The sequence below is a fragment of the Rossellomorea sp. QJM3NY_18 genome, from assembly GCF_056173145.1.
Genome location: NZ_CM149659.1, coordinates 3,641,371 through 3,697,451, shown reverse-complemented (window position 1 = coordinate 3,697,451; position 56,081 = coordinate 3,641,371). Strand labels below are relative to the sequence as shown.

Genomic DNA, 56,081 nt, shown 5'->3' with positions numbered 1-56,081 from the left:
TCGGATGCATGGCATTCCGTTCACTGATGTCACACAAGCAGGATGAAGGTTATTATGTAAGTGTGGAAGAAATAGAAAAGACTGAAAATCCGTATAAGAGGGAGGCGTGAGCATGGCACATAGTACGAATATAGATCCAAACACGCCGCTTGAATATCAATCCGATATCGGTAAACTGAACATCTTCGGATTCTGGGTTTTCCTGGGCGCGGAAATTGCATTGTTTGCCACTATTTTTGCAACGTTCTTCGCTCTGAAAGCCGGAACGATGGGTGGCCCGCTTCCGAGTGAAGTGTTTGATATGAAGAATACGATCATCATGACGCTATTCTTATTAATCAGTAGTTTCACATCTGGTCTATCAATCAATGAATTAAGAAAAAGAAACGTCAAATCCATGATGGTTTGGCTGATCATTACATTATTATTTGGACTTGGATTCCTTTACATGGAAATCACCGAGTTCATCCATTTGATCCATGAAGGAGCCGCCATGGGCACGAACGCGTTCTGGTCATCCTTTTACTTACTGACCGGGACGCATGGTCTCCACGTATCAGTGGGTATCCTGTGGATTCTTCTCGTCATGTTCCAAGTGAAGAAACGGGGATTGAATCCTGATACCGCTAAAAAACTATTTGTATCCAGCTTGTATTGGCACTTTCTGGACTTTGTCTGGATCTTCGTGTTCACAAGCGTGTACTTATTAGGGATGGTGGGATAATGTCACAACATACGAATCATAGTGGATTACCTTGGACTCAGATCATTGGATTTATCTTATCGATTGCGTTGACGTTCTTAGCCGTCTGGTTTGGACTGTATACGAATATGGCATATGAACTGATCGTAGCGATCGTGTTCGTCCTTGCCTTCATACAGGCTGCCATCCAGCTCTTCATGTTCATGCACGTAACGGAAGGTGAAGGCAGATGGCAGGTAGGTAAGATGATGTCTGCGGCATTCATCGCGATTGTCATCGTGGCCGGATCTGTCTGGGTATTGAGCAATATGCATTAAAATAGAAAAAGAAGCTGTTGGACATCTCAACAGCTTCTTTTTTTTATATTCTTAAAACCCCATCCTGCCCACCGGGGAAAGGGGTTTTAAGAATATCATTAAGCTTTTAATTCTCTCAGGACTTTCTTCTGGTAATATATGAGATTTTAGTCCTATATAGAACAGGACCACATAGATAAAAGTCCAACAAACAAACAGAATCCGGTTCATAGATGTTATACTGAAAGAAAACGAGTTCATAACACTTAAAAAGTAAAGGGCAAGTTGAACTACGGTACGGTATGCCTTTAAATGAGCCTAACGTCATAGATCAAATGAAGGAGAGATGGAATGGAAACGAAAACTTCATTAACCGGGACGATTTTTTTAAGTAAGCTTATCACTCAATATGCTCGTATCCATCAGAAGACGGTAGGGAAAACAGCAGATGAATACATCCGTCAAATTGGACTGCGTACTGGGGAATGGATTGAAAGTCTGTATGGGAAGAAGGATGAAGAATGGACGATTGAACGGTATGCTGAAGTCATAATTGATTTGAAGAACTCCATCGGGGGTCACTTCTATATTTCAGAAGTGCACCCGGATCATGTGGTGGTGAAGGCTAAAGGCTGTCCGTTCGGTGAAACCGTTAAAGACGCCCCCCATTTATGCAATATGACTTCAAGTGTGTTCGGCGGGATCGCGTCGCGTAAATTCGGCTATTCAAAAGTGGTTTTACGGAAAAGGATTGCTGTAGGGGATTCAGGCTGTGAGGTAGCTATATATTTCCGTGATACGCCAGCTGAAAAAGGGGATGTATATGAAGACCTCAGCTATACCCCGGATCATGGTAACCCGTTTCAATGGGAGGAAGAAACCATCCGATTGCTGAATGAGCAACTGAGACAGAGCGATGAGCTTGTAATGAAACTTGTAGGAGAGCTTGAAGAGTTAAGGGAGCAGGTAAAACAGAGATAATGAGTGGTCCTTATGAATCAAGTTGAACTGGTGCGCTTCGGACAAATGAAATAAATGGGTTTCTCTCAAAATCGTTGCCTACTGACCAGGAAATTGATAGAATCATCAATTGGAGAAGCTGTAAATTAAATAATAGGGAGAAGAAAAATGATCAATGTCACTAGTGGATTTAGAATAGAGAAAGATTTTCTTGGAGAAAAAGAAGTACCCCAAGATGTGTATTATGGAATACAAACGTTACGGGCAGTGGAAAACTTTCCGATTACAGGATATAAAATTCATAAAGAGATGATCGATGCCCTGGCAGTCGTAAAGAAAGCGGCTGCACTTGCAAACATGGAAACGACACGCCTCTATGACGGAATCGGTCAAGCCATCGTGCAGGCCTCCGATGAGATACTTGAAGGAAAGCTTCATGAATTCTTCATCGTGGATCCGATTCAAGGAGGGGCAGGCACATCCATCAATATGAATGCCAATGAGGTCATTGCCAACCGCGCACTTGAGCTCATGTCCCATCGTAAAGGGGAATATGGGAAAGTGAGCCCGAACAGCCACGTAAATATGTCACAGTCGACCAACGATGTATTTCCGACGGTCATCCATATTTCCACCCTGAAATTATTAGAGAAGCTCCTCGACACAATGGAGCATATGCTGAATGCCTTTAGACAGAAAGCCCAGGAGTTCGATCACGTCATTAAAATGGGACGTACCCATCTGCAGGATGCCGTACCGATCCGCCTTGGCCAGGAGTTTGAAGCGTACAGCAGAGTAGTGGAACGCGACATTAAACGTATCGGACGAACTCGCGATCATCTGTATGAAGTTAATATGGGGGCAACAGCAGTAGGGACCGGCTTGAACGCGGATCCTGTATATATAAATAGTGTTGTGAAGCACCTGGCTGATATCAGCGGTTTGCCACTGACAGGGGCTGAACACCTTGTCGATGCTACGCAAAATACGGATGCATACACAGAAGTGTCGGCTGCACTCAAGGTCTGCATGGTCAATATGTCCAAGATCGCCAATGACCTGCGTATGATGGCTTCTGGACCCCGTGCCGGACTTGGTGAAATTTCACTGCCAGCAAGACAGCCCGGCTCTTCCATCATGCCGGGTAAAGTGAATCCGGTCATGCCGGAACTGATCAATCAGGTAGCCTTCCAGGTGATGGGGAATGATCAGACTATTTCACTGGCCTCAGAAGCCGGCCAGCTTGAACTTAACGTAATGGAACCTGTTCTTGTATTCAATCTCCTTCAGTCCATCAGCATCATGAACAATGCGTTCAGAAGCTTTACGGACAACTGCCTCGTCGGGATCGAAGCGAATGAGACACGTATGAAGGAATATGTGGAAAACAGTGTAGGCATCATCACGGCGGTCAATCCTCACCTGGGATATGAAGTCGTTTCACGGATTGCCAGGGAAGCCATTCTAAAAGGGAAGTCTGTGAGAGAACTTTGTCTCGAATATGATGTTCTTACCGAAGAAGAGCTTGATCTGATCTTGAATCCTTATGAAATGACGAATCCAGGAATTGCAGGGCGTGTACTTTTTGATCGGGAATAAGAGATATGAAAACGTTCCGTTAAGATAATGACGGAGCGTTTTTTTATAGCAGCTTGCGCAAGGAGAAGACCTCGCCATTGGCCAAACAAAGAAAAAGCTTGCTCCCTCATGGAAGGGAAGAAGCTTTTTACGTGTTTTCATTGGCTGACGGGTAGAATTTATTTTCTATTTTCTTATACTCCTCAAGGTTTTGAGTGAGCCGTGCCAGCTTATGGACTTCCTGAAGGAGAAAGGTCTTATCCAATTCATAAATGACTTCCCTCTCTATATGGTCAATGGTATTGCAGGCGAACTTCCAAATGGCTTCATGCTTGGCCGTTTGAATGGATTCAGCAATAAGGGCAAGTGCCCGCACAATGTCCGTGATGATCAAATGATTGTCTTTTGCATAGTGACGGATATAGCCAAATCCCCGATATAGGTAATAATCAAACGGTTCAGATTGAAGGACGACCCGGGTTCTTCCTTCCTCATCGATTAAGTAGGGGGTGAAGGATAAGTGATCCTCAATTGTCAGCATGAGGTCGGCCATCTGATCGATGGTATTAGACGCGGTTTTAGGGTCATCATTCCCGAGTGATTTGATTGCCACTTCGGCCAGCTTGTGAATCCCCATTTGCAAGTCTTGAATTTCAGTTTCTTTATGCCCCATTTCAATGAAGTCGAGGTAGAAACTTGTTGAAATATCCTTTGTGTCCGGTCCCCATATGCTCAAGATTTCATTTCCGGCCAAGACGTAGTCCCCGACTTTGTAATGAAGCTGAATGATAAGGTTCTCAGCCTTTGCCATTTGAATTATTCCTTGAAAATCGATTAATTGAATATAGCCTGAACCCCTAGCACTCACATGAAGGGTATTCTGTTTATACTGATCCATCGTATCGCCATGTTCTGTCGTACGATGGGTCTCCAAATCTTTTTTAAGCGTTTGGTTGATCATCACTTCAGAAACCTGCTTCATATTGTACGTAATATTATGGACCTGCATCCAAGTCGAGGCATGGTTGATGAAGAATATGAACGTAAGGGCTGTAAGGAACGCCAGTCCGATCGTCATGACCGGCGCTGCGACGAACATTTCGTCCTTTGAACTTCCAATAAATAGGAAAAGGAAGAGCACGTAAACAAAACTGCCGTTGAAAATGCCGAGGGCGTGCTGTGTCTGTTTGTCCGAAATGAAATCCAACAGCATCCTGGGTGAAAACTGTCCGCTGAACATCGTCAGCACGACGAGCAGGGAATTGAGCGTAAAAGCACTGAGTGTCAGAATGCCACCTATGAGTGTGCTTACCAGTATGCGAGTGACAGATGCATCCATACTTAACATATCAAACGTATACTGTGACACTTCCAGATAGAGATCTAAATAAAGGGTAACAGCGACCATGAGAAAGGACAGGCATATGTATATAAAGGGCATATACCAAATGGTGAGCCTGATTTCATGCATGCGCTGTCGTTTTGACATGAGCAAATATTTTTGAATGGATAAAGGAAGGATCTTTTTTAACATGATCGAAACGTGTCCTTTCTAGTAAATGGATATGGGTTAGTTTTCCCTCTCTAACAGGGTTAAAACTCCCTTCAACCAAAAAATAATAGAAATAGGAGTATTCCAAACTAAACTTATTGGAAATGTCCCATCCGGCTTAAGTGAAAGAATTTTTAAAAAATAACAAAAATTCTATTGACGAAGGGGTGAATCCCCTATATAATCCAATTCATACTCAAATATCAAGTGAAAACATAACGTTATATCTCTTATCAAGAGCGGCGGAGGGATAGGCCCGATGAAGCCCGGCAACCTGCAGGATCAGTCTGTAAAGGTGCCAATTCCTACAGATTCCATGTGGATCTGGAAGATAAGGGGAGGAGCATGGTCAATCAGCCCTCTTCTTACAAGAAGAGGGCTTTTCTGCATACCCTCTTTCTTTCCACCACGCCTTCAGACAGGAATCGTACGTGCAGGTAAAACCGGAAAAAAGGAGGCTGAATGATGTCATCGATAAATGTGGCGCTTCTGGGCTTTGGAACAGTTGGTCAAGGGGTCTGTGTAGCCATTGATACTCATCAGGAAAGATTGAAAGAAGTACTCGGTAAAGAGGTGAAAATAAGGGCAATCCTCATTAAGGACCCCTCTAAGCAACGGGAAATCGATCCGTCTATCAGGGTTACGACCGATTATAAAGACATTCTCGACATACCTGATCTTCATGTGATCTTTGAAGCGATAGTAGGAGAAGAACCGACTTATACGTATATTAATCAAGCCATCGAGAAGGGGATTCACGTCATAACGGCCAATAAAGCCATGTTTGCAAAATTCGGTCCCGATCTTTTGGAAAAGGCATTAAATCATGGGGTGTCCATTGGTTTCGAAGCGACCACGGCCGGAGGGATCCCGGTCATCGGCACCATCCGTCAGCTCCTGAAGGTAAATGAAATCAGAAGCATTCAAGGCATATTGAATGGGACATCCAACTTCATTCTATCCCAAATGAGGAAAAAGGGGCTTTCCTTTGAAACTGCTCTAAAGCAGGCGCAAGAGAAGGGATATGCCGAAGCGGATCCGACGAGCGACATTGAAGGATATGATGCCTTTTATAAGCTTCTGATCTTAAGTCAGACCGCCTTTGGCAAGCAGACTGACTGGAAGGATATCCGGCGGAAAGGGATCACACACTTGACGGCGGAATGGCTGCAGGCAGCCGAGTCCTTCCGTTTGCGATTCAAGCATGTTGGATCACTGGAACGTGACGGATTCAATCGCATCAAGGGAGGAGTGGAACCGACCCTTGTCCACGACACCCATCCTTTTTACGGGGTGGAGGATGTGGAAAACGCAATTTCACTGAAAGGGAGTCTGGTAGGGAGAGTCACACTACTCGGTCCCGGAGCGGGGAAATATCCGACTGGAAGTGCCATGGTGGAGGATTTCCTCTCCCTGATACAGGGGAAATACACCGTTTCTCCCGAAAAGACGGTGACGAGCGAAGATTCCCAAGAAGAAAGCATCAGCCAATGGGTCCTGCGGTTCAAGGAAAAAGAGGAATATCAAAGCTGGATTACACCGTTCACCTTAAAGGACCGCATTCAGCTTGGAGAATATCTTTACGTGTTTGTCGAAGGCAGAAAAGAAGATCTTGAATCTCTTCTTCAATCACATGACCACATTCAGGCTGTATCGATTTTACACGAAATTCCTCTTGAAAATGAAGTGAAGGAAGGAATCGGTGTTTTATGACGGCTGTAGGGAAAGCAGAAAATAGAACTGATAGAAAGTAGGGGGATCACTTGAGTATCATTGTTCAGAAATTTGGTGGAACCTCTGTAGGTTCTACGGATCGAATGAAGCGGGTGGCCGGTCAAATCGTGAAGGAAAAAGAAAAGGGGAATGAAGTAGTGGTTGTCGTATCGGCGATGTCTAATACGACGGACATCCTTGTGAAACTGGCAGGGGAACTTTCTGATTATCCCGGTAAAAGAGAGATGGATATGCTCCTCGCGACAGGGGAACAGGTCACGATTTCCCTTCTGACGATGGCCCTTCAGCACAGAGGGATGAAGGCCATCTCTCTGACAGGTCGGCAGGCGGGGATCCGGACCGATGCAGTGTTCGGCAATGCAAAGATCACTTCCATTGATACGGGAAGGATAAAAGAAGAGTTATCCGATGGACGAATCGTGGTGGTGGCCGGATTTCAAGGCGTCACCGAAGAGGGGGAGCTCACCACTTTAGGCAGGGGTGGATCCGATACGTCAGCTGCTGCATTGGCTTCAGCCCTGAATGCCGAGCGATGCGATATTTATACGGATGTGGACGGGGTGTATACCTCCGATCCGAGAGTGGTCGCCCGGGCTGCCAAAATCGACGGCCTATCTTATAATGACATGCTCCGGTTTGCCGTGATGGGAGCCAATGTCCTCCATCCGAGAGCGATTAAACATGCAAAGGAACACGGAGTACCTATGATCGTCCGTTCCAGTTTAAAAGAGGGGCGGGGAACCGTCATCAGCGGGAAAGTCCAAAGAAATGATGCCATCGTGGGGGTAGCCCTCCAGGAAGAAATCTCGGTCCTTACGATCCATGGATGCGATGGAGGGGAATCCTTGATCCTCTATGATCTAGATTCACACCATATTGAAACAGAAAGAATCAGGCATCCGCAAGGTCTGGCTCTGATCATTAAAGATCAGGATGTTCCCCTGGTGAAAAAAATCGTCAGGCAATATAACCAGGCCTACTCTCATTTTGACATAAGGGAAGATGTATCGAAGGTATGTGTGATTGGAAGCATCCAGTCTTCAGGGGAAGTAAAAGAAAAGGTCACGAATGTCTTCCATGATTACCACATAGGGAAGGTGTCCGTATGGGAATCGTCAGTGGGACTGAGCGCCATTGTCGATCGCACGGACGCTGAAAAGGCCGCAAGAATACTTCATATGCACTTCGGGTTGGACTATATAGAATCCAAAAGGGCGATTTTATAAAGGGAAAGAAGTGTATAGTCCGCCCTATACACTTCTTTCTTTATGGGGTGATGGATACGGGAGTCCCGATTGGTACGATGCCCGAGAGCTCTTCCACGTCTTTGTTATTCATACGTATACATCCTTTGGAGACTGCATTGCCTATGGAGGCGGGATTATTCGTTCCGTGGATCCCATAGCTTTCTTTGGATAAACTCATCCACATCGTTCCAAAGGGCCCCCCGGGATTCGGTGCTTTATTGATGATGATGAATTCCCCGATGGGCGTTTCGAAAAGGATCCTTCCGACTGCAATGGGGTATTCTTTCACTTGAACACCATCTTTGAATAATCGGAGAGTCCGGTTGTTGACAGATACTTGAATTCTGTACGGATTCCCGGTGGTATCGGGGATTCCGGGGATGTTGATCGTCTGTCCAGGGTATAGTTGATCCGGGTCGATACCGGGATTGGCGTTCAGGATGTCAGGCAGGGGAGTCCTGAAATCCCTTGATATCTGATTAAGAGTTTCTCCTGTCTTGACGGTGTGAATCAATGGTACCAAACCTCCTATTTTCACCTTCTTATCATTCTATTCTATGTGTCAGGGGGAAAAGTGGTTCAATAGCTCATATTAAAAAAACCTGCATCCATGAAGGTGCAGGCTTTAAAGTATAGATCATTGGGGCAGGTTTTGCTGTGGGACAGTCGTATAGCTCTGCAGCATGAGGGCCATATCCTGTGCATTCAGTTGAGGAACCTGATAATACCCGTGTTTATTTTGGTAAAGGAATATTTCATAACTCATTTCAATGAAGTTCGGTACGCTGTCTGCCACAACTCGCCGCAGTACGGGATTTGTCATCTCGAGAGCCGTCATGGCAAGGAGTGTGGCCAGTGATTTCGTCTGGCCCAGCATATAAGCGGACAAGCCTTTATCCGAAAGCTCCTGGACGGATTGATTCGGTTTTTTGGGTGCACCGGGTTTGATACCGTAAGTGGTCGTATGGTTTTGGGTCATTTGGTATTGTTGTGTCGGAATGATCGGGTCCTGTCCGGTCGAGAAACTTCCTACAATGGTATTGTACATGGTCGTCACGAAGTCTGTCTGGCGCTTGACGATATCTTTTAATTCCGGATCCTGAATGTGTTGATCATACATTTGATATTGATCCAGCATGCTGATGATCCCTGCGATGACTTCATGGGCATCAAATAGCTCATGCCCCCCATGGTCTTGACTTTGGGTGTTCATCATATTCGGTGGCATTTGAGAGCCGGGTTGTGGCATCCCATTGGGTTGACCTTGGTTATTCATATATATTCCTCCTTTATTGGCTTCGATGATTAGAATAACCCCGCAAAATAAAATTATGTATCACTCATTGTTGCCCTAATACTTCCCAGCCTGTCCGAATACAATAGGGAGAAGTCAATTTGAAGGTGGTACGGATATGAGTATATTTATTAGCTACATCGTTTTAGGGTTATCCCTGTCCGCGCCTATGGGACCGATCAATGCTGCCCAATTGGATAAGGGGATCCGCTTCGGTTTCTTCCACGCCTGGCTTGTTGGGATCGGTGGCATGGTGGCGGACGGGATCTTTATGCTCCTGATTTATTTTGGACTGGCTCAATTCATTGATACACCGATCATAAAATTATGTTTATGGATCTTTGGCTTTTTTATTTTGACCTATACGGGGATTGAAAGCATCCAGAAGTCGGGAACCCTCACATCCTCTTCACCTCAATCGCAGAATGAGTCGAAAGGGAGATCGTTTCGTACGGGTTTCTTTATGGCAATTTCGAATCCGTTAAGCATTTTATTCTGGCTTGGAATCTATGGATCGATCCTCGCCCAGACATCCAGATCATATGAATCCTCGCAGCTTTTCTTATATAGTTTGGGAATATTCCTGGGAATCACCCTTTGGGATGTGACAATGGCTTTTGTTGCGACGGGGGCAAGGAAGCTGGTGAGTCCCCTCATCCTGAGTATCATTTCCATCGTATCGGGTATCGTCCTGATGGGGTTTGGCATTTATTTCGGCGTAGAGGCCTGTCGGATATTGTTCGGTTAGACAGACACCCAATGGGCGCCCTCCTAATAGGATAGATGTGTAATCGTTAGGAGGGCTCGGCTACATGTTATATACAAAAAGTTGGATCGATCAACACTTGGAAGAACTTACTCCTTGGCAGCAATCTGCCTATCTCCACTTCTCGGAACTGATGTGTGATGAAGAGCACCCGTATCCGTGCGTACCGGGTAAGCAAGGCTTTCAAACAGATACATTGCGCTTCGGTTTTGCAGAAGATCCCAGAAAGGAGGAAGCGACGGATAAGCTGGTCTCATTATTAAAGCAATACGGAGGCATTTCAAGGGATACAGGGAAGTATGCATCTCTTGTTGTGTTTTTTCAATCAGAGGAGATCGGGGGTTCCGTTGAATCGTATCAACAGATTTTCTGGGACTTGTTAAATCGGGTACACAGGCTAGATGCTACACCTTGGCCGGATGAGATCGGAAAGGATCCCCATGATCACACGTGGGAGTTTTGCTTTGACGGGGAACCTTATTTTTCCTTCTGCGCGACTCCTGCTCACATCGTCCGAAAAAGTCGTCACTTTCCTTATTTTCTGCTTGCCTTTCAGCCCCGGTGGGTATTTGACGAAATCAATTCTTCTACGGCATTCGGTCAGAAATTAAAGAAGGTCATACGAAAGCGGCTCGTTGAATACGATGAGGTCGATCCTCATCCCAGCCTGAAATGGTATGGACAGGAAGACAACTATGAGTGGAAGCAGTATTATCTCAGCGACGATGATTCTTCCATGAGCAAATGCCCCTTTTCCCATATGCATAAGAAGATCAAGAGTTAAGGCATCAGGCTTTAACTCTTTTTTCTTTTATGAAGGCAGCCATTGCAATCAAGAGGATGAATCCGAGACTGACAAAGAAACCGACACAGCTCACCCTATCAAGAAGAGTCCCGCTGATGGCAAATAGAATGAGAAGCAGGGCAATGATGGAACGGGTCAGATCCCAGGCTGTCCGGCTCATAAGTTTGTGAAAGGAAGCCAAAATGAAAAGCCACGTATACAGAAGCATCAGTCCTGCAGCGGTAGTGATATATTCAAAGAGTTTATCCGGAACCAGCATGGCAACGACAATAGAAAGTGCAACCACCAAAGTGGTCAATCCGAAGGCGGGCAGCGGGACCTCCATTCTTCCTTTTTTAGCAAAAATACGGGGTGCATCGCCTTCTTCGGACAGAGCCACGAGCATCGTGGTGACGGCGTATAAAGAAGCGACCATGGTAGAAAACCCGGCAATGATCAACACGGCATTGAATATGTGGGGGACCCACGGAATGCTGTATTGGTCAAGGGCTGTCAGAAATGGGCTTTCATTTGGGTCGATCCTGCTTGCCGGTACCAGCTTTAATACGAGATAAAAGGATAGCATATAAAGGATCGTCAAAATCAACAGCATGATGTTTCCTGATTTCGGAGCATCCTTTGGATCCTTCAGTTCCTTGGCCATCAGACCCATCACTTCAATTCCACCGAATCCATAAAAGGCAAAAAGAAGGGCGAGCCATAAGCCTTTCCCATCATGAGGGAGAACTTCCTTTATGGGTGATTGAAGAACCCGCCCCGAAGACCCGTCCCCCAGCCAGCCAAACATGGCGGCACCGGCAATGATGATGAACATGACGATGGCAGCGGCTTTCATCACCCCGAACACATTCTCCATTTGTTCCACTTTCCGGACTCCCATGAGGATGATGACCAACCCAAGACAGGCAAATCCGGCTGTGAATATCCAAAGCGGGATCCGGGGAAACCAAAATTGAGCGAAGAGGGCGAGAGCGGTTAACTGGCTCCCCATAATCAACATTTCTGCCGACCAATACACCCATCCATTACTGAACCCTGCCCAGGAACCGTAAGCTTGTTTAGCATATGTCCGGAATGACCCTTTTTCCGGGTGATGTGCCGTCAATTTGGCGAGTGCCTGGAACACCATCCAAGTTCCGATACCAGCGACCAAATAGGCAATGAGAACAGAAGCTCCCGCTTTTTGTATCGGAATGGCTGAGCCAAGGAAATAACCGGTTCCGATGATGCAGCCCACCCCGATGAAAGAGAGCTGCCACCACGTTAGATTTGTCTGATTTGTACATTTGCTCATATAGTTTCACCTGACCTTTATCCTTCATAGTTTGACGTTGAACCTCCTGAAATATGTGAGTGGCACAGGAATGATTTTTCCTGAGAAAGGAGAAAGTAAGGAAGAATGAAATCGAGGAGAGGAGGCTGGCTGATGGATAGGATTCATCCGAATTGCTGGAACGAACATGGAGAATTGAAGACGGTCATGGTATGCTCGCCTTCATCAGTGGATGTACCCGATCAAAGGACGGCGGATTATGTCGGGTGGGAGAAGGCGGTAAACCAGGAGAAAGCGAAGGAAAACCACGAAGAGATGAAGAGAGCCATGGAGGACGCGGGTGTTAGGGTCATTGATTACTCCGATCACCTTACAGATGATGTCAGTGACTTGAATCAACAGCTCATCAACCGTGTTTATGTAAGGGATCTCGCCTGTGTGTACGGGAATACAGTGATCCCGGGGGATGCGGGCACTACCATGAGGGCTCCCGAGTATGTTCACAGTCATGAATTATTTCAAACCTGGTTTGATGAGAAGACCTTTTCCATTCAGGATAATAACCGATTGAAGGCATTGGAGAACGGTGATGTGTTTGTGTTGAACAGGGACACCGTTTTCATTAATACGGGCCTTAGATCCAGCATCGAAAGCATAGAAGCATTGAAGGGGAAGATCTTTCAGGCCGGGTTCTCGGAAATCGGGATCATTGACTTACCCCGGACGGGTGAAACGATGCATCTGGACATGAATTGCAATGTTGCCGGCGGAAATCTCCTCATTGCCAAAAGCTATATGAGGCTGTTCCCTGTCCAAATCGTCTCTGAAAAGGGTGGCCGGTACGTGATGATGGAGGAGTTTATCAAGCGTCAGGGCTTCGACGTATTATGGACGGATGACATAAAGCATACGGTCGCGGATATCAATTTTCTGAATTTGGACCCGGAAACCCTGTTGATCAGCACGAAGGCCAATAAGAGCATATTAAAGGATCATCCGTTATTAAAAGGAAAGAAATTGATTGAAGTGGATGTGAATGAGCTTGAAAAAGGCGGGGGCGGGATCAGGTGTATGACGCTGCCGTTTGAACGGCAAGAATAACTGGAAAATGGTTATCGTTTCCTCTGGGTTATTGACAGGATTCAACACCTTTTCCCAGGAAATGATGTTGAATTCTGTCGGTTATGATCATGGAATGGCTTGAACCATGTTGAAATCGCACACTTTATTCCGACCTGTACGTTTCGCCAGGTAGAGGGCTTTATCTGCTTGCTCAAAAATCTCTTCTCCCGCAAGTGAAACAGTATCCGGGAAAGTGGATACTCCGATGGAAATTGTAATGAGAATGGACTGATCTTCTGTAATCATAAAGGAGTGTCGTTCCACCGCTTCCCGAAGTCTTTCCGCAATCACCATCCCATGGCTGTGAGGACAGTCAATCAAAAGGATACTGAACTCTTCCCCTCCATTTCTGGAAACGATGTCAAAAGATCTTGAGTGGTACGTCAATACCTTTCCGAGTTCTTTTAGCACTTCATCACCTGCCGGGTGACCGAACGTATCATTCACATTTTTGAAGTGATCAATATCGATAAGGAGCAGGGACAGTTTTTCATGTCTTTCATGAGCATGCTTCAAAGCTTGATTATAACTTACGTCAAATTGTCGGACGTTGTTAAGGTTGGTGAGGAAGTCTTTCGTCGCATTCTGTTCCAGTTGGTGATATTGTTCATTTGAACGTTTGATCTGCTCGGCAATAAAATAAGCGATAAAGCCGACCAGGATAGAAGTAATCGTATGATAGGGAATGATTTTCAATGTATTCAAGAACCCTATGTTGTTTTGTAACGAAATGAAAATGATCATCAGGGCGGCCAGGTTCATAATCTGTATCTTCACTAGTCTCCGGTAAGGGAGAAAGCTTAATACGCTGCAGATGATTCCGATAACCAACATACCGATTGCAGCCACAATCGCTTCCTGCGTTACGCCGAACATGATCGTTCTGCCGACTGTGATGATGGAGGCTGAAAGAAGGGCAGGAATCCAGCCGACATAGACGGCAGCGGTCACGACCGCTAAATGTCTCAAGTCCACTATACTATTGTGATCCAAGGGTATGGCAAAATACATGAGAGCCAATCCAAGAACCCCGGAGAAAGATCCAATCAATGCATTCATTGGAATCGGTGATTTCCTTGGATTTCTCAACACAATCCCGGCAAAGTACAAAAAGGATATTAAGATACATATGTTGATGAATAAATGCTCTAACATGATCATCCCTCCTTCATAGTGGATCGACACTGTGACTTATTACCTATATTCATTATATCGGATTGCCGGGAAGGTTGGTGAAGTATTTTCGGAGATTCTTATAAAGACAAAAAAAGCCGTCCCGGTTAGGACGGCTTTTTGTCTATGACTAGATAGTGTCTTAATAAACCCCGACAGCATCCCATGCTGCTTTAACGGAATTGTAAGTGGAACTTCCACTTCCGTACAGGTCGGCTGCTGATTGAAGAAGGGCTGCACGTGCATAACTGAAATTACTTGTTGGTGTTAAGTAAACAGTCAGGGCACGATAGTAGATTTTTTCTGCTTTGGCTTTCCCGATGCTTGAGATCGTGTTGTAAGCCGCTTTATTCGGGATACCGGAGTTTGTATGAACACCACCGTTATCGGAAGAAGTGTTCACATAGTTATTCATATGTTCCGGTTGTCCGTATTTAGAAGGGTTTGAAAGACTGCGCAGAGCATCTCCTGAGATGCCAGGTGTGTAGACATCTTCACCCATTAAGTAATCGCCCGGATCTAAGAAGTATCCAAACACATCAGAGAATGATTCGTTCAGTGCTCCGGATTGGTATTGATATTGTAATCCGGCAGTACGCTCCGTCACGGCATGCGTCAGCTCATGGGCAACCACATCCAGTGCACCAGAAAGAGATGTGAAGGTCGATCCGTCTCCGTCACCATAGACCATTTGGGAACCATTCCAGAACGCATTATTGTAATTGTACCCATAATGGACAGTGGAACGGATGGACGCTCCGTTATTATCGAAACTATTGCGGTTATGTGTGTTTTTATAATAATCATAGACTTTCCCGGCATACGCATGGGCATCGACATCAGCAGCCTGGGAATAAGCAGTCCAGGAGTTATTGCTATCAGTGGAATAGTACCCTGGAAGGCTTGATCCATTTTGAGCCGTATAGGTCTCGATGACACCGTTCATAGGTTTCGTCACATCAAATAGGTAATAAGTTCCGTTTGAAGAATAAGTATTAAGAGTTTTATAGTCATCTAAAACTCCATAACCGCTTCCGGTTGTCGCTGCATCTGTCACAGCATTGAAAGCTTCGACAATCGATCCGTCTTTGGCATCCACATAGATCTGCCAGTTCGCTCCATAAGGTTCGATGAACTGAAGTTGTACCTTATAAGCAAGAGTGAATTTTCCATCCTTCTCATGAATCACAAGATCATTTTTCTCAGTGGTGTTTTTAACTTTACTGTCTTTCTTCGCATCAATGGCGAACTCGTTTTGTGCACCTTTCAAGGTGTCGGCTTTTGATAGACCGATATGCTTCCAAGCGAGATCTGTTGCGGATTTTTGATTGATTTTTGATTTTGTCTTGGTCACTTTTTTAGAAGCTTCTTTGAAAAGCTGACCCGTCGTTGCCGTCACTTCATTGTTTTTATTTGTATGGACAATGAAGATGGCTCCTTCCACAGGAACACCGTCCACTGATTGAGTGAATCGATAGTGGGACATTCCAAGATCGTCTGTTGTTTTCTCAAGCAATGTCAGTTCAGAATGTGGATCGATGGCGAAAAGCTCTTTATTCTCTTTCATGAACTTTTTCACATCTTGATCGTTCTTTACAATACCTTTTGATAGTTTCCCAGATAAGAAGCTCGGCCCTTTTTTATCTATGTTCATGACCTTTTGATGAATGTCCATTTTAGAAGTAATTGAATCTGAAGACTGGGCGAATGCGGAAGCACCCGTAAAGGAGGCGCTGAATACAAGAGAAGTACCTAGTGCTAAACTGACTAATTTCTTTTTCGACATAATTACAATTTCCCCTTTTGATCATAGATTTTTTGGAAATAGCTATTTCTTTTGGCCCCGGCGGCTAATTAGTAGTCTAGTAAAAAAAAGGAAGATTGACAATGAAAAAAATGGTAATTATCAGTAAATTTGAAATATTTAGTGTTTGATAATGTCGATATAAAACAAATTTAAGGGGAATTTCTGCCATTATCTATACCAATCGGTGAAAAATATTTTTCTAGGAATATTCCACTATTTTTTGTGCATTGGTAGAGCAGGCAAAAAGAGGTTGAATTCGTTACAGAATTTGGTATAATTAATGTGAAATAATTCACAAACTTACAAAGGGAAAAGGAGTGGATACTGTGGAAAAGAAAATCGTCATAGCAGGGGGAACAGGCTTCATCGGCCAATATCTTCAGAAGAAATTTCTCGAAAAGGGCTATAAAGTGATCATCATTTCCAGGCAGTCTCCCCACGTCCCATGGAATCGATCCGATGAAGTGATACAGGCATTGGAAGGGGCGGATATGCTCATCAATCTTGCTGGGAAGTCAGTCGACTGTCGGTACAATGAAAAGAATAAGGCGGACATTTTCAAATCCAGGACGGACACAACGAATATATTGGGGAAGGCACTTCTACAATGTCAGAATCCGCCTTCCTTATGGATTAATTCCAGTACCGCCACGATCTATCGTCATGCAGAGGACCGGCCGATGACAGAGGAAGGCGGCGATATCGGCACAGGCTTTTCCGTTGAAGTGGCCAAAGAATGGGAGAAAGCATTCTTCTCATTTTCATTACCGGGGACAAGGCAGGCGGCTTTACGGATCGCCATCGTTCTGGGGACGGATGGAGGTGTGATGACGCCGTACAAAAACCTGGTCACGTTTGGTCTCGGAGGGGTGCAGGGGCCGGGCACCCAGAAATTCAGCTGGATTCATGTAGAAGACCTGTACCGAATCATCCTTTTTTTGAATGAAAAGAAGGAGTTAAGTGGAGTGTTCAACTGTGCCTCGCCGGACCCGGTCACGAATCGTGAATTCATGGCTCACCTAAGGAACGTTATGAATAAGAAGATAGGGCTCCCGACTCCTAAATGGATGCTTGAAGCAGGTGCGATGTTCATTGGAACGGAAACCGAACTGGTCCTGAAAAGCAGATGGGTCATTCCGGAAAGGCTGGGGAACGCAGGATTCGTCTTTCAATATGATACGCTGGAAAAAGCACTGGGGCAGATTTTGACCAAGTGATGACGAAAGGAGAGCCAATGTACCCGGCTCTCCTTTTTCTTATATTAAATTTGGTTATGCCGTAAGTATTCAAGACTTTTCCGAACGCTGTCGATGGGAGGGATCTTTGAGTCGTCCTGTTCGACAATCCACCAATCCACATCGCTGTGCATGCCGAATTCCAGGATCGATTCCAGGTCCACTCCACCTGATCCAAGTTCCGCGAAAAATCGTTCGCCGTCCGTTGTCATATCTTTTAAATGGACAAGGGGAGTCCGCCCCTGGTAACGCTTCAGCCACTCAACAGGATTTTCCCCTGCATAGGTCAGCCAATAGATATCAAATTCAGCTTTGACCATATGGGGATTCGTTTCAGTCATAATCGTCTCGAGAGCCGTTTTCCCGTTCGAAAGAGTCCTTAATTCGAAGTCATGGTGATGATAGCAGAGAGTGATACCCGCTTCAAAGCATTTTGCACCAATGGCGTTCAGGTCATCGATCAATCGGAAATAATCTTCCTCTGTTCGTTCATCAGGGGGCAAATATGGGCAAACGATGTAGGTACTACCCAGCTCAAGCTGATCCTCGATCACCTGATCAACGTTGCTCCTTAGTTCGGATAAAGAAATATGACTGGAGACGGCACGAAGATTCAGCTTGTCCAGTAATTCTTTCAGCTCCTTGACGGATAAGCCTCCGTAACCAGCAAGTTCTACACCTTCATAGCCTAAATCAGCCACTTTTTGAAGAGTACCGATATAATCCTTTTCTGCCTCGTTTCGCAATGTATACATCTGGAGGGCAACAGGAATATCTTTCATACGCTCACTCCTATCCTTTGGTCATGTTCGCGTTGATTTGAGAAAGAACGCTCTTATATACTTCTAATTCTTCTTCTGAAATCCCTTTAAGAATCGTATCTTCATAAAGATTTTCAATGAAAGGGGACAGCTCTTCCTTCGCTTTCATTCCTTTTTCTGTGATGGAAATAAGGAATGATCTTCTATCTTCGGAGTTCTTTTCTTTGTAAATCAGCTTTTTTCTTTCTAAAATATCCAGGATTCTTGTCAGTGTGGGCTGATCTTTTTCTGACCTCATGGCAAGCTCCTTTTGACTGATTCCATCTTGTTCTGCAAGTCTCTTCAGAACGGTCCACTGCTCAGGTGTCACATCGAATTCTTTTAGATGGAGAGTGAGGAATCGAATAATATTTTTGACTGTATGGCTCGTATATAAGCCAATGGATTCATCTCGGGACATTGTCACTGGTTTCACCTTCTACATGAGTTTCTTCTCTTTATCATACATGAAATCCGGAAGAATTTGAATTAATTGTTACAACAACTATATTTACAAATATACATGTTATAGATATAATTAGTATAACAATTAATTGTACGAAGGAGAATGATAGTGGAGCACTCAACGAAACAAAACATCTGGACGCGGCCATTTTTTATGGCGCTACTGAATAATTTTTTTCTCTTTTTAGTTTTTTACTCATTGTTAACCATCCTGCCTCTATATGTACTCGATGAGTTACATGGAACAGAAGGACAGGCAGGACTTGCTACAACGGTCTTCTTATTATCGGCAATCATCGTACGTCCCTTTTCCGGAAAAATCATTGAGCTGTTGGGTAAGAAAAAGACGCTCATCCTCAGTGTGTTGATGTTCGGTATTTCCTCATTCATTTACTTCTGGGTAAATGATTTTTATTTTTTGATGGGGCTCCGTTTTTTCCATGGAATTTGGTTTAGTGTCGGTTCAACGGTCATGGTGGCGATTGCCGCTGATATGATCCCGGCAAACAGGAAGGGGGAGGGACTCGGTTACTTTGCCATGTCGATGAACCTGGCCGTAGTGGTCGGACCGTTTCTTTCTCTGGCCCTTATCCAGTGGATTCCATACTCGACATTGTTTATGGGTCTTGCTTGGATCATTGTCATTGGCTTCCTTTGTTCATTTGGCATTCAGGTGACAGAGGAGGAAGTGGTGGAACAGGTAGTGAGCAGACGCATAACTCTTAAGGATTTAATAGAAGTGAAGGCAATCCCGATTGCATTGGTAGGGTTTTTGACCTCATTTGCTTATTCCGGGATCATGTCGTTTATCTCCATTTATGCGAAGTCTATCGGATTATTCGAATCCGTCAGTTTATTCTTCGTCGTGTTTGCTGCAGCCATGCTGCTTTCGCGGCCATATACGGGACGATTGTTTGACCGGTCGGGGCCCAATGCGGTCATCTATCCGTCCCTGATCATTTTTGCAGGTGGACTGATTCTCTTGAGCTTCACTCATTCCGTCCTTTTCTTATTGATTGCAGGTACGCTGATCGGACTCGGCTACGGTGCTTTGCTCCCAAGTTTCCAGACCATGTCGATACAGGCGGCACCGAAGAGGAGAACCGGGCATGCGACTGCTACGTTTTTCATCTTTTATGACCTTGGGATTGCGGTCGGGTCGTTTGTGCTGGGGCTTGTTTCCTCGCAGTTCGGTTTTTCAGCGTTGTATCTCATTTGCAGTGGAGTGATATTGGTTACAGTGGCGGCATATAAAATCGTGACGAAACGAAGAGTAATGGCTGTAAATTATGAGGAAGCATTTGAGCTATAAAATGAATGGGGGCTTACCTTTCGAAGGTAAGTCCCTTTTTTGATCAAGGGTTAAAGTAAAGGTATGAACCTGAAACGAAACGTACACTCTAATTGTACAGGGGAGGTGTAAAACCATGGCACAAGACGTACTATGTGAAGTAAGCAACTGCAGGTACAACAGTGAAGGAAAGAAATGTTCTGCAGACCAGATTTTTGTTGTCAGTCATAAAGGGAATAAAGCACACAACAGTGAAGAAACGGACTGCAAAACATTCGAACCGGGTATGTAAGAGGATAGAAGGCAACCATAGGCGTGGTTGTCTTCTTTTTTTATTAGTATTGATAATAATTCTCAATGTTATGCAAGTTAGCCCACAATGTGTAATGGGCAACTTGCTTGTCCGGATAAGGTAGTCGTTTTGTGCTGCCTGTATTTCGATCCAAAAAAATCTAAACAAAAAACCCGCCAATAACAGACGGGTTCTCAATCCTATTCAATCCACTCCTGGGACCACTTCTCTATATTCTTCATTAAAGGCTCTAAAGAATATCCTTTCTTTGTTAACGAATATTCAATCCGCACCGGTGTTTCGGGATAGACGGTCCGTGTAACGATTCCTTCTTGTTCAAGATCCTTTAATCGCTCGGAAAGAAGTCTGCCGCTGATGCCTATTGCGTCCTTGATGGTGCAGTTCCGTTGAGGACCGGAAAGCAGTTGATAAATGATGAGTCCCGTCCATCGCTGACTTAAGATACCAATCGCTTTTTCAAATCTTGGACATATTTCAGATTGGTTCATCCTCAATGCCTCCTTTGATCGTGGGAATTCTAATTAGTAGTATATCATATAACGGGTAATTAGGTAATTTAATTACTTGACGGAAATTAGTTATTAAATTAAAATAAGTTACATAAAGTAACTCAATGACAAACATCTAAAATAAATCGGAGGAATTATAATGACCTTTCATAAAGCACCCCATACATTTGTTGGAGAAGTGAACCTGATCGTACAAGATTTGAAGCGATCTCTATCTTTTTACAAGGAAGTGATCGGGTTTAAAGTGCTGGAGCAATCAGATAAACAGGCCACTTTAACGGTAGACGGTGTTCATAGTCTGTTATCCCTGGAAGAGCTTGAAGAAGCTTTACCTAAGGGGCCGCGGACGACCGGGTTGTATCATTTTGCTCTGTTGCTGCCAAGTAGAGAGGAGCTTGGTAAGATACTGGCCCATATGATCAAGCTGAATATACAGCTTGGTTCTTCTGATCATCTTGTCAGTGAAGCATTATATTTATCCGACCCTGATGGTAACGGAATCGAGATCTACAGGGATCGTCCAGCATCCGATTGGACATGGAATGGTGATCAAGTCGAGATGACCGTTGATCCCATCGATGCACGGGGGATATTAGCCGAGGCAGAAGGGGATGCGTGGAATGGACTCCCTGCCGCTACAGTGATGGGGCACATCCATCTCCACGTATCTGATTTGTTGTTGGCTGAAGAATTCTACGGGAATGGTCTTGGCTTTAACGTGGTGAGCCGATTCGGGAATCAGGCACTCTTCATTTCAACAGGAGGGTACCATCACCACATAGGATTGAATACGTGGAATGGTGTAGGCGCACCGGCTCCTGCCGAAAACAGTGTGGGCCTCAACTGGTTCACCCTTCGCTTCCCAAATGAAGAAAAGCGCAGCGGCATCATTCATAGTCTCAAATCCATTGGGGCCACAATCAAGGAACATGACGGTAAAATCCTCACAGTGGACCCATCCGGCAACCACATCTATTTAAGCTTGTAAAGGGGAGGGACGGACCTCGGAAAACGAGGTCCGTCCCTCTAAGCAGTTTTTTATGAACCCGAAGTTTTTAGTGGGATAATGGTATGTACATACTAAAGGAAATTCGGTTAGCAGGGGGAGTGAGATGGATGAAGTTGAGTGTGTTGGATCAGTCTGTGATTGTGAGGGGTGGGGACGCAGGTACTGCGTTTCGGAATACAGTCAGGCTTGCACAGTTTACAGAGGAGTTAGGGTACACACGATTTTGGGTGGCGGAGCATCATAATACGAATGGTCTTGCGGGCTCTGCTCCCCAGGTACTGATTTCACATATTGCGTCCATGACGCGTGCGATCCGGGTCGGATCTGGGGGTGTCCTCCTTCCACAATACAGCCCGTATAAAATTGCGGAGGACTTCAAAGTGTTGGAAACCCTATTTCCCAATCGCATTGATCTTGGAATCGGGCGTTCCCCCGGGGGATCATATGAAACACGGATGGCTCTTACGGATGGGTTGAATAAGAGTATGAATGAGTTCCCTGGACAGGTCGAGGCTCTTCAGAATTACTTGCATCTCTCACCTGAACAATCAGTGAAGGCTTATCCTGACGCAGTGTCTCCTCCACTTCCATGGATATTGGGCATCACCCACCGTGGGGCCCGGGTGGCAGCTGAAAAAGGCACGGCTTTTACCTTTGGTCACTTCATCAATCCGGTCAATGGGAAACGGGCGTTGGATTATTATCAAACCCGATTTCAGCCTTCACCCTCATTAGCCCGACCTTTGAGCAATGTGTGTATCTTTGTCGTTTGCGCTCCAACCGAGGAGGAAGCAGAAGAAATGGCTATCACACAAGACTTGTGGTTATTAGCTGTAGAGAAGGGGATTGATACTGAAATTCCTTCCGTTGAAGAAGCAAAGGCAAGAGTACTGACACCGGAAGAAAAAGAAAAAATAAAGGAAAACAGAAAAAGAGCGATAGTAGGAACTCCTCAAAAGGTGAAAGAAGAACTTCAGATGCTAAGTGAAGTATATCAAACCGATGAATTTATGATCATCACCAACGTGTCGCAATTCGAAGAAAAAGTAAGGTCGTATGAGTTGATCGCTGAGGCGGTTCTCTAATTCAAGCTGACACCATGAAACCCTCTGAAAATAAGAAAGGGAACCTATTGCGCTTTCACGACAAGGTTCCCGTTCAATTTATATGAAATTAATAATAAGGATATGGTGAATAACCATAATAAGGCGGCGGATAGCCATACCCGTAACCATACCCATAACCTGGACTCAATAATGCTGCTCCTAATAATCCACCGGCAAGTCCTCCCACAAACGGACTGAAGCCGAATCCAAATCCTGGTCTTCCAAATCCGCCATAGCCGAACCCTGGTCTCCCGAACCCTCCAAATCCCGGCCTTCCGAAGCCTACCCGTCCGATTGGTCGGCGGTAATCATTATAGTCTACAAACGTTTCGTTGCCTGCTTGAAAATCATTCATAGCATAAAACCTCCTCTCTATCTAGGTTATGAGTATTCGTTTTGAGTTGGATTGGTATAGGCATTTACCCAGATAGAGAGATTTTATGAAAAAGTACCCAGGGGGAAGTCAGGAGAAGATTTGAATATCTAATAGGATATGGATTGGGTTCGATTGTTTGTTCATTCCCACCATTTCGAAGATGGGAATGAATCTCCCTCTACAAGAAACGTTTCCCCGATTTTAGGCGTTACAATGGGGACATTCCGTTCTTTTCCGCATTTCGTGACGCGTTCAATCGGATCGGTCCATTCATGGAAAGATAATGTGAAAGCACCCCAATGTATGGGCAGGAGCCATTTCCCTTTTACATCAAGATGGGCTTGGACCGTCTCTTCCGGAAGCATGTGGATCGGTGCCCATCTGGGGTCATACTGTCCGCATTCCATCATGGTCAAATCGAAAGGACCGTACTTTTCACCAATCTCTTTGAAATGCGGACCATACCCACTATCCCCACTAAAAAAGATGTTGGACGCTATCCCCCTGATACACCACGAACCCCATAAGGAAGCGTTCCGGTCATTCAGGCTTCTACCGGAGAAGTGTCGGGCAGGAGTACAGGCTATTGTTAGACCGGCCCATTCCACTTCATCCCACCAATCAAGCTCCACTATGTGATCGGGATGGATTCCCCACCGCTCCAAATGACTACCTACCCCAAGGGGAACGAAGAATTGCGTCACTTTGTTGCGGAGCTTTCGAATCGTTCCGTAATCAAGATGATCATAGTGATCATGGGAAAAAACCACAGCATCGATGGAAGGCAGTTCATCGAGTTGAAAGGGGAGCTCCCTGCTGTACCTTTTCCCCCCTACCCATGGAAACGGGGAGGGAGCACTGCCAAACATGGGGTCAAGCAGCAGTCTCTTCCCGTCCATTTCAAGTATGGCTGCAGAATGTCCGAACCACGTAACATTTGTCACAGGATGGGGGTGGGAAAAAGATGGGAAAGCGACTCTTGGAAGATCGACATCAGGTTTGCGATTAGCGTTTCGTTTTACGAGATCGCGAATCATTGAAACGGATGAAGAAAAGCTCGTGTCCATAGAAGTCGGCGTCGAGTTTTGAAAGGATCCTTGTGAGTACTGAGGAGAGGTATGAACCCGTTCACCTGCAGGTTTTTTACCAAATGCGGGGGAGTATTTTACAATCAGAAAGGCGGTCAATAGGAAAGCGAATAGTATTATGAGAATAGTGGTCATGAATATTCTCCTTTTAGCTATTACTATCGCAGATTCATACGTTCCTGTCCAAAGACAGGGTTCTCATCGTTAAAAGGAGAAAACCGATTCATCTTCGCAAGACGAAAAGACAAACGGTACAATGAAGGTAAGAGAAAAATGGCGGGGAGGAGAAACGATGAAAAAGATATTGATTGGAATCGGTCTTATATTCATAGTGGCTCTTGGGGCATTTTTCGGACCGAAACTGTATGCAAGCATTACCCAGAAATCGTTGGGGAGTGAAGCGGTGAAATCGGAGACGATCGATGAAGACCATGCACTTGCGACCTTTGCGGGTGGTTGCTTCTGGTGTATGGAACCGCCCTTTGAAAAACTGGACGGCGTATACTCTGTCATTTCGGGATATACAGGCGGTGAAGAAAAAAATCCGACCTATGATGAAGTGTCCTCCGAACAGACGGGACATGTTGAAGCGGTTCAAATTGAATACGATCCTGACGTGATCACCTATGAGCAATTATTGAAAGTCTTCTGGAGGCAAATCGATCCGACGGATGCCGGTGGTCAATTCGTCGACCGTGGACCCCAGTACGTGAGCGGGATTTTCTATCATAGTGAAGAACAGATGAAGACCGCTCAGAAATCAAAAAAGGAATTGGAAGCTTCAGGGCGTTTTGATGGAGAAGTGGTAACGGAGATCCAGCCGGCCAAAACGTTTTACAAAGCCGAAGAGTACCATCAGGATTACTATAAGAAAAATAAACTCAGCTATAAATTTTATAGAAGCAATTCAGGCAGGGATGATTTTCTGGAGAAAGCGTGGGGCGATGAACGCCATATAGAACTCCAGACCAATTCTCTTTATCCCTCTTTTACAGATGATGAATTAAAAGAAAAATTGACGGATATCCAATACAAAGTCACCCGGGAAGATGCCACGGAGGAAGCATTCAAGAATGAATATTGGGACAACGAGGAAGAAGGCATCTATGTGGATGTCGTCTCCGGTGAACCTCTATTCAGTTCGAAGGATAAATACAAAAGTGGAACAGGGTGGCCGAGTTTCACAAAGCCCCTCGTGGAAGATAATATTGTGGAAATGGAGGACCGCGCATGGTTCACCGTGCGGACGGAAGTCAGGAGTAAACACGCGGATTCCCACCTGGGTCATGTATTCGATGATGGCCCGAAACCAACAGGATTAAGATATTGCATGAATTCAGCAGCTCTTCGATTTGTGCCGAAGAATGAATTGGAGGAGCAGGGGTACGGTGAATTCTTGTCTCAATTCTAGATAGAAGTGAGGGACGGACCTTTATTGAAGGTCCGTCCCTATCATTCATCTGTCCAATTTGACGATCTCTGCATCCGGGTTGGGACGGTCGAGGATGAGGTCCCGCAGGATGTTGGCTCCTAGCATGCTGTATACGGTACCGTTTCCGCCATAACCGAGCAGATAATAAATCCTGTCTTTGTCGGGATGTTTTCCGATATAGGGAAGGTTGTCCAGGGACTCCCCGAAGCTCGCCCCCCATGCATAGTCCATCTTGATCTTCAGGTCGGGAAACAGTTTCTGAACTTCTTTTTCGATCCGCTTTCCGCGTTTTTCAATTTTCTTCTCACTTTGAGGCGCCTCTGCAGGGTCTTCGTCTAATCCGCCGGCAATAATCCGGTTATCTACCGTAGTGCGCATGTATAAATAAGGCCGCTTTGTCTCCCAGATTAGCGCTCTGTCATCCCATTGAGATAAGTCTTCAATCGGTTCTGTCGCAATGGCGTAGGATCTGTTGATATCTGAGCCGATGTTTTTATTTAAAGGTGGTGTTTCATAGCCCGTTGCATGAATCAAATGCGTTGCTTGAATAATCCCATCAGGAGTATGGATATTTACACCTGTAGAATGTTCTTCTATACTTGTTGCTTCGAGATTTTCAAAAATCGTTGTTTGCTTTCCTTCTTTTAAATAGTCAAATATCCCATTCACGAATTTGTATGGATTCACTTCTGCATCCCCATGTGTGATCAACGCGCCGGGCTTTGAAAAAGGCAAGCGGTCTTTCATCTCTTTACGAGACCAATATTCCACAGGGAAGCCGTGCTCATTCAAGGTTTTATATTCTTTCTTTAACTTTGAAACATGTCGGGATGTGCTTGCATAGTAAATGCTTTTCCTGCGGATGAAATCAGGAGAAACCGGTAAATTCATCGCTACCTGCTCCAGATTCTCCACTGCTTCCAAACATAAGGAATAAAAGCGAACTGCTTTGTCCTCTCCGATCTGATCCATCAAATCATGGAGCATCACGTCATTGGAAAATTGAAGCAGCCCTGTATTCGCGGATGAACTCCCTGCAGCCAGCGTCCGCTTTTCAATGATGGCGACATTCAAGCCTTCCTGTACGAGTGAATAGGCGCATAATGCCCCGGACATACCACCTCCAACGATGACTGCATCATACTTTTTATCAAAATCTTCTTTTCTATTTTTTAATGTCGTTGGCCAATACAATTGACCGTTGTGTAATTTCATCCTGGTGCCCCCATTGAGTAATGAATTTATTTATATTCCATTCCCTTGAAGAGTGAAGATTAAAACATGAATTTTTTGGGGATGTTCTCGTTTAAAAAAAGGATGGGCATGCGCCCATCCTGATCCGTTAAAATAATTCAGTATTCAATTCTACATCGATGTTTCCATCTGTCGCTTTTGAATACGGGCAAACACCATGTGCTTTTTCCACTAGTTGTTTGGCTTCATCCAGTTCTACACCATTTACGGCAACTGAGAGGACAACGCCTAATTTAAATCCTCCGTCTGTATCCTTCCCGATTGAAACTTCAGCCGTTACATTGGATTGGATTTTTTTCTTTTCCTGACGGGCCACTAAGTTAAGAGCGCTGTCGAAACAAGCCGCATATCCAGCTGCAAATAGTTGTTCAGGATTTGTTTCCCCGTCTGCCCCGGAACCACCAAGAGCTTTTGGCATGCCCAACGCAACATCCAATACTCCGTCACTGCTTGTTACTTTTCCGTCACGGCCACCTTTAGCCGTTGCTTTTGCTGTGTATAATGCATTCATTTCTTTCACTCCTCTTTTTTTAGTTGTGTACAATTTAACTTTGCAAGAATAACTATAAAGGATTTCATTTTAATTGTCAACGATTTAGTTGTGTACAATTTAATTTGATAATTGATCCTCTTTTTTGTATGATAATCACAATTAGTTTGTTCAAGAAAGGAATCGACATGTATGAAGGATCCACTTTTATTGGAAAATCAAATCTGTTTTAAAATATATACAGCTGAGAGAGAAATCACAAAACTTTACCGAAGTTTATTGGAGGAAATCGGCGTCACCTATCCTCAATACTTGGCTTTGCTCGTGTTATGGGAAGAAGAAACGATTTCGGTAAAGGAACTCGGGAGGAAGTTATTCCTGGATTCGGGAACGTTGACCCCTATGTTGAAGAGGATGGAAGCAAACGGACTTGTCGAACGGAAACGATCGAAAGAGGATGAGCGGAGTGTCGTCATCAGTCTTACCGATAGAGGGAGAGACCTGAAGAAGAAAGCAGAATGCGTCCCGACCCGTTTATTGGAGAGGCTTGAGATGGATGGTGACGAGCTTTCGAAGTTGGACCAGACGCTGACGACGATTTTGGGGAAACTGCAGGGGTAAAATAATAATTGTCATTTCTGGACAGGAATTGTTATAATTTGGATATCGGCTGGAATTTTAGCCGTTTTGGCTGGATTTTGTCTCATAACGGCCGGATTCTCCTTGTTTCAGGCTGATTTTCTCCCATAACGGCTGGATTTCCATCACAAGCGGCTGGATTTTTCCCGTCTGGACCGAACTCTCAACAAAAAATGATGAAAATCATCCCCTGAGACCATCCCAACACCCTACTTATCTTAAAGGAGTGATCTTATTGATTGTAAAAAAGCATGAACCCCCTGGTATCATCGTAAACCTTGAGGTGTTATTACGGCGCTTACCCAAATCCTTCAGCGGAAGAAATGAGATTGAGCATCAGTTGGGAAATTTCAAGGCAGGATACCACGGGGAGTTATCTTTGGACTATTATTTGAATCGACTCCCCGAAAAAGAATATTTGATTCTCCACGATCTTCGCCTCTTTATTCAATCCGCCTTTTTCCAAATCGATACTTTAATCCTTCATAGGAATTTCATTCTCATTTTAGAAATGAAGAACATTGCAGGAGAAATTTATATTGATACAACCTATAACCAAATGATCCGGAACCTGAATGGTAAAATAGAGGTATTTCAGGATCCCATCCTCCAGTCTCACAGACAAAAAAAGGACCTTGAAAGGTGGCTGGTGGAAAGAAATTACCCGTCCATACCTGTCGAGAACATTGTAGTCTTTACCAACCCACATTCCCATATAAAAAATTCTTCGCAAGATCATTCCGTTTATCAAAGGGTGATAAGAAGTGCAAAACTCCTTTTCCAAATTGAAAGCTATTTCCAATCCCATCAAAATCCATCATTATCTCCTCAACAAGTAACCAAATTGACGAAAGCATTTTTGAAGCATCACATACCACAATCCTATGACCTCTTGAAACAGTTCAATATCTCACAATCGTTTATTCTTCAAGGAGTTTACTGTGTTCAATGTCAGTCCAGATCTATGGAGAGAATAAGTGGTACATGGAGATGCGAGCGCTGTTTATTCGTTCAAAAGGATGCCCATACTCATGCATTGAGAGATTATGCGTTTCTGATAAATACCTTTATTACGAACAAGCAAGCGAGGGAATTCTTAAAATTGGAGTCCACTTCAACTGCGCGCAAACTCCTGCAAAAATTGGGTATTCCGTCGACGGGATCCACAAGGGACCGGGCATACAACTTGTCACCACTCATCGAGACTCCTCCTTCTCCCCCCGAAACGCCAGCACCGAAGTCTTCAAAGAAGCGTAATTCCCAATCGCCCCATAACCGTAAAACAAACCCATGAATATGCCAGTGACGAGATACCCCCGGTGGCTGATGAAAATCGAAATGAAAAGCCCGAGTAGTACGGCAATATTCGGCACTAGAAAAGCACGTGGTTTAAAGAAGACTTTTATTAGCTGGGTTAACAGGATAATGACGGGAATGGCGATGACAGCATCCCAGAAGTTTGTGTGAATGGTAGGGAAATCCATATTAAAGCCTCCAATAAAGGTTTTGTTCATACTATTTCCTTATTGTGTGTGGTTTAACAAAAAAAGATGACCCCTTAAGAGGGATCATCCATTTTAAATCGTGCGTTCCAGCGCTCTGCCTTCTCCAGGGCGGCAGGATCGTTCACGATCTCACCAGGCTTGACGCCGGCACCGATCAGATAATCTGTGAATTCCATATGGACAAATTCAAAAATGTAATTGAATTGCTGAACAAGGGGAAGTCCTTTTATGTTGGCGGAGCTTCCTCCCGTAATCACGACGTACGCCTTTTTCTTCGTAAGCTCTTCTTTCAGGTTGAAGCGCTCGTCGCGCAAATACTGACTCCAGCGGTCGAAGAAGTTCTTCATCGGGCCGCTCATGCCATACCAGTAAAGGGGGGTGGCGAATAATAATACGTCATGATCTTCCATCAACCGGACCAACTGTTCATAATCATCCTCGACAGGGAGGAATCCACCTTCAGCGTGACGCAAGTCTACAATCGGTTCAATATGCAGATCGGCAAGGGAAATAATGGTATGGTCGGTGCCTTCGACGATTTTTTTCGCAAGATATTCGGAGTTCCCGTTTTTTCGTGTGCTTCCTAATAGGGCCAGTACTTTCATTAATGAACACTCCTTTATACATTTCAATATATTTAGCTTTAACAGTCTTTAATGCCAACTTCATGGAATGAGGTTTTTAATGGTTATGAGTATACCATTGATGGGGAGATTAAAGTAGCAACCTGAACCAGGTGACGGATTATAATAAAGTGATTGGCGTTGCGATTTCTGGGAATAAAAGTAAAATGGCTGGATTTTTTTCGGAATCGGCTGGATTCTGGGGCATTCCGGCCGGATTTTCATCAAGAACGGCCGGATTAATCCGCGTTTCGGCTGGATTTTCTCGAAAATCGGCTGGATTCTTTCCCACTCGGGCCTCACCCGGACCGGATGCCCCTGCACCATGAACGAATCCCCCCCACACCTACGCTGCCCTAAGACAAAAAAAGGACGAATCGACACACCGATTCGTCCTTTTTTCATTCTTCTTGCCACCCAGGATATTACCGTCTCCGGAATCCTTCTTCACGTAGATACAGGGCTGCTTCATCATACCCGCCAAAGCTGTCTTCCAGGTTATCACCCGCATATATATTCCAGCGGTCATCTTCTTCAATCAGCATAAGGGAATGGCCCTCCGCATCTTTCCATAACTGTTCCACGGGAGGTGCCACTTCTTCTTCCGTTGCCAAGTGATCAATCGACGCACGAATGATTCCGCGCAGTTCATCCGCCGAAAAATCACGGATATTCACAAGACCTTTTGGATTCGCTTCATATCCGGAGAGATTGCCTGTATAAACAAATCCGTTCCCGTTCGGGTGCAGGTGATAGACGACAGTCGTTTTTTCATAGAGACTGTCTTCAAAGTGGAAGTTCACCCGGTTCAGTGAAACGTCCTTTCGTGTAAGCTCGGGAAACTCTTCTATGAGAGCTAATTTATTTTCAAATGTCAGCAATGTGATTCCTCATTTCATTTTACGATTTTCCCATTATAACACAGCGCCCTATTTTCTATAGAGGATTACGGGTATAATGAGTATCAAAGAGGTGACCCCATTGAATGATTTTACTTCCTTAGGAATTCAACCTAAGTACGTTAATGCTTTAAAAGAACAATCCATAACAGAACCGACGCCGATTCAAACTGAAACCATCCCTGTACTCTTAAATGGAGAAGACGTGATTGGACAGGCGCAGACAGGTACAGGAAAAACGATGGCATTTCTATTGCCTATGCTTGCGAAAATCGATCCGGAAAAAGATGAGATCCAGTCTCTTATCGTGACTCCGACGAGGGAGCTTGCGATTCAGGTAACCGCTGAATTGAATCAAATCCTTTCTTCTGTGGAAGATAACATACATGTATTAGCCGTGTACGGTGGCCAGGATGTGGAGAAACAGATTAAGCGACTGAAGAATAAGGCGATTCATATCGTGATCGGTACACCGGGACGACTCCTTGATCATGTGCGCCGGGAGACGGTCGATTTTTCGAATGTTTCGTTCCTTGTATTGGATGAAGCGGATCAGATGTTGCATATCGGCTTCTTTGATGAAGTTGAATCAATCATCCGCGAGACGCCGTTCACCCGTCAGACCGCCCTGTTTTCAGCGACGATGTCCAAGGAGATCCGTAAGATTGGGAAGCGCTATATGAATCAACCTCATAATGTGCAGATACGTGAAAAAGAAAAAATTTTGCAGGAAATCCAGCAGGAAATCGTGGAAACGACGGACCGGCAGAAGCTGGATGCCCTCAGTCAGACGATCCACGACGTCCAGCCGTTCCTCGGTATCATTTTCTGCCGGACGAAGAGGAGGGTCAGCAAGCTGCTTGGAGATCTTAAAGCGAGAGGCTTTTTAGTCGATGAACTCCATGGTGACTTGTCTCAGGCGAAACGGGAAAATGTGATGAAGAAGTTCCGGGACGCGAAGCTCCAACTTCTTATCGCAACGGATGTGGCCGCCAGGGGTCTTGATGTCGAAGGAGTGACCCATGTATTCAACTATGATATCCCTCAAGATGTGGAAAGCTACATTCATAGAATCGGGCGCACAGGCCGTGCCGGGAAAGACGGGCTTGCCATCACCTTTGTTGCCCTGAAGGATAAGCAGGACCTGGAAATGATCGAGAAAGGCATCGGACGTTCATTGCCCCGTCGAGTGGTAGAGGTCGTTGCTACTAAAGAAACTCCCCATAGCTCTAAAGGGACAAATGAAAGTGCAAAGGATCGCCGCGAAAAGAATATACAAGCGAGTAAGGAGAGAAAATCAAGGTCTCCACGGGGTGGCAGATCCAGGACCGGTGACACGAATGGTCCGTCCCGCAGCCGAAGATCCAAGAGTGAAGACACAAATCCCCGCCGCGGTGGTGGTGAATCATCAGGTAACACCCGCGGTAAGCGAAGCGGGTCAACAGGAAGAAACAACAGTGGTAATCAACGAAATAGTGGCAGCAGATCCACTTCGAATCGAAGAGGACGCTAATTTCTTAGGCATGGTGACGAGAAAGTCATCATGCTTTTTTAGATGGTATTGATATCTGAATATTCCCATAAATAGTCCGAATCTGTTAATATAGTCCATATATGATCTATAAATAGAGGGGATGATGTACATATGCACGTGTCATTGGTGTTAACGGATTTTCTGGATCGGGCAGTGGAGTTATACGGGGATAAGGTAGCGATCATCGATGATGAAAAGCGTTTGACGTATAAGCAGCTCGGTGACCGGGTGAATCAGCTGGGAAGGGGACTGAAGGAATTCGGGATAGAAAAAGGGGATAAGGTGGCGTATCTTGCTCCAAATACAACCGAGATGCTGGAAGGATTTTATGGCGTCTACTCTGTCGGAGGAGTCATGACGCCTTTGAATACCAGATTAAAGCCTGCCGATTATCAATTTATCCTCACCCACAGTGAGAGTAAGGCCTTGTTTGTCGATGAGGAGCTCTATCCGTTAGTCAAGCCGATTCTATCAGAGGTCCCTCACTTGAAGCATGTGATCATTCACGGTAAAACGATGGACGGCCATCGGGGCTATGAAGAGTGGCGTGGCTCCTTCAGTCGCGAGACTTTCACCCGTGTAGAACTGGAAGAGTCGGATATTGCGTCCCTTCTTTATACGAGTGGGACGACGGGGGATCCGAAGGGAGTGCTCCTCACACACAGGTCCAATTATTTGCATGCCCTATCGTCCATGCACCATTTGCGGGTGACGGATCAGGATACGCTTCTTCACGTCCTGCCGATGTTCCATGTGAACGGTTGGGGGTCACCATTTTATTATACGGCCAATGGCGCGACCCAGGTGATGCTTAGAAAAGTGGATCCTGAAGTGATACTCGATAAAGTGGAGAAGCATGATGTGACCGTTATGCATATGGCACCGACCGTCCTTAACATGCTCCTCGAGTCCTATCCGGACAGGGAGCGTTCCATCGGACAAAATGTAAGGGTTGTCATTGCCGGGTCTGCCCCTCCTCCGGCATTCGTCCGGAAAGTGGAGGAAAATCTAAAGTGGGAATTCATTCAGGTCTACGGGATGACGGAAATTTCACCCCTTATCACGACTTCTATATTAAGATCTTCGGAACAGGCCCGGCCTAAGGAAGAAACATACCGCCTGAAGGCGAAAGCGGGATACAGCATGATCGGGAGTAAGGTGAAGGTGGTCAATGAACTGGGGGAAGAGGTGCCTCATGATGGAAAAACGATTGGCGAAATCGTGACGAGGACCAATACGGTGATGGAAGGATATTATAAAAATCCGGAAGCCACCAATCAAACGATCAGGGAAGGCTGGCTGCATACGGGAGATATGGCGACGGTCGATGAAGATGGCTACATCGAAATCGTCGACCGGATGAAAGACGTCATCATAAGCGGCGGAGAAAACATCTCTTCCATTGAGGTAGAGGAAGCCCTTTACGAGCATGAAGGTGTCCTCGAAGCAGCGGTCGTGGCCATTCCACATGAACGATGGGGGGGAAGTTCCCCATGCAGTGGTGGTTCTAAGAGACGGTCACACATTGACAGAGCAGGACCTGATCGACTTCACGAGAGAAAAGCTTGCCCATTTCAAGGCACCAAAGAGCATTACTTTTGCGAAAGAATTACCTAAAACCGCATCAGGAAAGATCCAAAAAGTGGTGATCCGAAAAGAGTTTTGGAAGGACCATGATCGGATGGTTCATTAATGGGAAAAGGCGTGCAGCTGCACGCCTTTTCTATTTTATGTGGACAAATGCCCTTATTTCATCCATCGGTGCTGCTTGTCGTCTCTGTTAAGGCTTAGGCAGCATAAGTTATAAAAAGGACGTTTTATCTTCATAATAACAGGGAAAAGCAGTTTCTAAGAGTAGATAATTGGAGGGCGTAAAGATGAGTTTAAATTCCCCGTTGGTTCCAAAATCAAAAACGCATTGTACCAATGAGTATGGAAAGTTAAAGAAAGTAGTAGTGGTTTCACCTGAAAATATGCAAATCAATGAAATCATAAATGAGACTCAAAAGCATTTTTTGAAAGAAAATATTGATATAGATAAAGCTGTTTCCCAACATAATACATTTGTTGAAGCGTTGGAGGAAAATGGATCTGAGGTGATCCATCTTCAACCATCGCCTGAATTCAATGAACAAGTCTTCACGAGAGACATCGGTTTCACGATTCATGATCAGTTTTTCGTCGCATCGATGAATACGGATGTCAGGAGGGGGGAAGTGAAAACCCTCAAGCACTGGCTGGAAGAAAATGAGGTGCCTTATAACGAACTTCTCCATTCCATTGAAGGTGGGGATGTACTCGTTGATGAGGAAAATATCTGGATCGGCGTGAGCGGTCGAACGAATCAGCTGGCGATCCAATCCCTGAGGAATCAGCTCACACCCTATACCGTTCATGAACTTCCATTAAGGGAAGACATCCTCCATTTGGATTGTGTATTCACCATCATTTCCAGTGAATGGGCACTTGTGTATCCGCCGGCATTCACCAAAGAGGATCTCGAGACCATCAAGAAGCACTACAACATCATCACAGTGACTGATGAAGAACAATTTCAAATGGGACCGAATGTATTGGCAATCGGAAATCAGAAAATCATCAGTCTCACCCAAAACCAAGCCTTAAATGAGCGGATCAGAGCGGAAGGATTTGACGTGATCGAACTGGATTTGTCTGAAATCATCAAGTCAGGCGGGTCATTCCGTTGCTGTACTCTTCCCCTTATAAGAGAATGATATTGAAAAAAACAGGTGACTTTTTGCCTGTTTTTTTTTCAATTTACATAAGCTTTACTCTCCTGTATTCGTTTCGTAAATGGTTCTTCATATTTACCCTTTATTCTTCTACATGTACCACGAATTATAGGAGGTAGGGAAAATGAAGAAATCAATGAAGAAGATCCTTCCGTTGGCGGTCGTATCCACATTAGCTCTTGGAAGCGTCATAGGAATGAATCAGGACGACACAGAAGCAAGCGTGAAGGAATCTAAAAACGGCAAAGCCAAGAACGTCATCTTTATGATCGGTGATGGAATGGGTGTACCTTACACTACCGGCCTTCGTTATATGAATGACAATCCTGATACGATGGAAATGGAGAAGACGGCATTTGATCCTTACCTTGTCGGACTACAAACGACGTATCCTGAAGATGAAAAAGAGAACGTAACCGACTCTGCGGCTGCCGCAACAGCGATGAGCGGTGGAGTGAAAACATATAATAACGCGATAGCAGTAGATAATGATAAATCAGATGTAAAAACGGTTCTGGAGCAGGCGAAGGAAAATAACATGTCTACAGGAATCGTCTCTACGTCAGAAATCACCCATGCAACCCCTGCCTCTTACGGAGCACATGAAGAGTCACGCAAGAGTGAAGATGCGATTGCCAACGATTATTATGATGAAATGATCAATGGTAAGCATAAGATTGATGTCATGCTTGGTGGCGGTACCGATTTCTTCGAACGTGATGACCGCAATGTGGCAGAACAGTTCAAAAAAGACGGTTACAGCTATGTGAAATCAGCTGATGAGCTTAAAAAAGATAAGAATGATCAAATTCTTGGTCTGTTCGCTGAATCCGGAATGGACAAGATGATCGACCGTGATGAGAAGCAGCCAAGCTTAGCTGACATGACAACATCTGCCCTGGACCGTTTGAAAGGCGATAAAGATGGTTTCTTCCTGATGGTGGAAGGCAGTCAGATCGACTGGGCCGGTCATGATAATGATGTAGTCGGTGCCATGAGCGAAATGAGAGATTTTGAACAAGCATTTGAAAAAGTAAGGGATTTTGCGAAAGAAAATGGTGAAACATTGGTCATCGTGACGGCTGACCATTCAACGGGTGGTATCTCGATTGGTTCTGACGGTGAATACAACTGGGATCCAGCTCCAATCCAGGCTGCAAAGCATACCCCTGACTATATGGCAGAACAGATAGTAAATGGTGCATCGGTTGAAGAAACGTTAGCGAACAATATCGACCTTGAATTGACTCAGGAAGAAATCGATTCAGTGAAATCAGCTGCTGAAAAAGGCGATCAAACGGAAATCGATAATGCGATCGAGAAAATTTTTGATAAACGTTCAGGTACGGGTTGGACAACGGACGGACATACTGGTGACGACGTACCTGTATATGCATTCGGTCCTCAGAAGGAGAAATTTGCAGGCTTGATTGACAACACAGATCAAGCAAATATGATTTTTGAATTGTTGAAGAATAAAGGCAAAATCAAAGATAAGAAATAATTCGACTGAAAAAGACCATGTTGGGGGTCCCCGACGTGGTCTTTTCTTTTATTATACTTCTTCTAAATCTGAAATGCTGACTTCTGAACGTTCTTCCAGTGGTCCGCGAAGGTGCACAACGGCTGTTTTTCCATCTTCTTTGACAGAGTCGATCCAGACGGAAGCATCCTTGTATTTGACCTGGATGTCAGCTGAAGAAGATAAAATTTGTTTGACTCGATTCTGATCCATATTCAATCCACCTCTCGTCTCATTTCAAGACAAATTACCTGCAGTTTATTTCTTTGTTTTATTTTTCTGATCTTTATTATGCTTATTCCCCTTGCTGTTGTCACCACTTGTGATTTCATTTGCGAACTCTGTCGTGCCGCGTTTAGGCGAGTTTTGGTTTGCACTGCCCTTGTTGTTTTTCTTTGTCAAAGGAATCCCTCCAAATTAGTCTGATGATTATTAGTTTTCGATAATGGCATGGGGACTATTCAATCATTTTTTTGAACATATGTCTTTCTTCCTGTATTTAACAATCATGATGAAAATTCATCCCTACTAAACGATAATGAAGAAAACGTCTATTTAAAGGGAGGCAAGGCAGATGCATGAGAAGGTTGAAGGAATCCAGAGGGAAACAGTAATACCCGGCAGATGGTTTATGGATGAAGAGGCAGTGAATACAAGTGGATATCCCATCTTATTTGTTCATGGGATCAATGCTTCTTCAGATACGTGGATCCAGGATAATGATATGCTTTCGATCACCCGTGGGGCCGGTTACCAATCGGTCTTCATCGATTTACATCCGGATGAAGATATGTGGAGGAACGGTGAAATATTAGCTGTGAAACTCCTGGAGATGTATGAGTTTTTTAATGAAAAGATGGTGGTCGTCACTCATAGCAAAGGAGGGATCGATGTCCAATCCGCACTGGTCCATTATGGTGCTTCTCCGTATGTTGAAAGGGTCATCACACTTTCGACTCCCCATCATGGGTCAGAGCTTGCAGACCTTGCCTTCAGTAAATGGGCAGGATGGCTGACCGATGCGTTGAAAAGTAAGACAAATGCCGTCTTTTCATTGCAAACCGCGTATATGAAAGGATTTCGGGCTGAGACGGACGGATCTGATCTGACGCAGAAAATCCCCATCTATACATTTGGGGGCACCGGTTGGGGCGGTGCCTATTCTGAATTATTTTGGGGAGGTTTGTATTTAAGCAGGTTCGGTCAAAGTGACGGGGCTGTGCTGGTGAAAAGCTCCAGGCTCTCATATGCGAAGGAAGTGGCGGTGGGGGACTGGACTCATACAACGATTAAACAAGGCAGTGAGATTTTCCCGAATTTAAAGGATCTTTATAAGGAAGACGTGACGGATGTAGTATATGGGGAGCTGAACGAAATGGCATTGGAAGGGGAGACGTCGGTCCTTCACAGAGGAGGGGAATTTGAAGGGATCGGATTGGAAAGCTTTTCTGTTGAAGAAGGGGTGGAGAGAATCACGGTAGACTGGATCAGTGATCAAAAAAGTACAGTTTATAAGCTTATCGGCCCCGATGGCAAGGAATATAAGAACTGGAATGTCGCTTTAGATGCCACAGGCTATTTCCCCGGGGCGCATCATCATTCCATCCTTCTGACAAAACCCGTTCCAGGGAGTTGGGAAGTGAAGGCTGTATCCCGTCAAAAAGAACATTATATGCTGAGCATTCTATTTCATAAAAAGAGTGGGGGGGCTTCTCTCGTGAACGCACTGAATGGGGGTGCCCCTTCAGTTAAGAAGACCTATACCATCCACCATTTACCGATGAAAAGTGGAAAGAAACCTTCGACACTCATCACTTCAGAAGATCTGTCATCTTTGCCCCTGGCGGACTTTGAAGAAGGTATCCACAACATCACCACAGACCTGGAAGGGAAAACGGAGCAGGGAAGCGACTTCCAACGAACGATGGTTCAGACAGTGTATGTAGATGGAAAGGGAAATATCTATTAAACGATAACAAAGGTCCGTCCCTATGCAAAAGAGGGACGGACCTTTAACATTATAAGGTGTTCAGGAATTCTGTCACTTGTTCTGGTGATTTGGCGTTGGCGCTGTGCAGGTGGCCGATTTTTTCGCCATTTTTGTAGACGAGCAGGCTTGGGATTCCCATGACGTCGTATTTCTCGGCGATTTCCGGGAATTCGTCCTTATTGATGTCATACCATTTATATTGATTGAATTCTTCCATGATTTCATCAATGAACATATCCATACGACGGCAGTCAGGGCACCAGTCTGCATGGAATTTTACGATGACAGGTTCTGTTGATGTAATAAGATCGTCAAAGGTTTCTTTATTTTTGATTGATTGCATGATGATAACCTCCCTTTCCCACTTATTTTATACAAAACAGAGACTGATTGTAAAACGAATCATTTTTCGACTGATCTTGTACATGATAATATGAGAATACATTTTGAAAGAAAAAGGTGACATTATGCAACCCATTAAAGTCGGTTTAGCAGGATACGGTTTTTCAGGACAAAGCTTTCATCGTCCTTTACTCTCTCATTTAGAGGAATTTCATATAGAAGCGGTCATGTCTTCCAATGAAGAAAAAGTAGTAAACGATCTTGAGGGGACGATCGTCGTGCCTTCCCTTGAGGACCTGCTTCAGGAAGACATCGAATTAGTGGTCATCACCACTCCCAATCACCTTCATTACAATATGATCAAGCAATCATTATTAGCCGGTAAGCATGTGATCGTAGAGAAGCCATTTGTAACGAATAGCCGGGACGGGAAGGAGTTATTGGCCCTGGCGAAAGAAAAAGGGCTGCACCTCTCTGTTTTCCATAACCGGCGCTGGGATGCCGACTTCTTAACGATTCAGCAATTGCTGAAAGAAGAAACACTTGGACAGATTTTTACATACGAAGCGCACTTTGACCGGTTCCGTCCGACCATCAAGGACAGGTGGAAAGAGAATAAGATCGAAGGGGGAGGCGTCCTTTATGATCTTGGGTCTCATCTGTTGGATCAGGCTCTCACCCTGTTCGGTGCACCGGAATGGGTGCAGGCTGATGTGTTCCCGCAACGAGATACGGATAAGGCAGAGGACTACTTCCTCATCACCCTGGGATATGACGTAATGAGAGTGCAACTCTATTCACGTTCGATCGTACTTGATCCGGGCCCCCGCTATCAGGTTCATGGACTGAAAGGCAGCTTTGTGAAGCATGGTATGGACCGTCAGGAGGATGATCTCAAGGCAGGAAAGAATCCTGTTTCTGAACAGTGGGGAGTCGAAGACGAAGAAAACTGGGGTGTCCTTACGACCATCTCCGGTGAAAAGGTGACATCTGAAGTCATTCCATCTGAGAAAGGGGACTACACTCAATTTTACCTGGGTGTGTACGGGGCGGTAAGAGAGAATTCGTCTCTACCCGTCGACCCTGAAGATGCTTTACAAGTCATCACCATAATCGAAGCATGTAAAGAAAGTGCAGCAACTGGACGCGTCATCAATATGAACTGAAAAACAGGGCTCCCTGACGTACAGGGAGCCTTTTCCATATCCTATTCCACCGTCCCTGCTTCCAAAATCTGAACGTTGGGTTCAATATTGAATTTCACACGCGGATATATACTGTCTTTCCATTCCTTGAAATCAAATCCCCGTACGCCGTGCTTTTGGATTTGACCGATGCCGACAGGATCAATTCCCAGGTCCTGAAATTCTTTCAGCATTCTCATTCCATTTTCTTCAATATCCTTTTTCATTTGTTTCTCCACTTCAATGACTTTATCAGGAGTCAATCTTTTACCGGTATACTCACGGATGATCCCTCGAATTTTGATGCGAATCGTCACTTCTACAGGATCGGCATCATGCTTGACGATAATTTTGTTCTTGGAGATGAGGCTGGTTACAGAGGCTTCGATGGACTTTTCCGCGTGACCGCTGCTCTTTTCTTCTCCCAACTTAATGACATGACTTCCTTCAGCATACTTATCCACCAGCAGTTTGAAGAAAAACATATCTTTAGCAGGGATTTTCGAAACCATCTTATCTTTATTAAATAAAGCTATGCCTGTAATAGCCACACTTTCATTGGAAAGCTGCTTCAAAATCGGCAGATAAGGTGTCTGGCCTTCCTGGAAATAATCATATATGAACATATGAAGGTTGGTTGCAGGCAATTCCCTCCGTGAGATATTATGTTGAATCAAATTGGATAGGTATGTCCCATTTCCTCTCAATCCATAGTTCCCTTTAATGAGCTCTCCGGCCTCTCCTTCAGTCACAGTCAGAAAGAGCCTAGCCCCGACACTCGCATCCCTTTGAAGGGAGTCACCGATATCGATGATTCCCTTTTTGGCAAGATCCTCCCCTATTAAAACAACGTCCAGGCTTCCGCGGACCAGGGGCTGCTGTGATCTTCTTTCCAATTTTTCGAGCACTTCCCTCGTAGAGGAGGCTTCTGCTGACAGCGTCCCGTTTTGAATCGATTTATCGGATAAGTAAATCGGGAAGAGGGCGGTGCCCCTGATTCTATCCTCCCCTACATAGTCGTAGGCTTTCCCTGTTTCGATATATAAATCGTCCAGGATTTCCTTTTCCACACACCCTGTCAGAAATAAGAAACAAATGAGAATAGCTGTGAGAAAATATGTACGTTTCATTGTTTACTCCTCACTTTCTTCATGATGATCACAAGCAACAGAAGAGCAGGAATGTAAAAATAGTTGATATAAAATCCAATCTGCCCTGATACTGTATTCAGGAAGTTCACTTGCTTCCGGTCAGCGAAAAAGGTGAGGGCGGATAAGCATAGCAGGCAGACGATCAATAATGTATGCCTGTGTTTCAGTGGAGTCATCCGTTTTAAGATTCTGCTGGCACACCAAATCGCAATACATACGTTTGGAAGGATGATCAAGCACCAATTGGCAATGCCGATATACTCAAATCGTTCCACAAACGGCATTTCGACGATCTTCCACATGGACAGAGTGGCCCATACGGTCTTTTCCAACTGTTTCTGACTGAAAAACGCAAAAGAAATAATGGCTAATATCGTATAAAGGGTAGTGGTCGTAAAGAGCGCCCAGTGGGCATACTTTTGAGATTTCTTAGCCTCTTTTACAAAAGGATAAAGAAGTAAAATGGATTCATAGCCTAAATACGTCAGGGACATGTTCTTAGTGGAAATTAATAGATCTTTCACCGTATGATCGAAGACTGGCAGGATATTTCCAAAGTCTGCATATTTAAAGGTGAAGGCAAACGTTAATATGAGATAACTGGGAAGAAAGATTCCAAAAAAGGCCGTTCCGGTCACGGTACGTACCCCGCCGTTGACAATATAATAAACAAGCACGAGAAAGAGCAACGAAAAGAAGAACGTACTCAATCTCGGATACATCCACACCTGTAATACCTCAATATACGTACGCATAATGGTGATCACCAGCAAGCTGAAATAGATGACGAAGAAGAGACTGAATACTTTCCCGAGCCATTTTCCAAATGCCAGAGTGTGGGCAGTTACGAGATCTCCTTCCACTCTATTTAAAATTTGATACATCATAAACATGATAACGTGAGTGAAAACACCTGCAAGAATGACAGAAATCCATCCATCGTAGCCCGCATTTTTTGAAATGATACGTTGGAATCCAAGGACTCCGGCCCCTACTTGAATGGCATGAATGAGAAAGAAGACCATGAACGGCGATATTTTTCTTCTATCTGGAATCGGCTGCATTTGATCACCTCCAACCATTATTCATCAATATCAAGCTTTTTCTTCCCTTCGGACGGAGGGAACCTGAACGGTTTCTTCGTGCGTAAATATTCCGGACGGCCGCCTTGCCTGCTGAAGGGAAGGCGAATGAGTGCATCTTTCAAGTCTTTTACCCGAGGTGGGAAAATAGGTTCTAAAAACGGTCTGCCCAGAGACGTCAATTGCAGGAGATGTCCCATTAGAAGGCAGAAACAATAAACGATCCCCAACAATCCCCAAAGTTGCGCGAATAAGAGGAAGGGAAAACGAAGTAGACGGATTGTATTACTCATCCGGTAAACGGGAGTGGTAAAAGAAGCAAGGGCAGCAAGTGCCACCAATATGAGCAGAACGTTACTCGTGATCCCCGCTTCAACGGACGCCGTCCCGATAACGATACCTCCAACGATACCGATTGTCTGACCGACCTTGGTCGGAAGGCGTGCCCCTGCTTCCCGCAGCAGTTCGATCGTCAATTCAAGAAACAATGCTTCGAGAATAGGGGGCAGCGGGATTTCTTGTCTTGAAGTGATGAGTGTAGCCATTAAATCTTTCGGTATGAGCTCATAATGATAGGTTAGGGCCGCAACATAAATGGGTGTGATCAAAATGGAGAATGCCACTGCAAATACACGAACCAGGCGCAAGAAAGAAGAAATGAAGAAATTTAAGAAATAATCTTCATATGCGTTAAAAAATTCTACGAGCGTGGTCGGGCCGATCAGAGCATGCGGAGATCCATCCACCATGATGGCAATCTTGCCTTCCGCAAGTACGGACGCTACCCGGTCTGGGCGTTCCGAGTCCAATAGTTGCGGGAAGGGTGACTTACCATTATCGGCAATCAGCTGTTCAACGAATGAACTGTCCATGATTTGATCAAAATCAATATCTCGTAATCGCTGCCGGACCGTATTGACGTTTGCTTCATCTGCCAATCCATCAATATAGAGCAACACAACCCGGGTATGGGTGAGTGTTCCCAGATTGAATTCTTCCACTAACATTTCCTTGATGGGAAGTCGCTTTCTAAGCAGGTTCAGATTATCACTGAGAGACTCTACAAATGCTTCCTTTGGTCCGACGACACTGAACTCTACTTCCGGCTGAGAGACTTTCCTTCCCATTTCGTTCTTCGTCGCGATGAAGGCGAATTTTCTGTTGGAGGCATCCATTGTCAGGAGGGTATATCCGTTATACAATTTCTGTTCGATTTGGGTTTCATCTGTGGAAATTTGAATATCCAATACAGGGACCAGTGTTTTTAGATCATCGAAAGAGTGAAAATCCTTTGAAAGTAATGAAGGAAGGACATCCTCCTGCAGGATCTTTCCATCAATCAACGTCGTGACGAAGTGAAGACTGAACTTCAGCCCTGTATGTGGATTCTGGTAAAAGGCCTGTTTATAATCGGCAGATTTCTCCGCTTCCTTTTTCAGACTCTCATATGATTGTTTCTTACTGTCCTTATCACTGCTTTTCTGGTTCTTAAAGAATGAAAACATACTAATCCCTCATGTCCGATGTGTGGTCTATCCTGTAGTGTTACCGAAAAAAGGAGAATTATGAAAATGAAAGGGGGAGTGAAAAAAAACGTAAAGCATTCCCTGAAAATCAGCATACAAAAAAAGCCGGAAAGGGATATGCCCTTTTCGGCTTTTTACAAGAGTCGTTTATTCCTGTTCTAAAAAGTACTTTTCGATATCATCGAGCATGGCATTTGCTGCCAGCACACCGCCTGCTGTGTTCCAAATCGCATCACTTACTTCATAAACCTTGTCTTGTTTTGCTACTTCAAGATTTTTGAACAACGGATCGTTCAGCCACTCTTCAGCAAGTTTGTTCGCTTCGCCATCGCCTGTTTCATATGTGAAGTAGAATAGGACATCTCCGTCCATTGCCGGGATGCGTTCTTTTGTTACACCTTTTTCAGCAAAGTCATCTACATCCTGACCTTCAGGACGTGCGAATCCTAACTGATCCAGGATCACGCCTGAGAATGAATCTTTATGGTAGATTCTTACGTCCCCTGCTAAGAAGCGGACCATGGAAACTTTCTGATTCAATTTGTCTCCGAGCTTACCTTTAAGATCTTCAATTCGCTGATCATACTCCGCTAAGACTTCCTGGCCTTTATCTTCTTTATTGAGGGCTTTAGCATATAACTCGAAATTCTCTTTCCAATTACCGCGTAACGTCTCAGCCATGACGGTTGGAGCGATGTCTTTCAACTGATTGTATTGTTCCTCTTGTCGCATTTTGTTCCCGATAATCAGGTCGGGTTGAAGCTTTGCGATGGCTTCCATGTTTAATTCGCTTTCTGTTCCGACGACTTCAACATTTTTCATCTTGTCAGCGATGTGGTCATACCAAGGGTCACCCGTCCATGATTGAACGGCACCGACAGGAGTGACACCCATGGAAAGGAGGGCTTCTGTTCCTTCATTTGTAAGGATGACGACTTTCTTAGGCGTTCCTTTGATTTCCGTCGTACCCATTGCATGTTTCAGTGTATATGTTTCTTCATTTGTATCGTTACCTGCAGACTCATCTTTTTCTTCTTTATTTCCGCAGGCAGCAAGAAAGAGAAGTGTAGAAATCAGCAGTAATGTTAGTAAGCTCTTTAATTTCATATGTAAATCCTCCTGATATTTTTATCGGTGATAATGATTATCATTTACACTCATAATAGTAGTTGAGAAGGTTTTCATTGTCAATACCTAAATGATAATGATTTTCAAAGTCATTGACGCTCCTTTCATTCTTCTTTAAAATAGAAAGGGAAGAGCAGTACGTGATTGTTTAATTGATTTCCTTTCCTTTAAGGAATAGAAAGGTTAACACATAATGAGAATTCAAAAAAAGATTCTTTTATTTATAGGAACACTTCTTTTTCTTATCCTGTGTATCGGGATCAGTATTGTATACGGATACACGGATACAAGTTGGCAAACAGCTATTGAGGCTTTTTCCAACCCTACTGGATCGACTGAGCATATCGTGCTTCAGACCATCCGGTTACCAAGGGCGCTGATTGCTGCGACTGTCGGTGCATCCCTTGCGATTTCAGGGGTTTTGATGCAGACATTGACCAATAACCCCCTCGCTTCTCCAGGAATTTTCGGAATCAACGCAGGTGGAGCTTTTATGGTGGTCGTAGCGGTTACGCTCTTTGGCATAACCAATCTTCAATCCTTTACATGGATCGCGTTTCTTGGTGCAGCCATTGCAGCGGCCGGCGTATTCGTCATCAGTTCTGCAGGGAATAAAGGCTTGACCCCGATGAAGCTGACCCTTGCTGGAGCGGCGATCACCGCTATGTTTTCCTCCTTTACACAAGGATTGCTTGTCTTGAATGAAGCGGCACTTGAGCAGGTTTTATTCTGGCTCGCGGGATCAGTCCAGGGAAGAAGTTTGGATATATTAAGCGGGGTCTTTCCATATATAGTGGCCGGATGGATTCTTGCTCTCTTCATTGCCGGCAAGATGAACATCCTCGCTATGGGGGAAGATGTGGCGAAAGGGCTCGGCCTGAAAACGAACTTGATTAAATTTCTTGCTTTGGCGGTTGTCGTCCTCTTGGCGGGTGGTTCCGTCGCCGTTGCCGGTCCCATCGGTTTTATCGGGATTGTCATCCCGCATTTAGCAAGGAAGATCATCGGGGTGGACCACAGGTGGCTCATTCCTTTCGCAGGACTTCTCGGAGCGATCTTATTACTGGCCGCTGACGTTTGTGCCCGTTATATCATCATGCCCCAGGAAGTGCCCGTCGGCGTCATGACCGCCATAATAGGAGCACCATTCTTCGTGTATGTGGCAAGGAAGGGGTTTTAACCGATGGATCGATTTATAGGGAAACGATGGCTCGAGGACCGTGTTTCCATGCTCGTTGATTTATCAGCGCTAAAAAAAATAACCATCCTGGGTTTAATTACCTTTCTGGTTCTTATTATGAGTACAGGAATAGGGGACTTGAAGATTGCCCCGTGGAAGGTGATCAGTGTTTTCTTTGGTGGGGGGACAAGTTTGGAGCAACTCGTGGTGACGTCCTTCCGCCTGCCGCGGATCCTCATTGCACTGCTTGCCGGGATGGCGTTAGCCGTAGCAGGGGGAATCCTTCAGGGGATGATACGCAACCCTCTTGCTTCACCGGATATCATCGGTATCACAGGAGGAGCGGGAGCGGCTGTCGTCGCCTTTCTGACCCTTTTCAGCAATGATGATAATACGTTGATGGTCAGCATTAAATGGCTGCCTGTTGCTGCATTCATCGGCGCGACAGTCATTGCCTTTCTGGTTTACTTTTTAGCCTGGCGAAAAGGGGTTTCACCTGTCAGGCTCGTTCTGATTGGTATTGGTATTTCGGCTTTGACTCAAGCAATGACCACATTACTTATGATACTCGGCCCGATTTACAGGGCCAGTCAGGCAAATATCTGGATCACGGGTACGGTGAACGGTTCTGACTGGCAGGATGTGTGGATCCTGCTTCCTTGGAGCCTGGTCTTTATCCTGTTAAGCTTCTTTATTACCCGTCAGCTGAATATACAGGAACTAGGCGAAGAAATCGCCACAAGTGTAGGAGGGAATGTTCAGCGTCAGCGGTTCTTTCTCCTCCTTATGTCAACGGCGTTAGTGGGGGGAGCAGTCGCATTTGCCGGTGGAATCGGCTTTGTAGGCTTGATGGCTCCCCATATGGCAAGGCGGATGGTCGGTTCTTCTTTCGGGGCCCTGCTTCCGACTGCAGCCCTGATCGGCGGGATTCTCGTCATGGTGGCAGATTTGATCGGCAGGACCCTGTTCCTGCCCCTCGAAGTCCCTGCCGGTGTCTTTACGGCAGCGATTGGCGCACCGTATTTTATCTATTTATTATTTAAAACAAGAAATTCTTAAAGGAGTTGGCCATAGATGAGTGACGCATTACAAACGAAGGATTTGACTCTATCTTACGGGGAACGGACGATCATCGATGAATTGAATATTGACATTCCACAAGGGGAGATTTCGGTCTTCATCGGCGGGAACGGCTGCGGGAAATCCACGCTTCTCCGTTCCATCGCCCGTCTGCTTAAGCCGAAGCAGGGATCGGTCTTGTTGGATGGGGAGGCAATCTCACGTTTATCAACGAAAGAAGTCGCTCGTAAAATGGCCATCCTTCCTCAATCCCCAACGGCTCCAGAGGGACTGACCGTCCTCCAGCTCGTCAAGCAGGGGCGCTACCCTCATCAAACCTGGCTCAAGCAATGGTCACAAAAAGATGAAGAAATCGTCCAGGACGCGTTGAAAGCAACAAAGATGGAGGAGCTGAAGAACCGGAAAGTGGATGAACTATCTGGAGGGCAGAGGCAGCGTGCGTGGATCGCTCTGACACTTGCCCAGGATACAGACATCATCCTGTTGGATGAGCCAACCACATATCTTGATATGACCCACCAGATTGAGATCCTGGACTTATTATTCGAACTGAATGAAAAAGAGCAGCGCACCATCGTCATGGTTCTTCATGACCTGAACCTTGCCTGCAGATACGCCCATAATATCGTGGCGATCCGGGATAAACAGATTTATGCTCAAGGAAAACCTGAAGAAGTGATCAGTTGTGAACTCGTGAAAAACGTGTTCGATATGGACTGTCAGGTATCTCGGGACCCATTATTCGGTACGCCCTTATGCATCCCATTCGGTAAAGGACGCTGCATTTTGAAAGACGCAGTGGAGACAGGATGAACACACTGACCGGGCAGCAGTGGGAAATCTTGACGAAATACCGCTTCCATGCGTCCACCCCGGCTTTACAAGGGGAAGGGGCAACCTCATTCCTGGATGGTGGAAAGATGAAGGCCTATTTATCTTATCAATGCTCCCAGATCGGGACGGACGACCTTAAAGTGGCAGCATCCTTATTCATGAAGCGCTATGCGTTTGTAGCGGCCATTGGGTTAATGACCATGACATACTGGAATAAGAAATTGAATCTCAATCCTGAAAATCTGATCATGGTGGATGGGGACAGAAATGGATTATGGATGCCTCAATTTCACTTGAAGGATGCATCGGTGACGGAGTTTACATCCCTTGAGGAAAAGAACGCCTTCATTCAATCCATTTTCCGGGATCATCTTGATCAAGTGATTCAGTCGCTAAAGAATGCCACAAAGCTTTCGAATCTGATCCTTTGGGAAAACATCGCAGTATACGTATTCTGGGTATTTGAGAATGAGGACTTCCTTTTGAACGAAGGAATGAGGAGCGATCGTGATGACCAATTCCGGATGCTTCTTTCAGATGAAAATAGTCAATGGTTCGGCAGCTATCACAGCAATCCACTGGCCAGATATTATAGCAGAAAAGTAAATATAGAGGGTATGGCGGAAAAAATGCGTGTAAGAAAAACATGCTGCTTCTCCTACAGACTGGAGAACGGGGAGCAATATCGCTGTAAAACTTGTCCGCAAACCTGTCTGATGAAAAAGACCTAATTCATCATTCGCAAGGAGGCTAACGCAATGAAGGAATTCCCTGAACAATTTAATGCTTTGCTTGAAAAGTACACGGAACTGTTGGTGGGTGAAACCGACGCCGCCAAGAAAGAAATGGTGACACAATATGCTCTTTACTCATTTATCGCTAAAAACATGCCAGCACTGGTGAAACATTGGAATTCTCTCTATCCTGAAGGCAAGGATGAAATGAAACGGATCGTCGGGGAGATCAAAGAGATGAATGAAGCACACCGCGCGGAAATGAGCAGGAAGCAAAATGATGAATAACGATACGGATTGAAAAAGTACCCTTTTGATGTGAAGAGGGTGCTTTTTTATTGGATTCTACTTCAACAAAAAAAAAGGCAGACCCGAGTCTGCCTTTCAATTATTGAACCTGACCGCCGTATCCATATGGAAATTGAGAAGAATACTGCTGATGTTGCTGATAGGACTGCTGGATTTTTTGACTGTCCGCAGCCTCCAGCTTGTACCAGCCTTTGCGGAACATTTCATTGTATAATTCGCGTTGGGCGTTTTGCGTTTCATTGAAAATCGTCAGGAGGTCCTGATATAAAGCTTGATGGCTTGCTTCATTCAAAGCCGTACAGTAGGAAGCCGTCATATACTTCTCATGGGACAGGACATCCGTAATGAAGTCGCGATCATTCATTTGTGGCGTTTCCGGCACTTGTGTTTGAGGGTTTTGGATTTTTTGCTGATTCTGTTGATTCATGGTTTGTGGACTCCTTTCTACATCATATTTTGGTTGGTTGTGTTCAGATGGGTAAGCAGCTGCTGGTAATGGCGCTGATGCATCTGGCCGCATTTATCGAGCTCCGCTTTAATCTCAGTATCCTGACAGTGAGCTGCCGCAAAGTGACATTTCTTCATGGCATTCAGATTCCAGGCAAGCATATCGTTCAAATAAAGAGAATCCTTCGTAGTGAGCATTTGCGGTGGCTGAGTGTACGCCTGCTGTTGGCTCCCTTGTTGAGGTTGTTGTTGCATGTCCCATTCCTCCGTTTCCTTTTTTAGTCTTCGATACCCCTTCTTAGTTTTTTTGGATAGGTAATAATACCCTGTATACGACGAGATAAGAAAGCGGTATCATTTGAAGGCAAAGGTTATTTTTCCTACTATCCGACAGACTTATTCACGTATTTACACATTTCGATAATATTCTACTAAGAAAGTATTGAAAGTATATTCAAAACGTTTAAAAGGTGATAAAATGTTGGTAAATATACTAATAGTGTGAACCTTCTCTTTTTTAGCAATAAAGAAAACGGTTTCATAGTAGGGTATATATGTTTTTTCAGGGGGCAAGCAACATGGAGCAAGCAATGCGTAATTTCTTTTTATTCCTTTCAAAAAATAAGCCGATGACGAAACTTGCTAAGAAGTATGGCCTGCGCTTTGGTGCCGGTCGATTCGTTGCAGGGTCTTCCATCCTGCAGGCAGTTGAGGTTATTCGCGAGCTGAATAGTCAGAATCTTGTTGTAACGATCGACTATTTGGGAGAGTTTGTGGACAATGAGCGTGAAGCAAACGAAATGGCCCTTGAATGTGTAGAGGCTATTCGTGCGATCGGGAGAGAGAACCTTAAATCTCAGCTATCCCTTAAAATGACTTCAATGGGACTGGATATTTCTGAAGATGTGGTCATGAAGAATATGAAATTGATTCTTGATGAAGCAACCAAGCAGAACGTATTCGTGACCATTGACATGGAAGACTACTCCCGTTGTGGAAAGACCATTGATATTTTCAAACGTCTGAAGTCGGAATATGATAACATCGGCACAGTCATCCAAGCCTATTTATATAGAACAGAAAAGGATATCGATGATTTGAATGCGTATTCCCCCAATCTGCGTCTTGTAAAAGGGGCTTATAAAGAATCATCTGAAGTTGCGTTCCCTGAAAAGAAGGACGTAGACGAGAATTTCAAAAAAATCATAAAATCTCATCTGCTGAATGGGAATTATACGGCAATCGCCACCCATGATGATGAGATGATCGAATATACGAAAAGACTCGTGGAGGAATATAAAATCCCGCGTGATCAATTCGAGTTTCAAATGCTTTTCGGAATCCGTGTGGAACGTCAGCACGAACTGGTCAAAGAAGGCTACAAAATGCGCGTCTATGTCCCATATGGCACTGACTGGTATGGATACTTCATGAGAAGACTGGCTGAAAGACCAGCCAACGTCGCCTTTGTTCTAAAAGGGGTCATGAAGAAATAGTAGTAAGTAAGATGAAGACTCTATGGATACTCATAGGGTCTTATTTATTGACGGGAGGCAGGGAGAATGAAGATCGTTCCTTTTCGGGTGGAAGGAAAGTATTTCAAGAAAATGATTACGTTATATTGCCGCCTATTTCAAGTGGATCCAAGAGGTATGGAGGACCAATTCAAACGGCATTCTACGTATCCCCTATTTGAAGGATACCTCGCCATTATCGATGAACAAGTGGCAGGATATATTTATGGTTATTCTTCAAGAAAGGGTCAATACTATCATGAATTGCTGGCACGTCATTTACATTCCGAGCGTGAATGGATGAAAGATTGCATGGAACTGGTGGAACTGGGTGTCGACCCGGCATACAGAGGCAGGGGAATCGGGAAGCTACTCGTTGAGCAATTACTGCAAAAGCGAAAAGAAAAACGGGCCCTCCTCACGACTCGAAAAGATAATCACACGGCCATCGCCTTTTATCATGCCGGGGGATTTAGGATCATCCGGGAAGGATTTTATCCGAACGTCCCACATGAATATATCATTATGGGTAAACATTTATAAGAGCTGGTGAGTAAGGCATAATGATTGTTACGTAATTCACAATGTTATATAATAAAAGGGATAATCTTCATGAGATTTGAGGCGATACTATGGAAATGACCATTGATAATTTGACCCTGCTCCTTGGCCTCCTGCTACTGGTCGGTGTGATCACCGCTAAATTCTCCACACGATTAGGCGTTCCCTCATTGATTCTGTTCATCATCGTGGGAATGGTCTTAAATACATACTTTTTCTTCGATAATGCCCCTATGACTCAATTTATCGGTACGCTTGCACTCATCATCATATTGTTCGAGGGTGGACTTCAAACGAAATGGGAGAATGTGCGAAAGGTGTATAAGCCCGCCCTAACACTTGCAACCATCGGGGTTGTGGCAACCACCGTATCCATCGGGGTGGCAGCCAAGTATATACTTGGCGTGAGCTGGCTTGAAGGGATGTTATTTGGGGCGATCGTTGGTTCAACCGACGCTGCAGCGGTGTTCTCCGTACTAGGTAACAAAAACATCAAACCGAAGATATCTTCCACACTGGAAGCAGAGTCCGGCAGTAATGACCCCATGGCTATTTTCTTGACTGTAGCATTCTTACAATTGATTCAATTTCCGGGATTGAATCCTGCTTCCCTGATCCTGAGCTTCTTTTGGCAGATGGGAATGGGCTTGGTACTTGGATTGGTTCTGGGTCTGGCATCCGTGTGGATCATCAATCGAATCAATCTGGATTCGTCCGGATTGTATCCGGTCCTGTCCATCTCCCTTGCCATCTTCACTTATGCCTTTACAAGCATCCTGGAGGCAAGTGGTCTCCTGGCCGTGTATATCATGGCAATCGTCGTCGGAAATAAGGAACTCACCTACCGCCATTCCATTGTCCGCTTCAATGAAGGATTTGCGTGGATGATGCAGATCGTCATGTTCATCCTCCTGGGATTGCTGGTCTTCCCTCAGCACCTGCCGGGGATTGCATGGCAGGGCATCATACTAGCGATTCTGTTGATTGTTGTAGCGAGACCACTCGGAGTCTATTTAAGCTTAGCGCTGGCAAAGAACTTCACCATTAAAGAAAAATTCTTCATTTCCTGGGCAGGCTTAAAGGGAGCGGTCCCGATCGTATTGGCAACGTATCCGATGGTAGCGGGCATTGAAAACAGCGAAGTCATTTTCAACGTCGTGTTTTTCGTCGTGCTGCTCTCTGCTCTCATCCAGGGAACGACAATCTCCCCTCTGGCCAACTATTTTAAGCTTGCAGGAGAAGAAAAACCGCCGATCGCCCATAGCATCGAGCTCGTTTCCATCGGAAAAACTAATAATGAAATGCTTGAAATACTCATTAATGACGATGCCTCTATTACGAACAGGGCGATCAAAGACATCGAACTCCCTGAAAAAACGTTGATTTCTGCGGTCATTCGACACAATGAATTGATCACTCCCACAGGCGACACCATGATTAAAGCTGGCGATACACTTTATGTAATGGCCGATAAAAGTCAAAGAAAGCATGTCAATAAACTGTTGAATGAAAAAGGCAGAGTAAGTCTCTTATGAGAAAATGATCCACCATGAAAGAAAAAAAGCAATCTTCCCTTTTGGAAAGATTGCTTTTTTTGGTTAAGGTCAGTCAGCAGAAACGGCTGCTTTTCCCATTGTTTTCTTCTCGAAGAGCTGTTCGAATATCGGGAAGCTGTATTGAACGACGAACCCTAATGTGAGGGTGACAATGATTGTCCCGATTCCGATGTCCCCTTTAAAGAGGAATGCCAGTGAAAGGGCAAATCCTTCACTGATGATCCGGGAGTTTCGAAGGTTTAACCCGAAACGTGTATGGATGGCAACCATAAGAGTATCCATGGGACTGGCTGGAAACTTCGCCTGAAGGTAAATCGCAATTCCAAGCCCCATCGTCAAAATCCCGGAAGCTAGGGCAACCAGCTGATTCAAAAGCATCTCAGGGGCATAATTGTTAAAGACAACGAGCAGCCAAAAATCAATTAACAGGCCAATGACAAGAATCGATCCTGCCGCGAGGACATCAGGTTTCTTTTTCATAATGATGGCATTGAGACCGATCAACACAATCCCATTGATAAATACGGCCGTCCCTACGGTGAATCCGAACATATTCGACTCCCCAACCGCGAGGGCATCCCAGGCAGAGGCTCCGAGGCCCGACTTAATGATCAGGGCAACCCCCATCGTTAAAATGAAAAGTCCAATCGTAAAAAACAAAAATCTGCGCTTCATTCACATAGTCTCCTTATCTGTAAACGTTATCATTCATGTGCTTAAAAAAACAGACGTGCTACTTTGATCAAGATGTTATTAAAGTAGGAGGTCTGACGTCTTTGAATTGATAGTAATAGTTTACTTTAAAAGGGACGGGAAGGCAAAGTTAATTTTTGTATGGGACGTGGGGGTGGGAAATGGGTGCGACGGCGGCGGAGGTGAGGTAAAAAAAAGCACCCGATCTAATCAGGTGCCATCTCTGCTTCCTATGGTTGCTTCTTAAATTGATTGTTTTGACTGTTTCTCTTGCCGCCGCCGTCCCTCTCAACCGTCGGACCGGCATCACCCTTCACACTCGCTGCACTAACCCCAGCCTTAGAAGGATCCTTCTTCTGCTTCGCCATTTCGAACACCTCCACTCCTAACATTCCCGGATCCCGAAAAAAATATGAGGGACGGACCTCATATTTTCAGTGGAAACGAAGAGGAGCGCGGCTGAAAACCCCTATATAACAAGCTTGTAATGAAAAATGGGAGCAGAAATGGTCGTCTACCCAAGGTCCGTCCCTCCAAAATTTCATATATATAATAGGAGAGAATATGTTGGCGCTTATGTATAGGCACGTGGACTTGGGTTGTTGAATAGGTTGGTTTAGACGTTTGCCTATGTATGGGTGAGAGACAATAGAGAATTTTTTGTAAATTTAACTCTTTAAATATTGCGATATTTTAGAAAATCCGATATATTAGATGTAACAGGAACTCATTCGAGTCTTTTTTTTGAGATAAAAATGAATGAGTATTCATTCAAAGTGTTGATAAGGGGGAAATACCATTGGTTCGTAGAATTCAGAAAGCCGCAGTGTTAGGATCAGGAGTCATGGGTTCAGGAATAGCCGCGCATCTTGCAAATATAGGCATCCAGACAATGTTATTAGATATCGTACCAAGAGAATTGACCGACGAACATAAGGCGAAGGGTCTTACAGAAGAGAGCAAGGCGTTTCGTAATCAATTTAGTGAAAACGCTTTAAAAAAGCTATTTAAACAAAAACCGGCACCACTGACGTCAAAACAAAATGCTTCACTAATTACAGCAGGCAACTTTGAGGATGATCTTGCAAATATCGGTGATTGTGACTGGGTCATCGAAGTAGTCGTTGAGAACTTAGATATTAAGAAGAAGGTATTCGAGCAAGTGGAACGCTACCGCAAACCGGGAAGCATCATCAGTTCCAATACGTCAGGGATTTCAATCGAGGCGATGTCAGAAGGACGGTCAGAAGACTTCCAGAAGAATTTCCTCGGCACGCATTTCTTCAATCCACCACGTTATTTGAAACTTCTTGAAGTGATCCCTACGAAGAAGACGGATCCGGAAGTAGTGAGTTTCATGAAAACATTTGGTGAAGACGTCCTCGGTAAGGGTGTCGTCATGGCAAAGGATACGCCAAACTTCATTGCGAACCGTATCGGAACGTATGGCTTATTGATCACCGTTCAGGAAATGCTGAAAGGCGGCTACTCTGTAGGGGAAGTCGATTCGATCACAGGACCTGTGATTGGAAGACCGAAAAGCGCCACTTTCCGTACACTCGATGTAGTAGGACTTGATACATTCGCACATGTTGCAAAGAATGTGTATGACCAGGT

At 44.8% G+C, this 56,081-nt stretch carries 60 protein-coding genes, 1 pseudogene and 1 riboswitch (2 of these 62 only partly in view); of the genes and pseudogenes, 33 read left to right on the top strand and 28 right to left on the bottom strand.

Annotation, left to right across the window (positions count from 1 at the left end):
- The 5 genes from qoxB to aspA all read left to right on the top strand — a co-directional run.
- Positions 1 to 110: the end of a cytochrome aa3 quinol oxidase subunit I gene (gene qoxB / locus AC0VXY_RS19195; protein ID WP_475526194.1), read on the top strand. It extends 1,852 nt beyond the left edge of the window; the window shows 110 of its 1,962 coding nt (coding positions 1,853-1,962); its start codon lies off the left edge, out of view; the stop codon is at positions 108 to 110.
- A 2-nt stretch (positions 111 to 112) separates the two neighbouring features.
- Complete coding sequence (gene qoxC, locus AC0VXY_RS19190) at positions 113 to 724, top strand: cytochrome aa3 quinol oxidase subunit III (RefSeq protein WP_435989311.1); 612 nt, start codon at positions 113 to 115, stop codon at positions 722 to 724.
- The gene (gene qoxD / locus AC0VXY_RS19185; protein WP_435989312.1) at positions 724 to 1,020 is read left to right on the top strand and encodes a cytochrome aa3 quinol oxidase subunit IV; all 297 of its coding nucleotides are present in this window, start codon (positions 724 to 726) and stop codon (positions 1,018 to 1,020) included. The genes qoxC and qoxD overlap by 1 nt, the downstream gene beginning before the upstream one ends.
- Positions 1,021 to 1,350: 330 nt before the next feature.
- A complete protein-coding gene (locus AC0VXY_RS19180; protein WP_475526193.1) occupies positions 1,351 to 1,980 on the top strand; it encodes a methanogen output domain 1-containing protein in 630 nt (209 codons plus the stop codon).
- 147 nt (positions 1,981 to 2,127) lie between these two features.
- Positions 2,128 to 3,558: an aspartate ammonia-lyase gene (gene aspA / locus AC0VXY_RS19175; protein ID WP_475526192.1), complete on the top strand. Its 1,431-nt coding sequence runs from the start codon at positions 2,128 to 2,130 to the stop codon at positions 3,556 to 3,558.
- Between the two features lie 127 nt (positions 3,559 to 3,685).
- Here aspA and AC0VXY_RS19170 read toward each other — a convergent pair whose 3' ends face one another.
- Entirely contained in the window at positions 3,686 to 5,071 is a 1,386-nt protein-coding gene (locus tag AC0VXY_RS19170; RefSeq protein ID WP_475526191.1) for a DUF2254 domain-containing protein, read from the bottom strand.
- Positions 5,072 to 5,316: 245 nt separating this feature from the next.
- A riboswitch (SAM riboswitch) is annotated at positions 5,317 to 5,427 on the top strand.
- A 124-nt stretch (positions 5,428 to 5,551) separates the two neighbouring features.
- On the opposite strand from AC0VXY_RS19170, the gene AC0VXY_RS19165 reads away from it, so the two are divergent.
- Positions 5,552 to 6,802 carry a homoserine dehydrogenase gene (locus AC0VXY_RS19165; protein ID WP_475526190.1) on the top strand — a complete coding sequence of 417 codons (1,251 nt, stop codon included), beginning with the start codon at positions 5,552 to 5,554 and terminating at the stop codon, positions 6,800 to 6,802.
- Positions 6,803 to 6,852: 50 nt separating this feature from the next.
- Positions 6,853 to 8,049, top strand: coding sequence for an aspartate kinase (locus AC0VXY_RS19160; protein ID WP_475526189.1), 1,197 nt, complete (start codon positions 6,853 to 6,855; stop codon positions 8,047 to 8,049).
- 40 nt (positions 8,050 to 8,089) lie between these two features.
- Here AC0VXY_RS19160 and AC0VXY_RS19155 read toward each other — a convergent pair whose 3' ends face one another.
- Together AC0VXY_RS19155 and AC0VXY_RS19150 are read right to left on the bottom strand one after the other, a co-directional pair.
- Positions 8,090 to 8,584: a L,D-transpeptidase family protein gene (locus AC0VXY_RS19155; RefSeq protein WP_435989318.1), complete on the bottom strand. Its 495-nt coding sequence runs from the start codon at positions 8,582 to 8,584 to the stop codon at positions 8,090 to 8,092.
- Between the two features lie 123 nt (positions 8,585 to 8,707).
- Positions 8,708 to 9,346, bottom strand: a complete 639-nt coding sequence (locus AC0VXY_RS19150; RefSeq protein WP_475526188.1) for a spore coat protein — start codon at positions 9,344 to 9,346, stop codon at positions 8,708 to 8,710.
- A gap of 136 nt (positions 9,347 to 9,482) precedes the next feature.
- Here AC0VXY_RS19150 and AC0VXY_RS19145 point away from each other — a divergent pair, with 136 nt between their 5' ends.
- Positions 9,483 to 10,112: a LysE family transporter gene (locus AC0VXY_RS19145; protein ID WP_475526187.1), complete on the top strand. Its 630-nt coding sequence runs from the start codon at positions 9,483 to 9,485 to the stop codon at positions 10,110 to 10,112.
- Between the two features lie 64 nt (positions 10,113 to 10,176).
- Positions 10,177 to 10,914: a YqcI/YcgG family protein gene (locus AC0VXY_RS19140; protein ID WP_475526186.1), complete on the top strand. Its 738-nt coding sequence runs from the start codon at positions 10,177 to 10,179 to the stop codon at positions 10,912 to 10,914.
- 4 nt (positions 10,915 to 10,918) lie between these two features.
- Here AC0VXY_RS19140 and AC0VXY_RS19135 read toward each other — a convergent pair whose 3' ends face one another.
- Positions 10,919 to 12,229: an amino acid permease gene (locus AC0VXY_RS19135; protein ID WP_475526185.1), complete on the bottom strand. Its 1,311-nt coding sequence runs from the start codon at positions 12,227 to 12,229 to the stop codon at positions 10,919 to 10,921.
- A 132-nt stretch (positions 12,230 to 12,361) separates the two neighbouring features.
- Here AC0VXY_RS19135 and AC0VXY_RS19130 point away from each other — a divergent pair, with 132 nt between their 5' ends.
- Entirely contained in the window at positions 12,362 to 13,309 is a 948-nt protein-coding gene (locus AC0VXY_RS19130) for an arginine deiminase family protein (RefSeq protein WP_475526184.1), read from the top strand.
- A gap of 87 nt (positions 13,310 to 13,396) precedes the next feature.
- Here AC0VXY_RS19130 and AC0VXY_RS19125 read toward each other — a convergent pair whose 3' ends face one another.
- The gene (locus AC0VXY_RS19125) at positions 13,397 to 14,485 is read right to left on the bottom strand and encodes a GGDEF domain-containing protein (protein WP_435989324.1); all 1,089 of its coding nucleotides are present in this window, start codon (positions 14,483 to 14,485) and stop codon (positions 13,397 to 13,399) included.
- A 160-nt stretch (positions 14,486 to 14,645) separates the two neighbouring features.
- Positions 14,646 to 16,289 carry a M4 family metallopeptidase gene (locus AC0VXY_RS19120; protein ID WP_435989325.1) on the bottom strand — a complete coding sequence of 548 codons (1,644 nt, stop codon included), beginning with the start codon at positions 16,287 to 16,289 and terminating at the stop codon, positions 14,646 to 14,648.
- 347 nt (positions 16,290 to 16,636) lie between these two features.
- Between AC0VXY_RS19120 and AC0VXY_RS19115 the strand changes: the two genes are divergently transcribed.
- Entirely contained in the window at positions 16,637 to 17,527 is an 891-nt protein-coding gene (locus AC0VXY_RS19115) for a TIGR01777 family oxidoreductase (protein ID WP_475526183.1), read from the top strand.
- 44 nt (positions 17,528 to 17,571) lie between these two features.
- Here AC0VXY_RS19115 and AC0VXY_RS19110 read toward each other — a convergent pair whose 3' ends face one another.
- A complete protein-coding gene (locus AC0VXY_RS19110; protein WP_475526182.1) occupies positions 17,572 to 18,327 on the bottom strand; it encodes a sugar phosphate isomerase/epimerase family protein in 756 nt (251 codons plus the stop codon).
- A gap of 10 nt (positions 18,328 to 18,337) precedes the next feature.
- On the bottom strand, positions 18,338 to 18,766 hold the full coding sequence (locus AC0VXY_RS19105) for a MarR family winged helix-turn-helix transcriptional regulator (protein WP_435994372.1): 429 nt from the start codon (positions 18,764 to 18,766) through the stop codon (positions 18,338 to 18,340).
- Positions 18,767 to 18,913: 147 nt separating this feature from the next.
- Here AC0VXY_RS19105 and AC0VXY_RS19100 point away from each other — a divergent pair, with 147 nt between their 5' ends.
- Both AC0VXY_RS19100 and AC0VXY_RS19095 read left to right on the top strand, forming a co-directional pair.
- The gene (locus tag AC0VXY_RS19100) at positions 18,914 to 20,122 is read left to right on the top strand and encodes an MFS transporter (RefSeq protein WP_475526181.1); all 1,209 of its coding nucleotides are present in this window, start codon (positions 18,914 to 18,916) and stop codon (positions 20,120 to 20,122) included.
- Between the two features lie 115 nt (positions 20,123 to 20,237).
- Complete coding sequence (locus tag AC0VXY_RS19095; protein WP_079532121.1) at positions 20,238 to 20,393, top strand: DUF1540 domain-containing protein; 156 nt, start codon at positions 20,238 to 20,240, stop codon at positions 20,391 to 20,393.
- 200 nt (positions 20,394 to 20,593) lie between these two features.
- Here the strand turns inward: AC0VXY_RS19095 and AC0VXY_RS19090 are convergent, their stop codons facing one another.
- A complete protein-coding gene (locus AC0VXY_RS19090; protein WP_435989334.1) occupies positions 20,594 to 20,902 on the bottom strand; it encodes a winged helix-turn-helix transcriptional regulator in 309 nt (102 codons plus the stop codon).
- A gap of 160 nt (positions 20,903 to 21,062) precedes the next feature.
- Between AC0VXY_RS19090 and AC0VXY_RS19085 the strand changes: the two genes are divergently transcribed.
- Together AC0VXY_RS19085 and AC0VXY_RS19080 are read left to right on the top strand one after the other, a co-directional pair.
- Positions 21,063 to 21,911 carry a VOC family protein gene (locus AC0VXY_RS19085; protein ID WP_475526180.1) on the top strand — a complete coding sequence of 283 codons (849 nt, stop codon included), beginning with the start codon at positions 21,063 to 21,065 and terminating at the stop codon, positions 21,909 to 21,911.
- A 128-nt stretch (positions 21,912 to 22,039) separates the two neighbouring features.
- Positions 22,040 to 23,017: an LLM class flavin-dependent oxidoreductase gene (locus AC0VXY_RS19080; protein ID WP_475526179.1), complete on the top strand. Its 978-nt coding sequence runs from the start codon at positions 22,040 to 22,042 to the stop codon at positions 23,015 to 23,017.
- Between the two features lie 88 nt (positions 23,018 to 23,105).
- Here AC0VXY_RS19080 and AC0VXY_RS19075 read toward each other — a convergent pair whose 3' ends face one another.
- Together AC0VXY_RS19075 and AC0VXY_RS19070 are read right to left on the bottom strand one after the other, a co-directional pair.
- On the bottom strand, positions 23,106 to 23,393 hold the full coding sequence (locus AC0VXY_RS19075) for a spore coat protein (protein ID WP_435989337.1): 288 nt from the start codon (positions 23,391 to 23,393) through the stop codon (positions 23,106 to 23,108).
- Between the two features lie 161 nt (positions 23,394 to 23,554).
- Positions 23,555 to 24,637, bottom strand: coding sequence for an MBL fold metallo-hydrolase (locus AC0VXY_RS19070; protein ID WP_475526178.1), 1,083 nt, complete (start codon positions 24,635 to 24,637; stop codon positions 23,555 to 23,557).
- A 157-nt stretch (positions 24,638 to 24,794) separates the two neighbouring features.
- Between AC0VXY_RS19070 and msrA the strand changes: the two genes are divergently transcribed.
- Positions 24,795 to 25,913 carry a peptide-methionine (S)-S-oxide reductase MsrA gene (msrA, locus tag AC0VXY_RS19065; RefSeq protein WP_475526177.1) on the top strand — a complete coding sequence of 373 codons (1,119 nt, stop codon included), beginning with the start codon at positions 24,795 to 24,797 and terminating at the stop codon, positions 25,911 to 25,913.
- Positions 25,914 to 25,958: 45 nt separating this feature from the next.
- On the opposite strand, the gene AC0VXY_RS19060 is transcribed toward msrA, so the two are convergent.
- Positions 25,959 to 27,149 carry an NAD(P)/FAD-dependent oxidoreductase gene (locus tag AC0VXY_RS19060; protein WP_475526176.1) on the bottom strand — a complete coding sequence of 397 codons (1,191 nt, stop codon included), beginning with the start codon at positions 27,147 to 27,149 and terminating at the stop codon, positions 25,959 to 25,961.
- A 127-nt stretch (positions 27,150 to 27,276) separates the two neighbouring features.
- The gene (locus AC0VXY_RS19055; protein WP_435989341.1) at positions 27,277 to 27,699 is read right to left on the bottom strand and encodes an organic hydroperoxide resistance protein; all 423 of its coding nucleotides are present in this window, start codon (positions 27,697 to 27,699) and stop codon (positions 27,277 to 27,279) included.
- Positions 27,700 to 27,870: 171 nt separating this feature from the next.
- On the opposite strand from AC0VXY_RS19055, the gene AC0VXY_RS19050 reads away from it, so the two are divergent.
- Both AC0VXY_RS19050 and AC0VXY_RS19045 read left to right on the top strand, forming a co-directional pair.
- Positions 27,871 to 28,299, top strand: a complete 429-nt coding sequence (locus AC0VXY_RS19050; protein ID WP_475526175.1) for a MarR family winged helix-turn-helix transcriptional regulator — start codon at positions 27,871 to 27,873, stop codon at positions 28,297 to 28,299.
- A 253-nt stretch (positions 28,300 to 28,552) separates the two neighbouring features.
- Complete coding sequence (locus AC0VXY_RS19045) at positions 28,553 to 29,611, top strand: nuclease-related domain-containing protein (RefSeq protein ID WP_475526174.1); 1,059 nt, start codon at positions 28,553 to 28,555, stop codon at positions 29,609 to 29,611.
- Here AC0VXY_RS19045 and AC0VXY_RS19040 read toward each other — a convergent pair.
- The 4 genes from AC0VXY_RS19040 to AC0VXY_RS19025 form a co-directional block, all read right to left on the bottom strand.
- Complete coding sequence (locus AC0VXY_RS19040; protein WP_475526173.1) at positions 29,514 to 29,801, bottom strand: hypothetical protein; 288 nt, start codon at positions 29,799 to 29,801, stop codon at positions 29,514 to 29,516. The genes AC0VXY_RS19045 and AC0VXY_RS19040 overlap by 98 nt on opposite strands.
- A gap of 74 nt (positions 29,802 to 29,875) precedes the next feature.
- Positions 29,876 to 30,427: a flavodoxin family protein gene (locus AC0VXY_RS19035; RefSeq protein WP_475526172.1), complete on the bottom strand. Its 552-nt coding sequence runs from the start codon at positions 30,425 to 30,427 to the stop codon at positions 29,876 to 29,878.
- 60 nt (positions 30,428 to 30,487) lie between these two features.
- Positions 30,488 to 30,850, bottom strand: coding sequence for a hypothetical protein (locus AC0VXY_RS19030; RefSeq protein WP_475526171.1), 363 nt, complete (start codon positions 30,848 to 30,850; stop codon positions 30,488 to 30,490).
- A 20-nt stretch (positions 30,851 to 30,870) separates the two neighbouring features.
- Complete coding sequence (locus AC0VXY_RS19025; RefSeq protein WP_475526170.1) at positions 30,871 to 31,326, bottom strand: hypothetical protein; 456 nt, start codon at positions 31,324 to 31,326, stop codon at positions 30,871 to 30,873.
- Between the two features lie 91 nt (positions 31,327 to 31,417).
- Here AC0VXY_RS19025 and AC0VXY_RS19020 point away from each other — a divergent pair, with 91 nt between their 5' ends.
- The 4 genes and pseudogenes from AC0VXY_RS19020 to AC0VXY_RS19005 all read left to right on the top strand — a co-directional run bounded on the left by AC0VXY_RS19020 (position 31,418) and on the right by AC0VXY_RS19005 (position 37,135).
- Positions 31,418 to 32,857: a DEAD/DEAH box helicase gene (locus AC0VXY_RS19020; protein ID WP_475527905.1), complete on the top strand. Its 1,440-nt coding sequence runs from the start codon at positions 31,418 to 31,420 to the stop codon at positions 32,855 to 32,857.
- 132 nt (positions 32,858 to 32,989) lie between these two features.
- Positions 32,990 to 34,571: pseudogene (locus AC0VXY_RS19015) on the top strand (long-chain-fatty-acid--CoA ligase).
- 184 nt (positions 34,572 to 34,755) lie between these two features.
- The gene (locus tag AC0VXY_RS19010; protein WP_475526169.1) at positions 34,756 to 35,613 is read left to right on the top strand and encodes a dimethylarginine dimethylaminohydrolase family protein; all 858 of its coding nucleotides are present in this window, start codon (positions 34,756 to 34,758) and stop codon (positions 35,611 to 35,613) included.
- A 142-nt stretch (positions 35,614 to 35,755) separates the two neighbouring features.
- Positions 35,756 to 37,135, top strand: coding sequence for an alkaline phosphatase (locus AC0VXY_RS19005; protein ID WP_475526168.1), 1,380 nt, complete (start codon positions 35,756 to 35,758; stop codon positions 37,133 to 37,135).
- Between the two features lie 51 nt (positions 37,136 to 37,186).
- On the opposite strand, the gene AC0VXY_RS19000 is transcribed toward AC0VXY_RS19005, so the two are convergent.
- Together AC0VXY_RS19000 and AC0VXY_RS18995 are read right to left on the bottom strand one after the other, a co-directional pair.
- Positions 37,187 to 37,366 (bottom strand): H-type small acid-soluble spore protein, encoded by a 180-nt coding sequence (locus AC0VXY_RS19000; protein ID WP_435989351.1) that lies wholly within the window; start codon positions 37,364 to 37,366, stop codon positions 37,187 to 37,189.
- Positions 37,367 to 37,411: 45 nt separating this feature from the next.
- Positions 37,412 to 37,555, bottom strand: coding sequence for a hypothetical protein (locus AC0VXY_RS18995; protein WP_435989352.1), 144 nt, complete (start codon positions 37,553 to 37,555; stop codon positions 37,412 to 37,414).
- A gap of 172 nt (positions 37,556 to 37,727) precedes the next feature.
- Here AC0VXY_RS18995 and AC0VXY_RS18990 point away from each other — a divergent pair, with 172 nt between their 5' ends.
- The gene (locus AC0VXY_RS18990; protein WP_475526167.1) at positions 37,728 to 39,122 is read left to right on the top strand and encodes an esterase/lipase family protein; all 1,395 of its coding nucleotides are present in this window, start codon (positions 37,728 to 37,730) and stop codon (positions 39,120 to 39,122) included.
- A gap of 49 nt (positions 39,123 to 39,171) precedes the next feature.
- Here the strand turns inward: AC0VXY_RS18990 and AC0VXY_RS18985 are convergent, their stop codons facing one another.
- Positions 39,172 to 39,486 (bottom strand): thioredoxin family protein, encoded by a 315-nt coding sequence (locus AC0VXY_RS18985; RefSeq protein WP_435989354.1) that lies wholly within the window; start codon positions 39,484 to 39,486, stop codon positions 39,172 to 39,174.
- A 124-nt stretch (positions 39,487 to 39,610) separates the two neighbouring features.
- Between AC0VXY_RS18985 and AC0VXY_RS18980 the strand changes: the two genes are divergently transcribed.
- A complete protein-coding gene (locus AC0VXY_RS18980; protein WP_475526166.1) occupies positions 39,611 to 40,651 on the top strand; it encodes an oxidoreductase in 1,041 nt (346 codons plus the stop codon).
- 41 nt (positions 40,652 to 40,692) lie between these two features.
- Here the strand turns inward: AC0VXY_RS18980 and AC0VXY_RS18975 are convergent, their stop codons facing one another.
- The 4 genes from AC0VXY_RS18975 to AC0VXY_RS18960 form a co-directional block, all read right to left on the bottom strand.
- Entirely contained in the window at positions 40,693 to 41,799 is a 1,107-nt protein-coding gene (locus AC0VXY_RS18975; protein ID WP_435989356.1) for a Ger(x)C family spore germination protein, read from the bottom strand.
- Positions 41,796 to 42,902 (bottom strand): GerAB/ArcD/ProY family transporter, encoded by a 1,107-nt coding sequence (locus tag AC0VXY_RS18970; protein ID WP_475526165.1) that lies wholly within the window; start codon positions 42,900 to 42,902, stop codon positions 41,796 to 41,798. The genes AC0VXY_RS18975 and AC0VXY_RS18970 overlap by 4 nt, the downstream gene beginning before the upstream one ends.
- Positions 42,902 to 44,407: a spore germination protein gene (locus tag AC0VXY_RS18965; protein ID WP_435989358.1), complete on the bottom strand. Its 1,506-nt coding sequence runs from the start codon at positions 44,405 to 44,407 to the stop codon at positions 42,902 to 42,904. The genes AC0VXY_RS18970 and AC0VXY_RS18965 overlap by 1 nt, the downstream gene beginning before the upstream one ends.
- 168 nt (positions 44,408 to 44,575) lie before the next feature.
- A complete protein-coding gene (locus tag AC0VXY_RS18960; RefSeq protein ID WP_475526164.1) occupies positions 44,576 to 45,535 on the bottom strand; it encodes an ABC transporter substrate-binding protein in 960 nt (319 codons plus the stop codon).
- 214 nt (positions 45,536 to 45,749) lie between these two features.
- On the opposite strand from AC0VXY_RS18960, the gene AC0VXY_RS18955 reads away from it, so the two are divergent.
- The 5 genes from AC0VXY_RS18955 to AC0VXY_RS18935 are packed head-to-tail and all read left to right on the top strand — an operon-like array spanning position 45,750 to position 49,672.
- Entirely contained in the window at positions 45,750 to 46,736 is a 987-nt protein-coding gene (locus AC0VXY_RS18955) for a FecCD family ABC transporter permease (RefSeq protein WP_475526163.1), read from the top strand.
- A 3-nt stretch (positions 46,737 to 46,739) separates the two neighbouring features.
- Positions 46,740 to 47,795, top strand: a complete 1,056-nt coding sequence (locus tag AC0VXY_RS18950) for a FecCD family ABC transporter permease (protein WP_435989361.1) — start codon at positions 46,740 to 46,742, stop codon at positions 47,793 to 47,795.
- 15 nt (positions 47,796 to 47,810) lie between these two features.
- The gene (locus AC0VXY_RS18945; protein WP_435989362.1) at positions 47,811 to 48,629 is read left to right on the top strand and encodes an ABC transporter ATP-binding protein; all 819 of its coding nucleotides are present in this window, start codon (positions 47,811 to 47,813) and stop codon (positions 48,627 to 48,629) included.
- Positions 48,626 to 49,381 (top strand): siderophore-iron reductase FhuF, encoded by a 756-nt coding sequence (gene fhuF / locus AC0VXY_RS18940; RefSeq protein ID WP_435989363.1) that lies wholly within the window; start codon positions 48,626 to 48,628, stop codon positions 49,379 to 49,381. Before AC0VXY_RS18945 ends, fhuF begins: the two co-directional genes overlap by 4 nt.
- 27 nt (positions 49,382 to 49,408) lie before the next feature.
- On the top strand, positions 49,409 to 49,672 hold the full coding sequence (locus AC0VXY_RS18935) for a DUF2573 family protein (protein WP_435989364.1): 264 nt from the start codon (positions 49,409 to 49,411) through the stop codon (positions 49,670 to 49,672).
- 100 nt (positions 49,673 to 49,772) lie between these two features.
- Here the strand turns inward: AC0VXY_RS18935 and AC0VXY_RS18930 are convergent, their stop codons facing one another.
- Both AC0VXY_RS18930 and AC0VXY_RS18925 read right to left on the bottom strand, forming a co-directional pair.
- Positions 49,773 to 50,120, bottom strand: a complete 348-nt coding sequence (locus tag AC0VXY_RS18930; RefSeq protein ID WP_148970081.1) for a spore coat protein — start codon at positions 50,118 to 50,120, stop codon at positions 49,773 to 49,775.
- 17 nt (positions 50,121 to 50,137) lie between these two features.
- A complete protein-coding gene (locus tag AC0VXY_RS18925) occupies positions 50,138 to 50,395 on the bottom strand; it encodes a hypothetical protein (RefSeq protein WP_435989365.1) in 258 nt (85 codons plus the stop codon).
- Between the two features lie 323 nt (positions 50,396 to 50,718).
- Between AC0VXY_RS18925 and AC0VXY_RS18920 the strand changes: the two genes are divergently transcribed.
- From AC0VXY_RS18920 to AC0VXY_RS18910, 3 genes are all read left to right on the top strand, one after another.
- Complete coding sequence (locus AC0VXY_RS18920) at positions 50,719 to 51,636, top strand: proline dehydrogenase family protein (protein ID WP_435989366.1); 918 nt, start codon at positions 50,719 to 50,721, stop codon at positions 51,634 to 51,636.
- 66 nt (positions 51,637 to 51,702) lie between these two features.
- A complete protein-coding gene (locus AC0VXY_RS18915; RefSeq protein WP_475526162.1) occupies positions 51,703 to 52,197 on the top strand; it encodes an N-acetyltransferase family protein in 495 nt (164 codons plus the stop codon).
- 89 nt (positions 52,198 to 52,286) lie between these two features.
- A complete protein-coding gene (locus AC0VXY_RS18910; RefSeq protein ID WP_475526161.1) occupies positions 52,287 to 53,750 on the top strand; it encodes a potassium/proton antiporter in 1,464 nt (487 codons plus the stop codon).
- Between the two features lie 69 nt (positions 53,751 to 53,819).
- Here AC0VXY_RS18910 and AC0VXY_RS18905 read toward each other — a convergent pair whose 3' ends face one another.
- Complete coding sequence (locus tag AC0VXY_RS18905) at positions 53,820 to 54,446, bottom strand: YczE/YyaS/YitT family protein (RefSeq protein WP_435989369.1); 627 nt, start codon at positions 54,444 to 54,446, stop codon at positions 53,820 to 53,822.
- A gap of 248 nt (positions 54,447 to 54,694) precedes the next feature.
- Positions 54,695 to 54,832 (bottom strand): YuzL family protein, encoded by a 138-nt coding sequence (locus AC0VXY_RS18900; RefSeq protein ID WP_138780338.1) that lies wholly within the window; start codon positions 54,830 to 54,832, stop codon positions 54,695 to 54,697.
- A gap of 431 nt (positions 54,833 to 55,263) precedes the next feature.
- Here AC0VXY_RS18900 and AC0VXY_RS18895 point away from each other — a divergent pair, with 431 nt between their 5' ends.
- Positions 55,264 to 56,081: the start of a 3-hydroxyacyl-CoA dehydrogenase/enoyl-CoA hydratase family protein gene (locus tag AC0VXY_RS18895; protein ID WP_475526160.1), read on the top strand. 1,567 nt of this gene lie beyond the right edge of the window; the window shows 818 of its 2,385 coding nt (coding positions 1-818); its start codon is at positions 55,264 to 55,266; its stop codon lies off the right edge, out of view.

Bases quoted from the DNA above. Each gene is read 5' to 3' on its own strand.
- qoxC (WP_435989311.1), top strand. From the start codon at position 113: ATGGCACATAGTACGAATATAGATCCAAACACGCCGCTTGAATATCAA.
- qoxD (WP_435989312.1), top strand. From the start codon at position 724: ATGTCACAACATACGAATCATAGTGGATTACCTTGGACTCAGATCATT.
- AC0VXY_RS19180 (WP_475526193.1), top strand. From the start codon at position 1,351: ATGGAAACGAAAACTTCATTAACCGGGACGATTTTTTTAAGTAAGCTT.
- aspA (WP_475526192.1), top strand. From the start codon at position 2,128: ATGATCAATGTCACTAGTGGATTTAGAATAGAGAAAGATTTTCTTGGA.
- AC0VXY_RS19170 (WP_475526191.1), bottom strand. From the start codon at position 5,071: ATGTTAAAAAAGATCCTTCCTTTATCCATTCAAAAATATTTGCTCATG.
- AC0VXY_RS19165 (WP_475526190.1), top strand. From the start codon at position 5,552: ATGATGTCATCGATAAATGTGGCGCTTCTGGGCTTTGGAACAGTTGGT.
- AC0VXY_RS19150 (WP_475526188.1), bottom strand. From the start codon at position 9,346: ATGAATAACCAAGGTCAACCCAATGGGATGCCACAACCCGGCTCTCAA.
- AC0VXY_RS19145 (WP_475526187.1), top strand. From the start codon at position 9,483: ATGAGTATATTTATTAGCTACATCGTTTTAGGGTTATCCCTGTCCGCG.
- AC0VXY_RS19140 (WP_475526186.1), top strand. From the start codon at position 10,177: ATGTTATATACAAAAAGTTGGATCGATCAACACTTGGAAGAACTTACT.
- AC0VXY_RS19135 (WP_475526185.1), bottom strand. From the start codon at position 12,229: ATGAGCAAATGTACAAATCAGACAAATCTAACGTGGTGGCAGCTCTCT.
- AC0VXY_RS19130 (WP_475526184.1), top strand. From the start codon at position 12,362: ATGGATAGGATTCATCCGAATTGCTGGAACGAACATGGAGAATTGAAG.
- AC0VXY_RS19125 (WP_435989324.1), bottom strand. From the start codon at position 14,485: ATGTTAGAGCATTTATTCATCAACATATGTATCTTAATATCCTTTTTG.
- AC0VXY_RS19120 (WP_435989325.1), bottom strand. From the start codon at position 16,289: ATGTCGAAAAAGAAATTAGTCAGTTTAGCACTAGGTACTTCTCTTGTA.
- AC0VXY_RS19110 (WP_475526182.1), bottom strand. From the start codon at position 18,327: ATGAAAGATATTCCTGTTGCCCTCCAGATGTATACATTGCGAAACGAG.
- AC0VXY_RS19105 (WP_435994372.1), bottom strand. From the start codon at position 18,766: ATGTCCCGAGATGAATCCATTGGCTTATATACGAGCCATACAGTCAAA.
- AC0VXY_RS19100 (WP_475526181.1), top strand. From the start codon at position 18,914: ATGATAGTGGAGCACTCAACGAAACAAAACATCTGGACGCGGCCATTT.
- AC0VXY_RS19095 (WP_079532121.1), top strand. From the start codon at position 20,238: ATGGCACAAGACGTACTATGTGAAGTAAGCAACTGCAGGTACAACAGT.
- AC0VXY_RS19090 (WP_435989334.1), bottom strand. From the start codon at position 20,902: ATGAACCAATCTGAAATATGTCCAAGATTTGAAAAAGCGATTGGTATC.
- AC0VXY_RS19085 (WP_475526180.1), top strand. From the start codon at position 21,063: ATGACCTTTCATAAAGCACCCCATACATTTGTTGGAGAAGTGAACCTG.
- AC0VXY_RS19080 (WP_475526179.1), top strand. From the start codon at position 22,040: ATGAAGTTGAGTGTGTTGGATCAGTCTGTGATTGTGAGGGGTGGGGAC.
- AC0VXY_RS19075 (WP_435989337.1), bottom strand. From the start codon at position 23,393: ATGAATGATTTTCAAGCAGGCAACGAAACGTTTGTAGACTATAATGAT.
- AC0VXY_RS19070 (WP_475526178.1), bottom strand. From the start codon at position 24,637: ATGACCACTATTCTCATAATACTATTCGCTTTCCTATTGACCGCCTTT.
- msrA (WP_475526177.1), top strand. From the start codon at position 24,795: ATGAAAAAGATATTGATTGGAATCGGTCTTATATTCATAGTGGCTCTT.
- AC0VXY_RS19060 (WP_475526176.1), bottom strand. From the start codon at position 27,149: ATGAAATTACACAACGGTCAATTGTATTGGCCAACGACATTAAAAAAT.
- AC0VXY_RS19055 (WP_435989341.1), bottom strand. From the start codon at position 27,699: ATGAATGCATTATACACAGCAAAAGCAACGGCTAAAGGTGGCCGTGAC.
- AC0VXY_RS19050 (WP_475526175.1), top strand. From the start codon at position 27,871: ATGAAGGATCCACTTTTATTGGAAAATCAAATCTGTTTTAAAATATAT.
- AC0VXY_RS19040 (WP_475526173.1), bottom strand. From the start codon at position 29,801: ATGGATTTCCCTACCATTCACACAAACTTCTGGGATGCTGTCATCGCC.
- AC0VXY_RS19035 (WP_475526172.1), bottom strand. From the start codon at position 30,427: ATGAAAGTACTGGCCCTATTAGGAAGCACACGAAAAAACGGGAACTCC.
- AC0VXY_RS19030 (WP_475526171.1), bottom strand. From the start codon at position 30,850: ATGAAAAAAGGACGAATCGGTGTGTCGATTCGTCCTTTTTTTGTCTTA.
- AC0VXY_RS19010 (WP_475526169.1), top strand. From the start codon at position 34,756: ATGAGTTTAAATTCCCCGTTGGTTCCAAAATCAAAAACGCATTGTACC.
- AC0VXY_RS19005 (WP_475526168.1), top strand. From the start codon at position 35,756: ATGAAGAAATCAATGAAGAAGATCCTTCCGTTGGCGGTCGTATCCACA.
- AC0VXY_RS19000 (WP_435989351.1), bottom strand. From the start codon at position 37,366: ATGGATCAGAATCGAGTCAAACAAATTTTATCTTCTTCAGCTGACATC.
- AC0VXY_RS18990 (WP_475526167.1), top strand. From the start codon at position 37,728: ATGCATGAGAAGGTTGAAGGAATCCAGAGGGAAACAGTAATACCCGGC.
- AC0VXY_RS18985 (WP_435989354.1), bottom strand. From the start codon at position 39,486: ATGCAATCAATCAAAAATAAAGAAACCTTTGACGATCTTATTACATCA.
- AC0VXY_RS18980 (WP_475526166.1), top strand. From the start codon at position 39,611: ATGCAACCCATTAAAGTCGGTTTAGCAGGATACGGTTTTTCAGGACAA.
- AC0VXY_RS18975 (WP_435989356.1), bottom strand. From the start codon at position 41,799: ATGAAACGTACATATTTTCTCACAGCTATTCTCATTTGTTTCTTATTT.
- AC0VXY_RS18970 (WP_475526165.1), bottom strand. From the start codon at position 42,902: ATGGTTGGAGGTGATCAAATGCAGCCGATTCCAGATAGAAGAAAAATA.
- AC0VXY_RS18965 (WP_435989358.1), bottom strand. From the start codon at position 44,407: ATGTTTTCATTCTTTAAGAACCAGAAAAGCAGTGATAAGGACAGTAAG.
- AC0VXY_RS18960 (WP_475526164.1), bottom strand. From the start codon at position 45,535: ATGAAATTAAAGAGCTTACTAACATTACTGCTGATTTCTACACTTCTC.
- AC0VXY_RS18955 (WP_475526163.1), top strand. From the start codon at position 45,750: ATGAGAATTCAAAAAAAGATTCTTTTATTTATAGGAACACTTCTTTTT.
- AC0VXY_RS18950 (WP_435989361.1), top strand. From the start codon at position 46,740: ATGGATCGATTTATAGGGAAACGATGGCTCGAGGACCGTGTTTCCATG.
- AC0VXY_RS18945 (WP_435989362.1), top strand. From the start codon at position 47,811: ATGAGTGACGCATTACAAACGAAGGATTTGACTCTATCTTACGGGGAA.
- fhuF (WP_435989363.1), top strand. From the start codon at position 48,626: ATGAACACACTGACCGGGCAGCAGTGGGAAATCTTGACGAAATACCGC.
- AC0VXY_RS18935 (WP_435989364.1), top strand. From the start codon at position 49,409: ATGAAGGAATTCCCTGAACAATTTAATGCTTTGCTTGAAAAGTACACG.
- AC0VXY_RS18930 (WP_148970081.1), bottom strand. From the start codon at position 50,120: ATGAATCAACAGAATCAGCAAAAAATCCAAAACCCTCAAACACAAGTG.
- AC0VXY_RS18925 (WP_435989365.1), bottom strand. From the start codon at position 50,395: ATGCAACAACAACCTCAACAAGGGAGCCAACAGCAGGCGTACACTCAG.
- AC0VXY_RS18920 (WP_435989366.1), top strand. From the start codon at position 50,719: ATGGAGCAAGCAATGCGTAATTTCTTTTTATTCCTTTCAAAAAATAAG.
- AC0VXY_RS18915 (WP_475526162.1), top strand. From the start codon at position 51,703: ATGAAGATCGTTCCTTTTCGGGTGGAAGGAAAGTATTTCAAGAAAATG.
- AC0VXY_RS18910 (WP_475526161.1), top strand. From the start codon at position 52,287: ATGGAAATGACCATTGATAATTTGACCCTGCTCCTTGGCCTCCTGCTA.
- AC0VXY_RS18905 (WP_435989369.1), bottom strand. From the start codon at position 54,446: ATGAAGCGCAGATTTTTGTTTTTTACGATTGGACTTTTCATTTTAACG.
- AC0VXY_RS18900 (WP_138780338.1), bottom strand. From the start codon at position 54,832: ATGGCGAAGCAGAAGAAGGATCCTTCTAAGGCTGGGGTTAGTGCAGCG.